The sequence below is a fragment of the Pseudomonas neuropathica genome (genome assembly GCF_015461835.1).
GTDB lineage: Bacteria > Pseudomonadota > Gammaproteobacteria > Pseudomonadales > Pseudomonadaceae > Aquipseudomonas > Aquipseudomonas neuropathica.
Map to the genome: position 1 here is coordinate 226904 of NZ_JACOPX010000004.1, position 55547 is coordinate 282450.

60 protein-coding genes and 2 tRNA genes (2 of these 62 running past the window's edge) are annotated in these 55547 nt (G+C 59.6%); 35 read left to right on the top strand and 27 right to left on the bottom strand.

All coding sequences use genetic code 11. The features are described 5' to 3' along the window. From H8F23_RS06810 to H8F23_RS06820, 3 genes are all read right to left on the bottom strand, one after another. Positions 1-148, bottom strand: the 5' portion of a protein-coding gene (locus tag H8F23_RS06810) for a DUF1145 domain-containing protein (RefSeq protein ID WP_095049124.1). Its footprint begins 134 nt before the window's first position; the window shows 148 of its 282 coding nt (coding positions 1-148); the start codon lies at positions 146-148; its stop codon lies off the left edge, out of view. Between the two features lie 163 nt (positions 149-311). Further along, on the bottom strand, positions 312-1034 hold the full coding sequence (locus tag H8F23_RS06815; protein ID WP_093438797.1) for an OmpA family protein: 723 nt from the start codon (positions 1032-1034) through the stop codon (positions 312-314). A gap of 91 nt (positions 1035-1125) precedes the next feature. Then, on the bottom strand, positions 1126-1821 hold the full coding sequence (locus tag H8F23_RS06820) for an OmpA family protein (protein WP_007918596.1): 696 nt from the start codon (positions 1819-1821) through the stop codon (positions 1126-1128). 199 nt (positions 1822-2020) lie between these two features. Between H8F23_RS06820 and H8F23_RS06825 the strand changes: the two genes are divergently transcribed. The 4 genes from H8F23_RS06825 to H8F23_RS06840 all read left to right on the top strand — a co-directional run bounded on the left by H8F23_RS06825 (position 2021) and on the right by H8F23_RS06840 (position 3816). Next, on the top strand, positions 2021-2518 hold the full coding sequence (locus H8F23_RS06825) for a DUF6231 family protein (protein ID WP_194933837.1): 498 nt from the start codon (positions 2021-2023) through the stop codon (positions 2516-2518). A 4-nt stretch (positions 2519-2522) separates the two neighbouring features. Further along, complete coding sequence (locus H8F23_RS06830) at positions 2523-2999, top strand: YchJ family protein (protein WP_093438810.1); 477 nt, start codon at positions 2523-2525, stop codon at positions 2997-2999. Between the two features lie 122 nt (positions 3000-3121). Further along, complete coding sequence (locus H8F23_RS06835; protein ID WP_194933838.1) at positions 3122-3616, top strand: LEA type 2 family protein; 495 nt, start codon at positions 3122-3124, stop codon at positions 3614-3616. Next, on the top strand, positions 3613-3816 hold the full coding sequence (locus tag H8F23_RS06840; protein ID WP_034154967.1) for an SEC-C metal-binding domain-containing protein: 204 nt from the start codon (positions 3613-3615) through the stop codon (positions 3814-3816). Before H8F23_RS06835 ends, H8F23_RS06840 begins: the two co-directional genes overlap by 4 nt. Positions 3817-3963: 147 nt before the next feature. Here H8F23_RS06840 and H8F23_RS06845 read toward each other — a convergent pair whose 3' ends face one another. Further along, a complete protein-coding gene (locus tag H8F23_RS06845) occupies positions 3964-4521 on the bottom strand; it encodes a cysteine hydrolase family protein (RefSeq protein WP_194933947.1) in 558 nt (185 codons plus the stop codon). A 146-nt stretch (positions 4522-4667) separates the two neighbouring features. Between H8F23_RS06845 and H8F23_RS06850 the strand changes: the two genes are divergently transcribed. From H8F23_RS06850 to pdeM, 11 genes are all read left to right on the top strand, one after another. Beyond that, positions 4668-5312 (top strand): glutathione binding-like protein, encoded by a 645-nt coding sequence (locus tag H8F23_RS06850; protein WP_194933839.1) that lies wholly within the window; start codon positions 4668-4670, stop codon positions 5310-5312. A 191-nt stretch (positions 5313-5503) separates the two neighbouring features. Continuing rightward, entirely contained in the window at positions 5504-7954 is a 2451-nt protein-coding gene (locus tag H8F23_RS06855) for a penicillin acylase family protein (RefSeq protein WP_194933840.1), read from the top strand. A gap of 333 nt (positions 7955-8287) precedes the next feature. Then, on the top strand, positions 8288-9322 hold the full coding sequence (locus tag H8F23_RS06860) for a ligase-associated DNA damage response exonuclease (protein WP_194933841.1): 1035 nt from the start codon (positions 8288-8290) through the stop codon (positions 9320-9322). Continuing rightward, positions 9319-11007, top strand: a complete 1689-nt coding sequence (locus H8F23_RS06865; protein WP_194933842.1) for an ATP-dependent DNA ligase — start codon at positions 9319-9321, stop codon at positions 11005-11007. The genes H8F23_RS06860 and H8F23_RS06865 overlap by 4 nt, the downstream gene beginning before the upstream one ends. Before the next feature lie 234 nt (positions 11008-11241). Beyond that, positions 11242-12024, top strand: a complete 783-nt coding sequence (locus tag H8F23_RS06870) for a transporter substrate-binding domain-containing protein (protein ID WP_008083900.1) — start codon at positions 11242-11244, stop codon at positions 12022-12024. 56 nt (positions 12025-12080) lie between these two features. Then, complete coding sequence (locus H8F23_RS06875) at positions 12081-12809, top strand: ABC transporter permease (protein ID WP_093436331.1); 729 nt, start codon at positions 12081-12083, stop codon at positions 12807-12809. Continuing rightward, the gene (locus tag H8F23_RS06880) at positions 12806-13516 is read left to right on the top strand and encodes an ABC transporter permease (RefSeq protein WP_034154960.1); all 711 of its coding nucleotides are present in this window, start codon (positions 12806-12808) and stop codon (positions 13514-13516) included. Before H8F23_RS06875 ends, H8F23_RS06880 begins: the two co-directional genes overlap by 4 nt. Positions 13517-13544: 28 nt before the next feature. After that, positions 13545-14663 carry a succinylglutamate desuccinylase/aspartoacylase family protein gene (locus H8F23_RS06885; protein WP_099758172.1) on the top strand — a complete coding sequence of 373 codons (1119 nt, stop codon included), beginning with the start codon at positions 13545-13547 and terminating at the stop codon, positions 14661-14663. A 13-nt stretch (positions 14664-14676) separates the two neighbouring features. Beyond that, on the top strand, positions 14677-15441 hold the full coding sequence (locus tag H8F23_RS06890) for an ABC transporter ATP-binding protein (RefSeq protein ID WP_034154958.1): 765 nt from the start codon (positions 14677-14679) through the stop codon (positions 15439-15441). A 184-nt stretch (positions 15442-15625) separates the two neighbouring features. Then, positions 15626-18115 carry a ligase-associated DNA damage response DEXH box helicase gene (locus H8F23_RS06895; RefSeq protein ID WP_194933843.1) on the top strand — a complete coding sequence of 830 codons (2490 nt, stop codon included), beginning with the start codon at positions 15626-15628 and terminating at the stop codon, positions 18113-18115. Beyond that, positions 18112-18768 (top strand): ligase-associated DNA damage response endonuclease PdeM, encoded by a 657-nt coding sequence (gene pdeM, locus H8F23_RS06900; RefSeq protein WP_194933844.1) that lies wholly within the window; start codon positions 18112-18114, stop codon positions 18766-18768. Before H8F23_RS06895 ends, pdeM begins: the two co-directional genes overlap by 4 nt. 46 nt (positions 18769-18814) lie before the next feature. Here pdeM and H8F23_RS06905 read toward each other — a convergent pair whose 3' ends face one another. Further along, positions 18815-19024 (bottom strand): hypothetical protein, encoded by a 210-nt coding sequence (locus H8F23_RS06905; protein WP_194933845.1) that lies wholly within the window; start codon positions 19022-19024, stop codon positions 18815-18817. Positions 19025-19131: 107 nt separating this feature from the next. Continuing rightward, entirely contained in the window at positions 19132-19698 is a 567-nt protein-coding gene (gene dcd / locus H8F23_RS06910; RefSeq protein ID WP_093436360.1) for a dCTP deaminase, read from the bottom strand. Between the two features lie 354 nt (positions 19699-20052). Between dcd and H8F23_RS06915 the strand changes: the two genes are divergently transcribed. Next, positions 20053-20262, top strand: coding sequence for a cold-shock protein (locus H8F23_RS06915; RefSeq protein ID WP_002554837.1), 210 nt, complete (start codon positions 20053-20055; stop codon positions 20260-20262). 119 nt (positions 20263-20381) lie between these two features. Here H8F23_RS06915 and H8F23_RS06920 read toward each other — a convergent pair whose 3' ends face one another. Beyond that, positions 20382-21389, bottom strand: a complete 1008-nt coding sequence (locus H8F23_RS06920; RefSeq protein ID WP_093436364.1) for a DUF481 domain-containing protein — start codon at positions 21387-21389, stop codon at positions 20382-20384. A gap of 165 nt (positions 21390-21554) precedes the next feature. Between H8F23_RS06920 and H8F23_RS06925 the strand changes: the two genes are divergently transcribed. From H8F23_RS06925 to H8F23_RS06940, 4 genes are all read left to right on the top strand, one after another. Then, the gene (locus H8F23_RS06925; protein WP_194933846.1) at positions 21555-21908 is read left to right on the top strand and encodes an MGMT family protein; all 354 of its coding nucleotides are present in this window, start codon (positions 21555-21557) and stop codon (positions 21906-21908) included. A gap of 43 nt (positions 21909-21951) precedes the next feature. After that, on the top strand, positions 21952-23511 hold the full coding sequence (locus H8F23_RS06930; protein ID WP_093436370.1) for an AmpG family muropeptide MFS transporter: 1560 nt from the start codon (positions 21952-21954) through the stop codon (positions 23509-23511). 131 nt (positions 23512-23642) lie between these two features. Further along, a complete protein-coding gene (locus tag H8F23_RS06935; RefSeq protein WP_194933847.1) occupies positions 23643-25358 on the top strand; it encodes a proline--tRNA ligase in 1716 nt (571 codons plus the stop codon). A 17-nt stretch (positions 25359-25375) separates the two neighbouring features. Then, entirely contained in the window at positions 25376-26329 is a 954-nt protein-coding gene (locus H8F23_RS06940; protein WP_194933848.1) for a hypothetical protein, read from the top strand. 102 nt (positions 26330-26431) lie between these two features. Here H8F23_RS06940 and dinB read toward each other — a convergent pair whose 3' ends face one another. Then, complete coding sequence (gene dinB / locus H8F23_RS06945) at positions 26432-27493, bottom strand: DNA polymerase IV (RefSeq protein ID WP_194933849.1); 1062 nt, start codon at positions 27491-27493, stop codon at positions 26432-26434. A gap of 280 nt (positions 27494-27773) precedes the next feature. Here dinB and H8F23_RS06950 point away from each other — a divergent pair. From H8F23_RS06950 to H8F23_RS06970, 5 genes are all read left to right on the top strand, one after another. Further along, positions 27774-27850, top strand: a tRNA-Met gene (locus tag H8F23_RS06950). A gap of 222 nt (positions 27851-28072) precedes the next feature. After that, positions 28073-28149, top strand: a tRNA-Met gene (locus tag H8F23_RS06955). A 279-nt stretch (positions 28150-28428) separates the two neighbouring features. After that, complete coding sequence (gene mprF, locus H8F23_RS06960) at positions 28429-31068, top strand: bifunctional lysylphosphatidylglycerol flippase/synthetase MprF (RefSeq protein WP_194933850.1); 2640 nt, start codon at positions 28429-28431, stop codon at positions 31066-31068. Further along, the gene (locus tag H8F23_RS06965; RefSeq protein ID WP_095126537.1) at positions 31068-32363 is read left to right on the top strand and encodes a virulence factor family protein; all 1296 of its coding nucleotides are present in this window, start codon (positions 31068-31070) and stop codon (positions 32361-32363) included. Before mprF ends, H8F23_RS06965 begins: the two co-directional genes overlap by 1 nt. 683 nt (positions 32364-33046) lie before the next feature. After that, positions 33047-33373 carry a DUF3077 domain-containing protein gene (locus H8F23_RS06970; protein WP_194933851.1) on the top strand — a complete coding sequence of 109 codons (327 nt, stop codon included), beginning with the start codon at positions 33047-33049 and terminating at the stop codon, positions 33371-33373. 161 nt (positions 33374-33534) lie between these two features. Here the strand turns inward: H8F23_RS06970 and H8F23_RS06975 are convergent, their stop codons facing one another. Beyond that, a complete protein-coding gene (locus tag H8F23_RS06975; RefSeq protein WP_407692554.1) occupies positions 33535-35376 on the bottom strand; it encodes a potassium transporter Kup in 1842 nt (613 codons plus the stop codon). Positions 35377-35725: 349 nt separating this feature from the next. Between H8F23_RS06975 and rimO the strand changes: the two genes are divergently transcribed. From rimO to tsaA, 6 genes are all read left to right on the top strand, one after another. Next, the gene (rimO, locus tag H8F23_RS06980; protein ID WP_194933853.1) at positions 35726-37063 is read left to right on the top strand and encodes a 30S ribosomal protein S12 methylthiotransferase RimO; all 1338 of its coding nucleotides are present in this window, start codon (positions 35726-35728) and stop codon (positions 37061-37063) included. Positions 37064-37384: 321 nt separating this feature from the next. Continuing rightward, the gene (locus H8F23_RS06985) at positions 37385-37858 is read left to right on the top strand and encodes a GNAT family N-acetyltransferase (protein WP_194933854.1); all 474 of its coding nucleotides are present in this window, start codon (positions 37385-37387) and stop codon (positions 37856-37858) included. Between the two features lie 156 nt (positions 37859-38014). Then, a complete protein-coding gene (locus tag H8F23_RS06990) occupies positions 38015-38725 on the top strand; it encodes an rRNA pseudouridine synthase (RefSeq protein WP_194933855.1) in 711 nt (236 codons plus the stop codon). A gap of 72 nt (positions 38726-38797) precedes the next feature. After that, complete coding sequence (locus tag H8F23_RS06995; protein WP_007908719.1) at positions 38798-39268, top strand: YehS family protein; 471 nt, start codon at positions 38798-38800, stop codon at positions 39266-39268. 129 nt (positions 39269-39397) lie between these two features. Continuing rightward, a complete protein-coding gene (locus H8F23_RS07000; protein ID WP_007908720.1) occupies positions 39398-40168 on the top strand; it encodes an SDR family oxidoreductase in 771 nt (256 codons plus the stop codon). Positions 40169-40352: 184 nt separating this feature from the next. After that, positions 40353-41051 (top strand): tRNA (N6-threonylcarbamoyladenosine(37)-N6)-methyltransferase TrmO, encoded by a 699-nt coding sequence (gene tsaA / locus H8F23_RS07005; protein ID WP_194933856.1) that lies wholly within the window; start codon positions 40353-40355, stop codon positions 41049-41051. A gap of 165 nt (positions 41052-41216) precedes the next feature. Here tsaA and fpr read toward each other — a convergent pair whose 3' ends face one another. Continuing rightward, positions 41217-41996 carry a ferredoxin-NADP reductase gene (gene fpr, locus H8F23_RS07010; protein ID WP_007908723.1) on the bottom strand — a complete coding sequence of 260 codons (780 nt, stop codon included), beginning with the start codon at positions 41994-41996 and terminating at the stop codon, positions 41217-41219. 133 nt (positions 41997-42129) lie between these two features. Between fpr and H8F23_RS07015 the strand changes: the two genes are divergently transcribed. Then, a complete protein-coding gene (locus tag H8F23_RS07015) occupies positions 42130-43056 on the top strand; it encodes a LysR family transcriptional regulator (protein ID WP_095050445.1) in 927 nt (308 codons plus the stop codon). On the opposite strand, the gene H8F23_RS07020 is transcribed toward H8F23_RS07015, so the two are convergent. Then, on the bottom strand, positions 43053-43415 hold the full coding sequence (locus tag H8F23_RS07020) for a diacylglycerol kinase (RefSeq protein ID WP_003222276.1): 363 nt from the start codon (positions 43413-43415) through the stop codon (positions 43053-43055). The genes H8F23_RS07015 and H8F23_RS07020 overlap by 4 nt on opposite strands. Positions 43416-43489: 74 nt before the next feature. Continuing rightward, on the bottom strand, positions 43490-44140 hold the full coding sequence (erdR, locus tag H8F23_RS07025) for a response regulator transcription factor ErdR (RefSeq protein WP_095119237.1): 651 nt from the start codon (positions 44138-44140) through the stop codon (positions 43490-43492). Here erdR and H8F23_RS07030 point away from each other — a divergent pair. Continuing rightward, positions 44133-44291 carry a hypothetical protein gene (locus H8F23_RS07030; protein ID WP_157786312.1) on the top strand — a complete coding sequence of 53 codons (159 nt, stop codon included), beginning with the start codon at positions 44133-44135 and terminating at the stop codon, positions 44289-44291. The genes erdR and H8F23_RS07030 overlap by 8 nt on opposite strands. 72 nt (positions 44292-44363) lie before the next feature. Here H8F23_RS07030 and H8F23_RS07035 read toward each other — a convergent pair whose 3' ends face one another. Beyond that, the gene (locus tag H8F23_RS07035) at positions 44364-45110 is read right to left on the bottom strand and encodes a tRNA-uridine aminocarboxypropyltransferase (protein WP_194933857.1); all 747 of its coding nucleotides are present in this window, start codon (positions 45108-45110) and stop codon (positions 44364-44366) included. 189 nt (positions 45111-45299) lie between these two features. Here H8F23_RS07035 and H8F23_RS07040 point away from each other — a divergent pair, with 189 nt between their 5' ends. Beyond that, a complete protein-coding gene (locus H8F23_RS07040) occupies positions 45300-45725 on the top strand; it encodes a PA3611 family quorum-sensing-regulated virulence factor (RefSeq protein WP_016985722.1) in 426 nt (141 codons plus the stop codon). Here H8F23_RS07040 and H8F23_RS07045 read toward each other — a convergent pair whose 3' ends face one another. Continuing rightward, positions 45726-45920 (bottom strand): hypothetical protein, encoded by a 195-nt coding sequence (locus tag H8F23_RS07045; protein ID WP_150706119.1) that lies wholly within the window; start codon positions 45918-45920, stop codon positions 45726-45728. Positions 45921-46270: 350 nt separating this feature from the next. On the opposite strand from H8F23_RS07045, the gene H8F23_RS07050 reads away from it, so the two are divergent. Beyond that, positions 46271-47389 carry an LOG family protein gene (locus H8F23_RS07050; RefSeq protein ID WP_194933858.1) on the top strand — a complete coding sequence of 373 codons (1119 nt, stop codon included), beginning with the start codon at positions 46271-46273 and terminating at the stop codon, positions 47387-47389. Positions 47390-47444: 55 nt separating this feature from the next. On the opposite strand, the gene recX is transcribed toward H8F23_RS07050, so the two are convergent. The 13 genes from recX to H8F23_RS07115 form a co-directional block, all read right to left on the bottom strand. Further along, positions 47445-47915 (bottom strand): recombination regulator RecX, encoded by a 471-nt coding sequence (recX, locus tag H8F23_RS07055; protein WP_007908744.1) that lies wholly within the window; start codon positions 47913-47915, stop codon positions 47445-47447. Between the two features lie 8 nt (positions 47916-47923). Continuing rightward, positions 47924-48979 carry a recombinase RecA gene (gene recA / locus H8F23_RS07060; RefSeq protein WP_007908746.1) on the bottom strand — a complete coding sequence of 352 codons (1056 nt, stop codon included), beginning with the start codon at positions 48977-48979 and terminating at the stop codon, positions 47924-47926. Between the two features lie 83 nt (positions 48980-49062). Continuing rightward, positions 49063-49563, bottom strand: coding sequence for a CinA family protein (locus H8F23_RS07065; RefSeq protein WP_194933859.1), 501 nt, complete (start codon positions 49561-49563; stop codon positions 49063-49065). Positions 49564-49630: 67 nt separating this feature from the next. Further along, positions 49631-50149 (bottom strand): lysis system i-spanin subunit Rz, encoded by a 519-nt coding sequence (locus tag H8F23_RS07070; RefSeq protein WP_194933860.1) that lies wholly within the window; start codon positions 50147-50149, stop codon positions 49631-49633. After that, complete coding sequence (locus H8F23_RS07075) at positions 50128-50694, bottom strand: glycoside hydrolase family 19 protein (RefSeq protein ID WP_194933861.1); 567 nt, start codon at positions 50692-50694, stop codon at positions 50128-50130. Before H8F23_RS07075 ends, H8F23_RS07070 begins: the two co-directional genes overlap by 22 nt. A gap of 36 nt (positions 50695-50730) precedes the next feature. Continuing rightward, positions 50731-50985, bottom strand: coding sequence for a hypothetical protein (locus H8F23_RS07080; protein WP_194933862.1), 255 nt, complete (start codon positions 50983-50985; stop codon positions 50731-50733). Continuing rightward, the gene (locus tag H8F23_RS07085) at positions 50985-52145 is read right to left on the bottom strand and encodes a glycine-rich domain-containing protein (RefSeq protein ID WP_194933863.1); all 1161 of its coding nucleotides are present in this window, start codon (positions 52143-52145) and stop codon (positions 50985-50987) included. Before H8F23_RS07085 ends, H8F23_RS07080 begins: the two co-directional genes overlap by 1 nt. Before the next feature lie 18 nt (positions 52146-52163). Next, positions 52164-52610, bottom strand: coding sequence for a tail fiber assembly protein (locus H8F23_RS07090; RefSeq protein WP_194933864.1), 447 nt, complete (start codon positions 52608-52610; stop codon positions 52164-52166). Beyond that, on the bottom strand, positions 52611-53507 hold the full coding sequence (locus H8F23_RS07095) for a gp53-like domain-containing protein (RefSeq protein WP_194933865.1): 897 nt from the start codon (positions 53505-53507) through the stop codon (positions 52611-52613). Between the two features lie 35 nt (positions 53508-53542). Next, on the bottom strand, positions 53543-54010 hold the full coding sequence (locus H8F23_RS07100; protein ID WP_194933866.1) for a phage tail assembly chaperone: 468 nt from the start codon (positions 54008-54010) through the stop codon (positions 53543-53545). After that, positions 54010-54936: a glycine-rich domain-containing protein gene (locus tag H8F23_RS07105; protein ID WP_194933867.1), complete on the bottom strand. Its 927-nt coding sequence runs from the start codon at positions 54934-54936 to the stop codon at positions 54010-54012. Before H8F23_RS07105 ends, H8F23_RS07100 begins: the two co-directional genes overlap by 1 nt. Positions 54937-54957: 21 nt before the next feature. Next, positions 54958-55524: a tail fiber assembly protein gene (locus H8F23_RS07110; RefSeq protein WP_194933868.1), complete on the bottom strand. Its 567-nt coding sequence runs from the start codon at positions 55522-55524 to the stop codon at positions 54958-54960. 8 nt (positions 55525-55532) lie between these two features. After that, positions 55533-55547, bottom strand: partial view of a phage tail protein gene (locus H8F23_RS07115; protein WP_194933869.1) — the end only. 1080 nt of this gene lie beyond the right edge of the window; 15 of the gene's 1095 nt are visible here — the last part of the coding sequence; its start codon lies off the right edge, out of view; its stop codon occupies positions 55533-55535.

Consider the following 55547-nt stretch of genomic DNA (forward strand, 5'->3'; position numbering starts at 1 on the left):
CTTCGAATAGATGAATCAGCAACAACAGACCGCCGGCCAGATTGACCAGCAGATGCAACGGATGTACGAACGGCACCAACTGGTTGGCCAGCACCACGCAGCAGAACAGCAGGGTCAACAATCGCCCCAGCCCCCAGAACACTTTCATACGCTCCCCCGTGTTGCGAATTATTCTTTGGGCGCACAGTAACGGCTTCTGCGGGGGATAAGCCAGAGGGGAAAATGAAAAAACTTCGATCGTCTGCCAAATGGCTGCCGAAACGACGCTGATCGTCGCCCGGCAGCTCTAGCCTGCGCCCTACAGACGCGTCCTAACGATTGATGTGCAGCTCCACACGCCGGTTCTGCGCACGACCTTCATCGGTGGCGTTATCGGCAACCGGTTCGCTTTCACCGCGCCCTTCACTGGTGAGTTTGTTGGGCGCCAGCCCCTGGCTCAGCAGATACGTGGCGACACTGCTTGCACGCCGTTCCGACAAGGCCTGGTTGTACGCATCCGAACCTTTGCTGTCGGTGTGACCAATGACCTTGATGCTCACCACGTCGGCATTGCGCAGTTTGTCCATCAGCGTATCGAGCTGGGCTTTCGCCGCCGGGGTCAAGTCGGATTTGTCGAAATCGAACAGCACGTTGCCGGCATCGCTGAGGGTGATGACTTCAGTTTGCGGTGCAGGCTCCGGCACTTTTTCCGTGACCGGGTATTGCGGCAACGGGCAACCACGGTGATCGACCGGGGTATTTTCCGGGGTGTCCGGGCAACGGTCGCGGCGGTCGAATACACCGTCGCCGTCTTCATCGCCGTCCTGGGCGTAACAGATCAGTCCGCCGGTAAGAATCCCCAGCGCTGCGCCGCCGCCGGCCCAGCCGCCACTTTCAATAGCGCCGAGACCGCCACCGACCAGCCCGCCGATAAGGCTGCAGATCGGCCACGTACGTTGATTGAGGGGTGCAGTGCCATCGCTGTGGGTGGCGCAACCGGTGAGCAAGCTGCCTAGCAGCAGCACCGGCAAGACGGACCTTGAGAAAACAGTCATTGTGAAAGCTCCTGTGTCACCGGCCCATACCGGTTACACAGGAGTAAAGACCCGCATCCGCGACTGCACAAGGCGCGGATGCGAGAGGGGCTTAACGCTGGATTTTGATTTCGGTACGACGGTTTTGTGCACGACCATCCGCCGTTTTGTTGTCGGCCACTGGCTGGCTTTCACCCAGACCGGACACCGAAACGAAGCTGGCGCGTGGCACACCTTGCTGGATCAGGTAGTCCACCACCGAGTGCGCACGACGATCCGACAGTTTTTTGTTGTAGGCATCGCTGCCCACACTATCGGTATGACCGGTCACGGTCAGTTGCGCCGTCGAGGATTCCTGTTTCAGGCGGGTGGCGACCTTGTCGAGCACTTGCTTGTCAGGGCCGGTCAGCGTGGCTTTGTCGAACTGGAAGTGCACATCACGGATAACAATGGTTTCTTCCTTGACCACTACAGCTTCTTCGACCACGGGTGCAGGCGCTGGTGGAGGGCAACCGTCAGCGTCGACCTGTACGCCTTTAGGCGTGCCCGGGCACTTGTCGCGACTGTCCGGCACGCCATCGCCGTCTTCATCGCCATCGCCGTGAACCCAGCAATAGGCCGCTGCCGTGCCACCGACCAGCAACGCACCGTAGCCGGCCCATGCCGAACTTTCGGTTGCGCCGAGACCGGCACCGACGACACCACCGACCGCCGCACAGGTCGGCCAGTCGGTTTTCTGCAAACCTGCGCAACCAGTCAACACACTGGTTAGCAGAATCAAAGGTAATGCTGTCCGAACTATGCTCATCTGGTTTTCTCCTGAGGGATCGGCTTAGAACCGATTCAGGGAGTAAAGACCGGAGTTTTAATCTCCGCCAGCAATAGGCCACCGCTGTTTGCGAGCCTGTTCACAGGACTTCGGCACATTTACCCGAAACGGGCGGAACAGGGCGCTTTGCCGCCACCGTCAGGCAGGCTAGTCTTGGCGGTCTGATTGAGGAGCTTCGATGAACGTCGCCATTTCTTCCCGCACGCCGCAACAGGCGTTAGCCGCCTTGCTGGATCGCTACGCCCCGACGCGGCTGTTGCTGATCGGCGCCAGCGAATTTCCAGCCCTGAGCGCCTTTAAAGAGGCACATCCAGACACCGTCGTGGCCCACGCCGCGCCCGGCGCACTGCCTGCTGAACTGGCGGCGCAGCGCTTCGATCTGGCGCTGGTGGTCGATTGCCTGGAACATTTGCCCAAACGCGATGGCCTGAACCTGTTGGGCGGGATTCGCAATCTCAACGCCAGCCGCATCGCCGTGCTGGCGGATCTGGCGGCCAGCGGCTGGCAGGAAACCGACTTCTATTCACTGGCGCTGCAAGCCAGTGAACGTTTTCAACGCGACGATCAAGTGCTGACCCTGTTCACCTATGATCTGCTTGAATACAAACAAGTCCCCGACTGGCTCAACTCACGGTTCTGGGCCAATCCGGAAAACTTCGGGAAATACTGGTGGTAATGCAATGAGTACAGCCATTTGCCCGTGCGGCAGCGGCAATCTGCTGGAGGCCTGCTGCGGCCATTATCACGACGGCCATCCGGCACCGTGCGCCGAAGCGCTGATGCGTTCGCGCTACAGCGCCTATGTGCTGGGGCTGATCGACTATCTGGTGGCGACCACCCTGCCCGCCCAGCAAGCGGGCCTCAATCGCCAATCGATCACCGACTGGAGCGCGCAGAGCACCTGGCTCGGCCTTGAAGTCGAGAGCTCGGAAGTCTTCGGTGGCCAGCCGGAACACGCTTTCGTCACCTTCACCGCGCGCTGGCATGACGGTCAGGGCGAGCATAGCCATCGCGAGCGTTCGTCGTTCGTGCAGAACGCCGGGCGCTGGTACTTCATCGACCCGACGGTGCAGTTGAAGCTGGGGCGCAATGACAGTTGCCCGTGCGCCAGTGGGCAGAAGTTCAAGAAGTGCTGTGCGGGATATTTCGGCGCTTGAGGTTGAAGATCAAAAGATCGCAGCCTGCGGCAGCTCCTACACAGGATTTGCGTTTCCCCTGTAGGAGCTGCCGCAGGCTGCGATCTTTTAGCGTCTAGACTGGCACCAAAGGGAGTTAAACCATGCTCGGTCGTCGGCGCACCTGCCAATGCTTCATTCTGATGCTGATGCTCAATCTCGGCGGTTGCGCGTCGTGGTTCAACGATGACAGCGTCGACCCCGCCGTGCATCTGGTGAAAGTCGAAGTGGTGCGCGCCAAACTGCTCGAACAGAAATTCATCCTGCACTTTCGCGTCGATAACCCCAACGATAGCGACCTGACCGTGCGCGGCCTCGAATACCGCATACATCTGGCCGACATACTGCTGGCCGAGGGTGAACATGAACAATGGTTTACGGTCGGACCAAAACGCAGTGCCTACTTCAAAGTGCCGATCCGCACCAACCTGTGGCCCCGGGTAAAAGATGTGGTGAAAATGCTGAAAAGCTCGAATCAACAGATTCCCTATCGCTTGCAGGGTGAGATGGAAACCGGTTTATTCATCGCCCACTACGTGCACCTTGAGCGCAATGGCGTGATAATCCCCGCCGATTTAATTCCGGAGCAACACCGATGACCCAGCAACCTCATGTCCATGGCCCTGACTGCAACCACGATCATGACCATCATCACGAACATGACCACGGCCACGTGCACGGCCCGAACTGCGGCCACGCCCACCAGGAACCGGTGCGCAACGCCCTGAAAGACGTCGGCCGCAACGACCCGTGCCCATGCGGCAACGGCAAGAAATTCAAGAAGTGCCACGGGGCGTGATGCCCGGGGCGAAGAACCTCTTCGCCTGACCTGCCGCCTTCGCGAGCAAGCTCGCTCCCACAGTCATTCGAGTTCCTCCAGTTGGAATGCAATCCCTGTAGGAGCGAGCCTGCTCGCGAAGGGGCCGGCACATACGGCGAAGTTTTTTCAGCCTGCCCCTAGAATCCGGGCAGAGTTGACCACCGTCGCATACTCACCCTGCAAATTCCCCAGCGACATCCCGTGCACTTCTTCAGCTGTGCGCAACGTGCCGAAATAATCGACCTTGTCGAAGGTAAAGCACGCATCCTCCACCACCCATGCATCGAACCCCAGATTGCCCGCCGTGCGCGCCGTCGACTCCACCGAGTTGTTGGACGCCACACCGACGATGATCAATTGCCCAATCCCCGCCTCACGCAGCCGCGCCTCTAACCCGGTGGCACAAAACGCATCCGGCACCTGTTTCTGAATCAGCCACTCACCGTCCTGCGGCAAAAACCGCTGCTGAAACTCCACCCCTTCCTGCTCCGGCCAAAACACCGAATCCGGTTCACGTGACAGATGTTGCACATGAATCACCGGCCTTGCGCTACGCCGCCACAGCCCCAGCAGATCAAGGATTCGCTCTTCCGCCTGAGGATTATTCCTTCGCCCCAAACGCGGCTGCAGGATGCCTTTTTGCTGGTCGATGATGATCAGTGCAGCGTTGGCCTGAAGCTCCATGGCGATTTTTCTCATGCAGAGTCATTGAATTCTGCGCAGTTCAGCATCACCTCTTCCTACTAAGCAAGCTATCGAACGCACACGGGACGACCTGACGCCGGCGTTTGCTGTCCGCACGCAAGTCCATTTCTGCTTTGGAGCTCTCCATGATCGACCTGTATTACTGGACCACCCCCAACGGCCACAAGATCTCTCTGTTCCTCGAAGAAGCCGGCCTGCCGTACAACGTGCACCCGATCAACATCGGTCAGGGTGAGCAGTTTCAGCCACACTTTCTGAAAATCGCCCCGAACAACCGCATCCCGACCATCGTCGATCATGAACCGGCCGATGGCGGCGAGCCGCTGTCGCTGTTCGAATCCGGGGCGATTCTTTTGTATCTGGCGGAGAAGACCGGGAAATTTCTGCCCCAAGACCTGCGCGGTCGGCAAACGGCGCTGCAATGGCTGTTCTGGCAAATGGGCGGACTGGGGCCGATGGCCGGGCAGAATCACCATTTCAGCCAGTTCGCCCCGGAGAAAATCCCCTACGCGATCAAGCGCTACATCGACGAGACCGCGCGGTTGTATGGCGTATTGAACAAGCAACTGGCTGATAACGAATTCGTCGCCGGCAGCGAATACAGCATTGCCGACATGGCGATCTATCCATGGATCGTCTCGCACAAGTGGCAAAGCCAGAACCTTGAAGACTTCCCACATGTGCAGCGCTGGTTCAACCACATCAAGGATCGCCCGGCGACGGTGAAGGCCTACGCGTTGGTGCAGAAAATCAAACCACCGAAGGCTTGATTGAACGGCAAAAGATCGCTGCCTTCGGCATCTCCTACAGGGGAACACATGCTTATGCAGGAGCTGCCGCAGGCTGCGATCTTTTCCATTCGACAGAAATACGCAAATAACCCCCGCCCCCGCTTGCGCGGCCACCTCCTGCTCACTAACGTAGCGCCTTTACTGACGCTACCCCCCGCAGGAGCTTTGCCATGGCCTCGCCAGCCCTCACACATTTTCTTCCCCGGTTCGGCGTTGCCGCAGCAGTGGCCGGTGTTTTGGGCCTGTCCGGTTGCCAAACCTGGAATGCTCAGGACACCCTCCCGCCGACCTCAGGCGTGCAACCGCTCAAGGGTCTGGCGCAGAACGTGTCGGTACGTCGCAATGCCATGGGCATGCCGCTGATCGAGAGCAACACCTTCCACGACGCGCTGTTCAGCCTCGGCTATGTGCACGCCAGCGACCGCATCAACCAGATGGTGACCTTGCGCCTGTTGGCGCAGGGCCGTCTGGCGGAAATGTCCGGCGCGTCAATGCTCGACGCCGACCGCTACATGCGCGCGGTCAATCTGAAGAAAAGCGCTGGCGAGCTGTACAAGGCCTCGTCGCCTCGCCTCAAGCGTTTCTTCGAAGTCTATGCACGAGGGGTCAACGCCTACCTGTTCCGCTACGCCGACAAGTTGCCGGGTGATCTCGCCTCCAGTGGTTACAAGCCGGAATACTGGAAACCGGAAGACTCGGCGCTGATTTTCGCCCTGCTGAATTTCAGCCAATCAGCCAATCTGCCGGAAGAGATTTCCTCGCTGGTGCTGGCGCAAACCGTTACTACCGACAAACTCGCCTGGCTGACGCCGTCCGCGCCTGACGAAAACCTGCCACTGGCCGAGGCCGACAAGCTGCAAGGCCTCAAGCTCAACGGGCAGATTCCCGGCCTGACCGAACTGAGCAACGCCAGCCAGCAACTGTCGGCGCTGAACCTGCTCGGCACCCCGTCTTCGAACAACTGGGCGATCGCCCCGCAACGCAGCCGCAGCGGCAAGAGCCTGCTGGCCAGCGACGCCCATGGGCCGCTGGCCGCGCCGTCGCTGTGGAGTTTCGTGCAGATCCGCGCACCGAAATATCAGGCCGCCGGCGTCACCGTTGCCGGTCTGCCGATGGTCCTCGGCGGTTTCAACGGCAAAGTCGCGTGGAGCATGACCAGCGTGCTCGGCGATAACCAGGATCTGTTTCTGGAAAAAATCCGTCGCCAGGGCAGCAGCCTGACCTACGAGGTCAACGGCAAATGGCAGCCACTGGGCGTGCGCAACGAAACCTACTTCGTCAAAGGCCAACGACCGATTCGCGAAGCGGTGTACGAAACCCGCCACGGCGCATTGCTCAACAGTGCTCAGGCGGCCGCGCAAGGCAGCGGTTTCGGTCTGGCCTTGCAGACCCCGAGCTTCACTGATGACAAGTCGCTGGATGCGTTTTTTGATCTGACCCGTGCGCAAACCGTTGAACGCGCTTCCGACGCGAGCCGCGAGATCCGCGCCATCGCCCTGAATCTGGTGTTCGCCGATGCGAGCAACATCGGTTGGCAGGTCACCGGGCGTTTCCCCAACCGCCGCGAAGGCGAAGGCTTGCTGCCGTCGCCGGGCTGGGAAGGTCGCTACGACTGGGACGGTTACGCCGACCCGATGCTGCATCCGTACGATCAGGATCCGGCGCAAGGCTGGCTCGGCACCGCCAACCAGCGTGTGATTCCTCACGGCTACGGCATGCAACTGTCCAACTCCTGGGCAGCGCCGGAGCGCGGCGAACGTCTGGCCGAACTGGCCGGCAGCGGCAAGCACGACAGCCGCAGCGTGATCGCCATGCAGTACGACCAGACCACCACCTTCGCCGCCAAGCTGAAGAAAGTCTTCGAAGCACCGGGCATGAAGCAGCCGCTGAAACAGGCGATCGATGCCCTGCCGGAAGCGGATCGCAGCAAGGCGCGCGAAGCGTTCACGCGGTTGATGGCGTTCGACGGCAAGCTCAGCCCGACCTCGGCGGATGCGGCGATCTACGAGCTGTTCCTGCAGGAAAGCATGAAGCAGATCTTCCTCGATGAGCTCGGTCCGGAATCGAGTCCTGCGTGGAAGGCGTTTATCGCCAATGGTGATTTGTCCTACGCGGCGCAGGCTGACCATCTGTTGGGGCGCGAAGACAGTCCGTTCTGGGACGACATTCGTACACCGCAGAAAGAAGACAAAGCGGTGATTCTTGCCCGTAGCTTCGCGGCGGCGATCAGCGCTGGCGAGAGTCAGTTGGGCGGCGATCACCGCGCCTGGCAGTGGGGCAAGCTGCACAGTTATGCCTGGAAGAACAGCAATGGACAGACCGTGCGCGGACCACTGGCGGCCGGTGGCGATCACACCACGTTGAACACGTCGGCGTTCGCTTGGGGTCAGGATTTCACCACGACGCGTGCGCCGTCGATGCGTTTCATTGTCGACTTCGGCCAGGCTGAACCGCTGATGGGGCAGAACGGTACGGGGCAATCGGGTAATCCGGTGAGTCCGAACTACCTCAATGGCATCGATGCGTGGTTGAAGGGGCAGTACATCGGCTTGCCGATGCAGCCGCAGAACTTTGACCGGGTGTACGGCAAGACCCGCCTGACCCTCACCCCCGGCAAATAAGCTGTACATCAAAAGCCCCTCACCCTAACCCTCTCCCGGAGGGAGAGGGGACTGATTGGGGGATGCTGCAGACTTACGCCGACCTGACAGTGCTGTGCCGAATCCGGAATCAACTCGGTTCGTGTAGTGCCGAATCCAGAGTCAGCTCGTTTCGTGCTGTCACCCAATCCATAATCGACTCGGTTTTTCAGGTCGATGTAGCTCGCCAGCCACCTCGGTCGGCCCCCTCTCCCTCTGGGAGAGGGCTGGGGTGAGGGTTGCTCTTCAAAGTCGATAGAACTTCCGGACACGCGCCAGCCTCATAGCTAACAAGCCCTCCATTCTGGTAATGACATGGACCTTGTTATCGCCCGCCCCGAAGGCCTTTATTGCCCTGCGGGAGATTTCTACATAGACCCGTGGCGCCCCGTCGAGCGCTCGGTCATTACCCATGCCCACGGCGATCACGCCCGTACCGGCAATCAGCACTACCTCGCCAGCAGCGCCAGCGAAGGGATTCTGCGTGCGCGCCTCGGTCAGGACATCAACCTGCAAACTCTCGCCTACGGTCAGCGCCTGACGCACCACGGTGTCACCTTGAGTTTTCACCCCGCCGGCCACGTGCTCGGCTCGGCTCAAGTACGCCTCGAATACGGCGGTGAAGTCTGGGTCGCATCGGGCGATTACAAGATCGAACCGGACGGCACCTGCGCCCCGTTCGAACCGGTGCGCTGCCACACCTTCATCACCGAATCGACCTTCGGCTTGCCGATTTATCGCTGGCAGCCCCAAGCGCAGGTGTTCGGCGAGATCAATCAGTGGTGGGCGACGAACATCGCGGCCGGCAAGGCCAGCGTGTTGTTCTGTTACTCGTTCGGCAAGGCTCAACGAATACTCCACGGCATCGACGAAAGCCTCGGTCCGATCCTCAGCCACGGTGCGGTCGAACCGCTGAATCGGGTCTACCGCGAGGCCGGCGTGTATTTGCCGCCGACAATCTACGCCGGAGAGGTGAAAAAAAACGACCCGATCATGCGCCAGGCCCTGGTCATCGCCCCACCCTCGGCCGGAGGCAGCAGCTGGATGCGCCGTTTTGGCGAGTACAGCGACGCATTTGCCAGTGGCTGGATGCGCTTGCGTGGTACCCGGCGGCGGCGCGGCGTCGATCGCGGTTTCGTGCTCTCCGATCACGCCGACTGGCCCGGCCTGTTGTGGGCCATCGAGCAAACCGGTGCGGAACGCGTCATGGTCACTCACGGTTCGATCGGCGTGCTGGTGCGGCATCTGCGCGAACGGGGTCTGGATGCCCAGGGTTTCAACACCGAATACGGCGATGACGAAGAAGAAAACCTCGCCACCGAACCGACCATCGCAGAGATGCCCGCATGAAAGCATTCGCCGAGCTGTACGCCGAACTCGACGCGACCACCTCGAGCAACGCCAAACTGGCGGCGATGCAAGCCTACTTCGCCCAGGCCGAACCGCACGACGCCGCGTGGGCGGTGTACTTTCTCTCCGGTGGCCGGCCCCGGCAACTGGTGCCGGTGAGAATCCTGCGCGAGCTCGCGGTCGAGGTCTCCGGCCTGGAACCGTGGCTGTTCGAGGAAAGCTATCAAGCGGTCGGCGACTTGGCGGAAACCATTTCACTGGTGCTCGCAGAAAACCCGCACAGCTCCGACGCCGGCCTCGCCGAATGGATCGAAGAAAAACTCCTGCCGCTGCGCGGTGAAACTCCAGAGTACTTGAGCCGACAACTGCCGGCCCTGTGGGCGCAACTGGATCGATCAAGCCTGATGCTGTGCATCAAATTGATCACCGGCAGTTTCCGCGTCGGTGTCTCGAAACTACTGGTTACCCGGGCCTTGGCCTCGATGGCCGGGCTGGACAGCAAACGTGTGGCGCAGCGCTTGGTCGGTTACACCGATCTGTCGAACCGGCCGAGTGCGGCCAGTTATCTGAAACTGATCGCCCCTGAGTCCAGCGATGAACATGCCCAGCGCGGTGGCCAGCCTTACCCGTTTTTCCTCGCCCACGCGTTGTCGCAACCGGTCGAAGAGTTTGAAACGCTGATCGGCCCTGCGAGCAACTGGCAGATTGAATGGAAATGGGATGGCATCCGCGCACAAGTGGTCAAGCGTGAGGGGCGGCTGTGGATTTGGTCGCGGGGCGAAGAACTGGTCACCGAGCGTTTTCCCGAACTGGATGTGCTGGTGCACGGCCTGCCTGACGGCACGGTGATCGACGGCGAGATCGTCGTGTGGAAAAGCACGCATCCGCGCACCGAAGACGCCTTTGATCCGCAATCGACCGAACCGCCGGCGGTGCAGCCGTTCGCCCTGCTGCAACAACGCATCGGCCGCAAGACCCTCGACAAGAAAATCCTCGAAGACGTGCCGGTGGTGGTGCTCGCCTACGATTTGCTGGAATGGCAAGGCGAAGACTGGCGCAACCAGCCGCAAGCGAAACGTCGGGCGCAACTGGAAGCGGTGATTGCGCGCTGCAACAGCCCGGTGCTGCTGGCCTCACCGGTGCTGACCGGCACTGATTGGTTGGACCTCGCCCGCCAACGCGAGTCCTCGCGGCGACTGGGTGTCGAGGGCATGATGCTCAAGGCGCGGGATTCGCTGTATGGCGTGGGGCGAACCAAGGACATGGGCGTGTGGTGGAAGTGGAAAGTCGACCCGTTCAGCGTCGATGCGGTGCTGATTTACGCGCAGCGCGGTCACGGTCGCCGGGCCAGTCTGTACAGCGATTACACCTTTGCCGTGTGGGACGGCCCGCCCGATTCGAGTCAGCGCGCGCTGGTGCCGTTCGCCAAGGCGTATTCGGGGCTGACCGATGAGGAAATGCGTCAGGTCGACAGCATCGTGCGCAAGACCACCGTAGAAAAGTTCGGCCCGGTCAGCAGTGTGAAGCCGAGTCTGGTTTTTGAACTGGGCTTTGAAGGTATTGCCCTGTCACGCCGACACAAGAGCGGGATCGCGGTGCGTTTTCCGCGGATGCTGCGCTGGCGGCAGGACAAGACCGTGGATGAAGCGGATAGCCTGGCCACTTTGCAGGATCTGCTGGCCTGACCCCTTTTCCCGGGACATCAATCGATCATTTGATCGATCGGCTTCAAATCAGTGCACGCTTTCTGCAATGCCCATTTCCGGGCATTCAATCGTCCTCATCCCTCCCCGCCCAACCTTTTAAAACACTTGTTCGGGACTCTGGTTCGGAAATTGCTACTTTCTATAGGTCGTACGCGTTCCAGTAACAATAATTCTGCGCCACAAGCGCTCATATTGGTTCTTAGGGATTGAATAATGAAAAAAGCATTGCTGACCCTTTCTGCACTGGCGTTGTGCATGGCCGCTGGCTCCGCGCTGGCCAAGGAATACAAAGAGCTGCGCTTTGGCGTTGACCCTTCGTACGCACCGTTCGAGTCGAAAGCGGCCGACGGCAGCCTGGTGGGCTTCGACATCGACCTGGGCAACGCGATCTGCGCCGAACTCAAGGTCAAGTGCAAGTGGGTCGAAAGTGACTTCGACGGCATGATTCCGGGCCTCAAGGCCAACAAATTCGACGGTGTGATCTCGTCGATGACCGTGACCCCGGCTCGCGAAAAAGTCATCGACTTCTCCAGCGAACTGTTCTCCGGCCCGACCGCTTACGTGTCGAAAAAAGGCTCCGGCATCACCGCCGACGTTGCTTCGCTGAAGGGTAAAACCGTCGGTTACGAGCAAGGCACCATTCAGGAAGCTTACGCCAAAGCCGTGCTGGACAAGGCCGGCGTGAAAACCCAGGCCTATCAGAACCAGGATCAGGTGTACTCCGACCTGACCTCCGGCCGTCTCGACGCCGGTATTCAGGACATGCTGCAAGCCGAACTGGGCTTCTTGAAGTCGCCACAGGGTGCCGACTATGACGTCAGCAAGCCCGTCGACAACGAATTGCTGCCAGCCAAAACCGCTGTCGGTATTAAGAAAGGTAACACTGAGCTGAAGGCGCTTTTAGATAAAGGTATCAAAGCGTTACACGATGACGGCAAATACGCCGAGATTCAAAAGAAACACTTTGGCGATCTGAATCTGTACAGCGGCAAATAATGCCCCGGCGCCCATCCTCGATGGGCGCCTTTTCCATCCGCTCAGGTTGCTGATTTATGTTCGAAAACCTCTTACAAAATCTGGGGCTCTCCGCCTTCAGCCTCAAGGGCTTCGGCCCTTTGCTGTTGGAAGGCACCTGGATGACCATCAAATTGTCGGCGTTGTCGCTACTGGTGGCCGTGTTGCTCGGTCTGCTGGGCGCCAGCGCCAAACTGTCAAAAATAAAACTGGTGCGCCTGCCCGCCCAGCTCTACACCACGCTGATTCGCGGGGTGCCGGACCTGGTGCTGATGCTGCTGATCTTCTACAGCCTGCAAACCTGGTTGACGTCCCTGACTGACTACATGGAATGGGAATACATCGAGATCAACCCGTTCAGCGCCGGGGTGCTGACGCTGGGCTTCATTTATGGCGCGTATTTCACCGAAACTTTCCGTGGCGCGATCCTCGCCGTTCCGCGCGGTCAGGTTGAAGCCGCCACCGCGTATGGCCTCAAACGCGGCCAGCGCTTTCGATTCGTGGTGTTCCCGCAAATGATGCGTTTCGCCCTGCCGGGCATCGGCAACAACTGGATGGTGATGCTCAAGGCCACCGCGCTGGTGTCGATCATCGGCCTCGCCGACCTGGTCAAAGCGGCGCAGGACGCCGGTAAAAGCACTTATCAACTGTTCTACTTCCTGGTCCTCGCCGCGTTGATCTATCTGCTGATCACCAGTGCCTCGAACTTCATCTTGCGCTGGCTCGAACGCCGCTACGCCGCCGGTGCCCGGGAGGCCGTACGATGATCGAACTTCTGCAGGAATACTGGCGCGCCTTCCTTTATACCGACGGCCAGAACATCACCGGGCTGGCGATGACGATGTGGTTGCTCAGCGCCTCGATCTTCATTGGTTTCCTGGTGTCGATCCCGTTATCGATCGCGCGCGTCTCACCGCACTTCTACATCCGCTGGCCGGTGCAGTTCTACACCTACCTGTTCCGTGGCACGCCGCTGTATATCCAGCTGCTGATCTGCTACACCGGGATCTACAGCCTGGCCGCCGTGCGTGCGCAGCCGCTGCTCGACAGTTTCTTTCGCGATGCGATGAACTGCACGATCCTCGCCTTTGCCCTGAACACTTGCGCCTACACCACGGAAATTTTCGCCGGGGCGATCCGGAGCATGAACCACGGCGAAGTCGAGGCGGCCAAGGCTTATGGGCTGACCGGCTGGAAACTGTATGCCTACGTGATCATGCCGTCGGCGCTGCGCCGTTCGTTGCCGTATTACAGCAACGAAGTGATCCTGATGCTGCACTCGACCACCGTGGCCTTCACCGCGACCATCCCCGACATCCTGAAAGTTGCGCGGGACGCCAACTCGGCGACCTTCCTGACCTTTCAGTCGTTCGGCATCGCCGCGCTGATCTACCTGACCATCACCTTTGCGCTGGTCGGCCTGTTCCGCCTTGCCGAACGCCGATGGCTGGCCTTCCTCGGGCCGACTCACTAGGCCCAGCTCAGGAATAAAGAGATAAAAAATGCGCCACCTGATTCATGACTTGCTGGCCCCGCTGCCGGGGACCGCACGACAGATCCACAGCTTCCACTTCGGCCCGGAGCAGGCCAAAGGCAAGGTCTACATTCAGTCCTCGCTGCACGCCGATGAATTGCCCGGCATGCTCGTGGCCTGGCACCTCAAGCAGCGTCTGGCGGAGCTGGAAGCCGCCGGGCGCCTGCGCAGCCAAATCGTGCTGGTGCCAGTGGCCAACCCGGTCGGCCTCGAACAAGTGCTGATGGACGTGCCGCTGGGCCGCTACGAACTGGAGAGCGGGCAGAACTTCAACCGCTGGTTCGTCGATCTCAGCGAAGAGATCGGCAACGCCATCGAAGGCAAGCTGAACGACGATCCGCAACACAACCTCGAACTGATCCGCACGCATCTGCGCGACGCGCTCGCCCGCCAGACCGCCAGCACGCAACTGCAATCCCAGCGTCTGACCCTGCAACGGTTGGCCTGCGACGCGGACATGGTGCTGGACTTGCATTGTGATTTCGAATCGGTGGTGCACCTCTACACCACGCCCGAAGCATGGCCGCAGGTCGAACCGCTGGCGCGCTATATCGAAGCTCAGGCGAGTCTGTTGGCCACCGACTCAGGCGGTCAGTCGTTCGACGAATGTTTCACCCTGCTGTGGTGGCAACTGAAGGAGCGCTTCGGCGAACACTTCGAGATTCCGCTGGGCAGTTTTTCAGTCACCGTCGAGTTGCGCGGCCAGGGCGACGTCACCCATCCGCTGGCCAGCCGCGACTGCCAGGCGCTGATCGATTATCTGATCCAGTCCGATGCGATTGTCGGCGAGACCAAATCGCAACCACCGTTGCCGTTCCCCGCTACGCCGCTGGCCGGTGTGGAACCGGTGACCACCCCGGTCGGCGGGCTGCTGGTATACACCGCCACGGCGGGTCAATACCTCGAAGCCGGGCAACAGATCGCCGAAATCATCGACCCGATCCACGACCGGGTCACCCCCGTTCATTGCACCAGCGCCGGCGTGATGTACGCCCGCTCGCTGCGACGCATGGCCACTGCCGGCATGGTTATCGCCCACGTCGCGGGCGCTGAAGCCTATCGCAGCGGCTACCTACTTTCGCCTTGAGGATGTCTGTCCCATGTACAAACTGACCGTTGAAGGCCTGCACAAAAGCTATGGCGACCATCAGGTGCTCAAAGGCGTTTCGCTCAAGGCCAAGACCGGCGACGTGATCAGCCTGATCGGCGCCAGCGGCTCGGGCAAAAGCACCTTTTTGCGCTGCATCAACTTTCTCGAACAACCCAACGACGGCGCCATGAGCCTCGATGGCCAGGCGATCCGCATGGTCACCGACCGCCACGGCATGCACGTCGCCGACGCCGATGAACTGCAACGCCTGCGCACGCGGCTGGCGATGGTGTTCCAGCACTTCAACCTGTGGAGCCACATGACCGTGCTGGAAAACATCACCATGGCCCCGCGCCGGGTGCTGGGTTGCAGCAAACAGGAGGCCGACGACCGTGCGCGGCGTTATCTGGACAAGGTTGGCCTGCCGGCACGAGTGGCCGATCAATATCCGGCGTTTCTCTCAGGCGGTCAGCAACAGCGCGTGGCGATTGCCCGGGCGCTGGCGATGGAGCCGGAGGTAATGCTGTTTGATGAACCGACCTCGGCGCTCGATCCGGAATTGGTCGGTGAAGTGTTGAAGGTGATTCAAGGGCTGGCCGAGGAAGGCCGGACCATGATCATGGTGACCCATGAGATGAGCTTCGCCCGGAAGGTTTCGAGCCAGGTGTTGTTTCTGCATCAGGGATTGGTTGAAGAAGAAGGCGCGCCCGAGGATGTGCTCGGCAATCCGAAAAGCGAGCGCCTCAAACAATTCCTCAGCGGAAACCTCAAGTAGCCCACGTTCCCCTGTAGGAGCTGCCGAAGGCTGCGATCTTCTGATCTTGTTTTGTAGAGATCAAGATCAAGATCAAGATCAAAAGATCGCAGCCTTCGGCAGCTCCTACACGGTCACCCTGATTAAACCTTTCGCCAACTGATGTGGTCACTGGAAGAACCCCTCCAGAGCGCGCGCAGCCCGCATGGCGAAATCCTCCGACCTGGCAAAAATCTGGTTCAGCGCCCGCAACTGGAAGCCGTTCGCCTTTCAGAAACAGGTCTGGGCGGCGGTCAAAAACGGCCAATCCGGTCTGCTCCACGCCAGCACCGGTGCCGGTAAAACCTATGCGGTGTGGTTTGCCGCGCTCAATCGCTTCGCCAAATCCGCCGCTGTTGTTGAAATCTCACGCAAGCGCAAACCACCGGCCGAACCACTGACCGTGCTGTGGATCACCCCCATGCGCGCCCTCGCCGCCGACACTGCGCGCGCCCTGCAAACACCGGTCGATGACCTGCAGATCCCATGGAGCATCGGCCTGCGCACCGGCGATACCAGCAGCAGCGAACGCGCCCGGCAGAGCCGGCGCCTGCCGACCACGCTGATCACCACTCCGGAAAGCCTGACCCTGCTGCTCGCCCGCGCCGATGCACAGGTGGCGCTGTCGAGCCTGCGCATGATCGTCGTCGATGAGTGGCACGAATTGCTCGGCAACAAGCGCGGCGTGCAACTGCAACTGGCCCTCGCCCGCCTGCGGCATTGGCAACCCGAGCTGATCGTCTGGGGGGTGTCCGCCACTCTCGGTAATCAATCCCACGCCGAACAAGTGCTGATCCCACAGGGCGGCGGCATCAGCATTCAGGGGCAAAACGAAAAAGCGTTGAAGGTCGACACCCTCCTTCCATCGGCGATTGAACGTTTTCCGTGGGCCGGACACATCGGCTTGAAGATGCTGCCGCAAGTGGTCGCCGAACTGGAGGCCTGCGCCAGCACTTTGGTGTTCACCAATACCCGGGCGCAATCGGAAATCTGGTATCAGGCACTGCTGGAGGCGCGACCCGATTGGGCCGGGTTGATCGCTTTGCATCACAGCTCTCTGTCCCGCGATACCCGTGACTGGGTGGAACAGGCCTTGAAGGACGGCCATTTAAAAGCCGTGGTCTGCACCTCAAGCCTGGATCTGGGCGTGGATTTCCTGCCGGTCGAGCGCGTGCTGCAAATCGGCTCGGCCAAAGGCGTCGCACGTTTGATGCAACGCGCCGGGCGCTCCGGCCATGCTCCGGGGCGCACCTCGCGAGTAACGCTGGTGCCGACTCACAGCCTTGAGCTGATCGAAGCCGCTGCCGCCCGTGATGCCGTCGAACAACGGCGTATCGAACCACGCCAGTCACCGCACAAACCGCTGGATGTGCTGGTCCAGCATTTGGTCAGCATGGCCCTCGGCGGTGGATTTTTACCCGATGAGCTGTACGAAGAAGTCCGTGGCGCCTGGGCTTATCGTGACCTGACACCCGCCGATTGGGCCTGGGCGCTGGCTTTCGTACGCCATGGCGGGATGTCTCTGACAGCCTATCCGGATTACCGCCGGGTCGAGCCAGACGAGCATGGCGTCTGGCGGGTGCCGGATGCGCGATTGGCGCGGCGCCATCGCATGAGCATCGGCACCATCGTCAGTGACGCGAGCATCCATCTGAAATTCTGGAGCAAGGGCGGCGGTGGCAAACAGTTGGGCAGTGTCGAGGAAGGTTTCATCGCACGGCTTAAACCGGGTGACGGTTTTCTCTTCGCCGGGCGTTTACTGGAGTTGGTGCGAGTGGAAAACATGACCGCTTACGTCAAACGCAGCACCGCAAAAAAAGCCGCCGTGCCGCGCTGGAATGGCGGGCGCATGCCGCTTTCCAATGAGCTCGCCGCCGCCGTCGTCAGTCGTTTCAGCGCGGCCGCGCAGGGTGAGTTTGTCGGGCCGGAAATGCACGCACTGCGGCCGTTACTGGAAACGCAGATGCGCTGGTCTGGCCTGCCCACCACCGAAAACCTGTTGGCCGAGGTGCTGAAGTCCCGCGAAGGCTGGCACCTTTTCCTCTATCCCTTTGCCGGGCGCCAGGTGCATCTGGGACTGGCGAGCCTGTTGGCATGGCGCGTCAGTCAACGGCAGCCTGTGACGTTTTCCATCGCGGTGAACGATTACGGCCTGGAATTGCTCAGCGCCACGCCGATCGACTGGGCCGAGTATTTGAATGCCGATCTCTTCAATGCCGATGATTTATTAGCGGACGTTCTGGCCAGTCTGAACGCAGGCGAACTGGCCTTGCGCCGTTTTCGCGAGATCGCGCGGATTGCCGGGCTGGTCTTCGCCGGCTACCCCGGCGCACCGAAAAGCACCCGACAGGTGCAGGCGTCCAGCGGACTGTTTTTTGAAGTGTTCAAACAATACGACGCAGATAATCTGTTGCTGGCCCAGGCCGGGGAAGAAGTCCTGCGAGAAGAACTGGATATTCAGCGTCTGGAGCAGACATTGGACCGGATCAATCAGATGAAACTGGATGTGCATCAGGTTAAACGTCCTACACCGCTGGGCTTCCCGCTGCTGGTGGAGCGCATGCGCGAAAGCATGAGTTCGGAAAAACTCGCTGATCGCATCAGACGAATGGTTGGTGATCTGGAGAACAGCGCCGACAAGGATAAATCCTCATGAGTTCAGGCTACCCGGTACGCCTGGCCGGCGAAGAACTATGGCTTTTGCCGGAAAAAGCCCTGTACTGGCCCGCACAACAGGTCCTGCTGATTGCCGATGTGCATTTCGGCAAAGCGGCGGCTTACCGCAGTCTGGGTCAACCGGTTCCGCACGGCACCACGGCGAGCAATATCGCAGTGATTGATCAACTGCTGGCGAAGCTGCCCTGCCGGTTATTGATCTTTCTCGGCGACTTCCTCCACGGGCCCGGCTCTCATGCGCCAGGCACGCTGGACGCGCTGGCACAATGGCGCGCGCGCCACGCGGATCTGCCGATGACACTGATTCGCGGCAATCATGACAAACGCGCCGGTGATCCACCTGAATCGCTGAATATCCGGGTGGTGCCGGAACCGCTGCTGCTCGGGCCATTCGCCTTGCAGCACGAGCCTGATCCGCACCCTGAAAGGCACGTGCTGGCGGGTCACGTACACCCGGTCTATCGCCTGCACGGCAAGGGTCGGCAAAGCTTGCGCCTGGCGTGTTTCAGGCTCGGCGAACGCTTCAGCCTGCTACCGGCATTCGGCGCCTTCACCGGCGGCTATGCGGTCGAGCGCGAAGTGAGTTGCAGGATTTTCGTCATCGGCGATAACGAAATATGGCCAGTCAGTTGAAGTCTTTGCAGACCTCATCTGACTGGCCATTGGTTGTCAATGCTGATCAGGCAACTGGTGCCGGTGGCGGCTCGTCCGGCAGCGTCGGTTCGCCCGGTTCGGTCGGTTGTTCGTTGGGGGTATCGGGATCGGGCTGTCCGGGAATTCCGCCAGCCATGCTCAGCGACGGATGCGCCAACAAGGACCAGGCCAATACGCCAATCTGATTGGGCTCGAGCCTTGCCAGTTCGGCAGTGATTTGCGGATCGATCTTCATAGGGCACTCCTCGGCGAAGGCCCGTTTTGCCGAAAGCAAAAACGGGCAGTACACCCCATAGAGTGTCTGCCCGCCAAAGAATTCCCGCGATCTGTCGGATGGACCGATCAGGTGCGCGGCAAGGTCACGCCACGCTGGCCCTGGTACTTGCCGCCACGGTCCTTGTAGGACACTTCACATTCCTCGTCGGATTCGAGGAACAGCATCTGTGCCACGCCTTCGTTGGCGTAGATTTTCGCCGGCAGGTTGGTGGTGTTGGAGAATTCCAGGGTCACGTGGCCTTCCCACTCAGGCTCAAGCGGCGTGACGTTAACGATGATGCCGCAACGCGCGTAGGTGCTTTTACCCAGGCAGATGGTCAGCACATTGCGCGGAATGCGGAAATATTCGACGGTGCTGGCCAGGGCGAAGGAGTTCGGCGGAATGATGCAAACATCGCTGTGGACGTCGACGAAGCTGCCCGGATCGAAGTTTTTCGGGTCGACGATGGACGAGTTGATGTTGGTGAACACCTTGAAGTGATTGGTGCAGCGCACGTCGTAGCCGTAGCTCGATACACCGTAGGAGATCACTCGGCTGTCATCGCTGCCACGCATCTGGCGCTCGACGAACGGCTCGATCATGCCCTGTTCCTGCGCCATGCGGCGAATCCACTTGTCCGATTTGATGCTCATGGCGGGGTGTCCTGAATAGCGAGGTGGAAAAATTCTGTCCGGCATCTTACCGGGCGCGCCGCCGGGTTCAAAGTGCGCGGTGCAATTCTCGCCGAACACCCATGAAATACGGGCTTTGGCGACGAACCGTCACACCGCCGATCCCGAAAACAGAGAAACCTTCGCAAGAAGCATTGGCACTTCTCGGAAACTGGGTTAAGGTGGCGTCACTGTGTTGCTTGTGTCACTGAGAATCTCTACACGATATGTTGAATTTCGATCCAACCATCTACAAGAATTTTTCCTGCTCTTTGCACTCAGTCTCGGCCAGGGTTCTTCCTGAGTCGCAGTTATCTTTGTTCAAGGAGTTACACCATGTCTAATCGCCAAACCGGTACCGTTAAGTGGTTCAACGATGAAAAAGGCTTCGGCTTCATCACTCCACAATCCGGTGACGACCTGTTCGTTCACTTCAAAGCTATCCAATCCGACGGCTTCAAAAGCCTGAAAGAAGGCCAACAGGTTTCTTTCATCGCTACCCGCGGTCAGAAAGGCATGCAAGCTGAAGAAGTACAAGTTATCTAACTTGTAGCTTCTTTAGAAAAGAGCCCCGCCCTTAAAAGCGGGGCTTTTTTGTGGGCGTCTGTTTTGTACAGGCAAAAAAAATCGCAGCCTGCCAGGGCTGCGATTTTTTTGTGGGTGCCTTACCAGGCCACGCCAAACCCGGCGGTATAACGGGTCTTGTTCAGATCGGCATCGTTGGTGCCACTGATGATGTCACGCTCAGCCTTGAGGTTGAGCGACGCCCAGTCGGTAACCTTGTAGCGCAGCCCCAATTCAGCATCAAGCGCGTAATCGGCAACACCCGACAGCGGCTTGCCCACTTCACCGTTGGTGAAAAATTCGACCTTCTTGCCAATCAGGTAACGGTTGTAATCCCACTTCATCGCGACGGAATAGAAGTTGTCCTTGCTGCCATCGCGATACTCGTAGTCGGTGCGGTTAAGCAGCGAGCCCAGCGAGAACGCGCCCAACTCGTCATCCCAGAACTGATAGCCGGGACCGGTACCGACCACACGCTGACGCGCCAGCTCTTCGATGTGATCACGCTTGTAGTTCAGACGACCCTGCCAAAACCATTTATCGGTCAGGAAGCGGTCGAGTGCGTATTCGGCGCGCCAGTTGTCGGTGGTGGTTTCGTCGTCCTGGACTTCGCGGTTGTACTCACCTTCGGCGGTATGACGCCAGCGACCATGACGCGCCGTGGTCTTAAAGCCGACATCGTAGTCATCGGTGTCTTTCTCGGCGCGTTGATAATCCAGCGCCAAATCGACATTGCCCTTCCACACCAGATCTTCGACCACCGGTTTCGGTTTGAGAATCTGCTGAATGCTCGCCAGCTCAACGGTTTTCGGCGCCTCACCGTTGGCCAGGGTGACCTTGCCATCTTCCGCGGCCGTCAGCGATTTGGACACTTCACCGCTGTAGGCATCCTGTTTGACCAGCAAGTGCTGATCACTGTCCAGCGTCTTGACCTCTTTCCAGTCAATAGTGACCGCACCGGCGTATTTGGTCTGGATCAACAGCTTGCCGCCATCGAACACGGTGATGGTGCCGCTCAACTTGTCACCGTTCTTCAACCAGACGGTGTCGGCAAGCAGGGGCGTGGACGCACTGAAAACAGCAAGGCACAGCAGGGATCTGGACAACATAAGCAAATCGAAGGCTCAAGTTTGCGAAAAAAGGTCGGCATTATCCGTAGGAATAAGACCCTGACAAGGACTGACCGGACGATTTCCGATGAGTTCATTTCTCAATTGCGCGATCACCGTTTACTCTGAAAGTCATCAGACTGTTCATGCTCAGGAACCGCGTACGTGAAAGACCCGCTCGACAGCGTTGAAAACGATGCGCAAATCCGACGCACGGCGCTCTACTCGACGCTCGCCCAAGTGCCCGAAGGCAAAGTCGTCAGCTATGGTCAGTTAGCTGAACTGGCCGGGTTGGGGCGCGCCGCCCGCTGGGTCGGCCGCACCTTGAGTCAGTTGCCCGGCGATACAAAGCTGCCTTGGCACCGTGTGCTGGGCGCCGGCGGTCGGATCAGCCTGCCGGTGGGCAGCCCGTCCGGCGATGAACAACGGGCCCGATTGCGCACGGAAGGCATCACCGTCCTGAACAATCGTGTGGATATTCAGCGCCATGGCTGGCGTCCGGTAGAGCACAGCGGTTAGAGTGCGCGCTTTGTTTCCGCAATCTTGAGGCAGACTTCAGCCCATGCCCCGTAAAACCTGGCGCGCCGCGCTAGCCGCTTATGCCAGTCCTTCGACGCTCGTGCTGTTGTTGCTCGGTTTCGCCGCCGGCCTGCCGTACATGCTGGTGTTCTCTACGCTTTCCGTCTGGCTGCGTGAAGCCGGTGTCGCCCGTGAAACCATTGGCTACGCCAGCCTGATCGGCCTGGCCTATGCGTTCAAATGGGTCTGGTCACCACTGCTCGACCAATGGCGCCTGCCGTTGCTGGGCAAACTTGGCCGTCGCCGTTCGTGGCTGGTGCTCTCACAAGCCCTGGTCATCCTCGGCTTGATCGGCATGGGTTTCTGCGACCCGCAAAAGCACCTGTCCTGGTTGATCGCCATTGCGGTTGTCGTCGCCTTCGCCTCCGCCACCCAAGACATCGCGGTCGACGCCTATCGCCTGGAAATCGCCGAAGACAACCGCCAGGCCGCCCTCGCCGCCAGCTATATGTCCGGGTATCGCGTGGCTGCACTGCTGGCCACCGCTGGCGCGCTGTTCTTCGCTGAGGGCTTCGGCTCCACTGGCTTCAACTATCAGCATTCGGCCTGGGCCGGCACCTACGCGCTGTTCGGTGCCTTGATGATTCCCGCGCTGCTCACCACGCTGTTCATGCGCGAGCCACCGGTGCCGCTACGCACTCAGTTGCAGGCCGGGCGTTACACCTTCATGCACCAACTGATGTCGGTGTTTGTGCTGATCGTGTTGCTGGTCTCGGTACCGGCGATGTTCACCCAGCTCTACAACACTGATTTCGCCAGCGTACTGTTCGGCGGCATGAGCCCGCTCGACCTGCTGCTTGAAGACCGCGCGTTTCTGCGCGCCATTCTGTATACGCTGCTGACCGGTCTGTGCCTGTCGACCATGGGCCGTCGCGGCCTCGCCCCGGTGCTGACGCCGGTCAATGACTTCATTCTGCGCTATCGCTGGCAGGCACTGCTGTTGCTCGGCCTGATCGCCACCTATCGAATGTCGGACACGGTGATGGGCGTCATGGCCAACGTGTTCTACATCGACCAGGGTTTTACCAAGGATCAGATTGCCAGTGTCAGCAAGATCTTCGGCCTGATCATGACGCTGGTAGGCGCCGGCATGGGCGGCCTGCTGATCGTGCGCTTCGGCATTCTGCCGATCCTGTTCATCGGTGGGGCGGCCTCGGCAGCCACCAACCTGCTGTTCGTCATGCTCGCCGACATGGGCCCGAACCTGCAGATGCTGGTGGTGACCATATCCCTCGACAACTTCAGTTCCGGCCTGGCGACATCGGCGTTCGTTGCCTACCTGTCGAGCCTGACCAACCTGAAGTTCTCGGCCACGCAATACGCGCTGCTCAGCTCGATCATGCTGCTGTTGCCGCGTCTGATGGGCGGCTATTCCGGGGTTCTGGTGGAGAAGTTCGGTTACCACAGTTTCTTCCTGATCACCGCCCTGCTCGGTGTGCCGACTCTGCTGTTGATCGCCCTGCACTGGTTCCAGGAGAGCCGCCGCCAAGGCCCGACGCCAACGCCGGAGCCTGTGCCGACACCGGTCGCAGAAGAATCGTAAGACGTTTCGGCAACGGCGGGAGGAATCCCGCCGTCGTGCCCCCCCCTACTGACCTCACGCCTGTACGTCGGCAAAACTCGCCGGTACACTGCGGAGTCATTTCCAGTCATAGCAACCGACAACGGCCAACCATGCGCACCAGTCAATTTTTGCTCGCCACACAGAAAGAAACGCCTTCCGACGCGGTCGTGATCAGCCACCAGCTGATGCTGCGCGCCGGCATGATCCGCAAGCTCGCCTCCGGCCTGTACACCTGGCTGCCCATGGGCCTGCGAGTCATGCGCAAGGTTGAAGCCATCGTTCGCGAAGAGATGAACGCTGCAGGTTCTCTGGAAGTGTTGATGCCGAGCACGCAACCGGCCGAGCTGTGGCAGGAATCGGGGCGCTGGGAAGAGTACGGCCCTGAGCTGCTGCGCATCAAAGACCGCCACGGTCGCGACTTCTGCGCGGGCCCGACCCATGAAGAAGTGATCACCGATCTGATGCGCAACGAGTTGAGCAGCTACAAACAGCTGCCGATCAACCTGTACCAGATCCAGACCAAATTCCGTGACGAAATCCGCCCACGCTTCGGCTTGATGCGTGGCCGTGAATTCATCATGAAAGATGCTTACTCGTTCCACGCTGATCAGGCATCGCTGCAGGTCACCTATGACCGCATGCACCAAGCGTACTGCAACGTGTTTACCCGCTTGGGCCTGAAATTCCGTCCGGTTGAAGCCGACAACGGTTCGATCGGTGGCGCGGGTTCGCACGAATTCCACGTACTGGCCGAATCCGGCGAAGACGACATCGTCTTCAGCAACGGTTCCGACTACGCGGCGAACATCGAAAAAGCCGAAGCGGTGCCACGCGAAACCTCGCGCGCCGCTCCGACCGAAGAGCTGCGCCTGGTCGATACGCCAGACACCAAAACCATCGCGGCGCTGGTGGAAAAATTCAATCTGCCGATTGAAAAGACCATCAAGACCCTGATCGTGCGCGCCGAAGAAGAAGGCAAGCTGATCGCGCTGGTCATCCGCGGCGACCACGAACTCAACGAAATCAAGGCTGCCCAGCAACCTGGCGTAGCCAGCCCGCTGGTCATGGCCACCGATGCCGAACTGCGTGACGCCATCGGCGCCGGCGCCGGTTCGCTCGGCCCGCTCAACCTGCCGCTGCCAATCATCATCGACCGTTCGGTCGAACTGATGAGCGACTTCGGTATCGGCGCGAACATCGACGACAAGCACTACTTCGGCGTGAACTGGGAGCGTGACCTGCCGGTTCCGACCATCGCTGACCTGCGTAACGTGGTCGCCGGTGATCCAAGCCCGGACGGCAAAGGCACGCTGGAAATCAAGCGCGGCATCGAAGTCGGGCACATCTTCCAGCTGGGCAACAAGTACAGCAAGGCGATGAAGTGCGAAGTGCTGGGCGAGAACGGCAAGCCAGTCACCCTGGAAATGGGTTGCTACGGCATCGGCGTATCTCGCGTGGTGGCTGCGGCCATTGAGCAGAACAACGACGCCAACGGCATCATCTGGAGCGACACCCTGGCGCCGTTCCAGATCGCTCTGGTACCGCTGCGCTATGAAACCGAGCAGGTCCGTGAAGCCACCGACAAGCTGTACGCCGAACTGACGGCCGCCGGCTTCGAAGTGCTGCTGGACGATCGCGACAAGAAAACCAGCCCGGGCATCAAATTCGCGGACATGGAACTGATCGGCATTCCACACCGGATCGTGGTCAGCGACCGCGGCCTCGCCGAAGGCAACCTGGAATACAAGAGCCGTACCGAGCCGGAAGCGCAAGCGCTGCCGGTCGCCGATGTGGTGTCCTTCCTTCAGGCCCGTATCCGCCGCTGAAACCAGATAGAGACGTCATGTTCAAGCGAAACACCTTAGGCCTCGGTGGCACCGCCCTGTGCGGTGCCCTGCTGGTCAGCGGCTGTGCCAATCACATGTCACAACGCAGCGAGCACGAAGAGCGGGTCGAGCGAAAATTGCTCGACCACAGCCTGCAGATCGATGTCGGTGAGCCTAAGGAGCTTGAGCTGCCGCAGCGACGCGTAAAGATCAACGAGCAGAAGACCTTCGAAGTCACCGAGTTCGAAGTGACGCGTCGCTACGATCGCTACACGCCTTACCAGCCTTGGCGGGAGATCTATGAGATTCCGCTAGGCGCGGTAGCCGTGGTGGGCGGCATCGGCGCCAACGTGGTCAATGTGTTCGCCCTCGGCAACTTGCCGGACAGCGTCACCAGGGACTGGCTGAGCTATGGTTTTGCCGGGCTCAACCCGTTCATGAACGCGCAGTCCAACGGTCGTGCGCAACAGAACCTGGCCGGCATCGATGAAGTCCAGCGCGACAAGCGTACGGAGTATTCGAGCCTGCCGTGGAGCGAACGTCCGGTGCAGGTCAAGGCTGGCAAACAGACCTTCGACATGACCACTGATCGTAACGGTGTGCTGCGCCTGAACCTGCTCGACAGTCCGTTTGCCGAAAATGACCTTAATCATGTCGGCAAACTGCAGATCAGCGTCGAAGACGCCAAGGATGACGTGCACTCTGACTCATCGCTGATGATCAGCAGTCATCTGCGCGGCAAGTTGCTGGAAGCGCACGGGCTGATTTATGACGACCTGGAAGACGACGAAGTGAGCCAGTGGGTGCACCGGGTCAAACGTCTGTCGGAACTGGGTCTTGAAGAAGAAGCCAGCGAGCTGGAACAAAGCCTGATCGAACTGACGCGCAATGATCCCGAGTTGCAGACCGAGTTTCTCAAGTCGCTGACCAAGGATGCCGGGCGCCTGGTGGCTGATCCGGGACCGAATTAAGGCCTATTAAAAGATCGCAGCCTGCGGCAGCTCCTACATTGGAACGCATTTCAATGTGGGAGCGAGCTTGCTCGCGAAGAGGCCCTGACAGACACCGCAAAACTACCGCTCAAACAACTCCATCTGCTCAAACCCTCCGCGTAAATCCTCCAGCCTTACCCCAACCCCCAACAACCGCACCGGTTTGCCGCCGCGATTGAACGCCTGCGTCAGCATCAACTGATAACTGCCCAGATCCCGCCCCGCCCCGGCCTGCTCCAGCGTCGTCTGGGTAAAGTCATGAAACTTCACTTTCACGAACGGCTTGCCCGGCCGATAACTGCTGTCGATCCGCGCCATACGGGTTTTCAGGGTTTCCAGGAGTTCGGGCAATTTTTCCAGGCAACTGCGCAGATCCGGCAGATCAACGTCGTAGGTATTTTCCACACTGATGGACTGACGCCGGCTGTCGTTATGCACCAACCGATCATCGATCCCACGGGCCAGACTCCAAAGTCGCTCGCCAAAACTGCCGAACTCGCGCACCAGCGCCAGCTTGTCCCACTCGCGCAAGTGCTGGCAGTCGACGATCCCCAGCTTGCCGAGCTTGTCGGCGGTGACCTTGCCGACGCCGTGCAACTTGCTCACCGGCAAACCGCTGACAAACTCCTCCACCTGATCCGGCGTAATAACGAACAAGCCGTTGGGCTTTTTCCAGTCACTGGCGATTTTTGCCAGAAACTTGTTCGGCGCCACGCCCGCAGACACGGTGATGTGCAATTGATTGGAGACCCGCCGGCGAATGTCTTGGGCAATGCGTGTGGCACTGCCGCCGAAATGCGCGCTATCGGAAACATCCAGATAAGCCTCATCCAGCGACAGCGGTTCAATCAGGTCGGTGTAGTCGCTGAAGATCGTGTGTATTTCTTTCGACGCTTCGCGATACGCGTCCATGCGCGGCTTGACGATGGTCAGGTCCGGGCACAGCTTCAAAGCATGTCCCGAAGCCATCGCCGAACGCACACCATAGGCCCGCGCTTCGTAATTGCAGGTGGCGATCACCCCGCGCCGGTCCGCCGAACCACCCACCGCCAACGGCTTGCCGGCCAGACGCGGGTCATCGCGCATCTCGATAGCGGCGTAGAAGCAATCACAGTCGATGTGGATGATTTTTCGCTGAGTCATGTCAGAAAAGGAAACGTGGCGAGCCGGATCGGCAGTATCTCACTGACACCTGTATATAGCACCAGTGGTATGAAGGTTCTTTCCGGACGGTAGGAAATGTCCTTTGAATTTATTTTATCAATCGAAGAGAGGCATCCAATAGAGCTGAAAGCCTTGCGCCACCTGCCCTGCAGCGCGAAAAACACCCGACAAAAAGCGCTAACCGATTGAACCTCAACAGATTTTATTCAGATTGCAGGTTGACACCCCGGCGTTCCTCTGTAGAATGCCGACACACAGACGCGGGATGGAGCAGTCTGGTAGCTCGTCGGGCTCATAACCCGAAGGTCGTCGGTTCAAATCCGGCTCCCGCAACCAAACATCAAAAAAGGCTACTCGAAAGAGTGGCCTTTTTTGTGCGCGTCTGTTTTATCGATTTCCTCTTCTTATAGAGAAGCGATCGCCAAACAGGAATTCTTTGCATTTCCGAAACTTAACGCGCCACCTGCGACCGTTTGACGCGATTGCACACTTATTTGACCCTTTACGGGATTAGCGGTTGACACCTCGCCGTTCGCCTGTAGAATGCCGCCACACAGACGCGGGATGGAGCAGTCTGGTAGCTCGTCGGGCTCATAACCCGAAGGTCGTCGGTTCAAATCCGGCTCCCGCAACCAAACATCAAAAAAGGCTACTCGAAAGAGTGGCCTTTTTTGTATCTGTTGAAAAAGTCCTTTCGCAACAATGATCTGTCACTGTGCAGTGAACCGCTTGGGATCTTCAGAAGTACTCACTTGCGACTATGCTTGAGTCGCAGGCATGGCCTCTGCAATCCAGGAACTGCCCTCGCCGATACCCGGTGAGAGGCGTAGTATTTTGTGATTATTTTTTTCTACAGGGATTGGTAACTTGGCTGGATACCTCCATCCTGTCGCGCACAATCCAAGAGGTGATTGATGCGCGCCAACTCGTCTGATCCACAAGACACCGTCACAGCGGAACACCCGATCAAACCCGAGCGCCTGCGCTTGCTGGATCGGTTGAGCAAATACCGTCAGCCCATCGGGCTGGGGGTCACCTTGCTGTTGTTCGCCATTGCGCTGATTGCCTGTCGTCATCTGCTCGCCGAACTCGATCTCGATGCGCTGCACGACTCGATTCTCGACGTGCCGAAACCCGCCCTGCTCGGCGCCTTCGGTGCGACCGTGGTCGGCTTCATTATTCTGCTTGGCTATGAATGGTCGGCCAGTCGTTATGCCGGCGTGACCTTACCGCCGCGCACATTGGCGCTGGGCGGCTTCACCGCGTTTGCGATTGGCAATGCGATCGGTCTGTCGCTGCTGTCCGGCGGTTCGGTGCGCTACCGTTTATATGCACGATTGGGTCTGGGGGCGTCGGAAGTCGCGCACATGACCTTGTTCGCCAGTCTGTCGCTGGGTTGCGCCTTGCCGCCGCTGGCAGCGCTCGCGACGCTGAGCGACCTGCCTGCTGCCTCTCAAGCCCTGGGTTTGTCCGAAGGTCTGCTCGGCACAGTCGCCGCTGTCGTGCTGGCGCTTGGCGCAGTACTGGCTGTCGGCATCTACCGTCGGCGCCTGCCGGAACAACCGTTGCGCGACAATCTGCTGGTCAGGGTCGGCCGGCGCACGCTGCGCCTGCCGGGCCGCCGCCTGACGTTCCTGCAACTGATCATCACCGCGCTCGACGTTGCCGCTGCCGCTACTGTCCTCTATCTATTGCTGCCGGAGGCGCCGCCGTTTGGTGCATTCCTGCTGGTGTACCTGTTGGCGCTGGCTGCCGGCGTACTCAGCCATGTGCCCGGCGGTGTCGGTGTGTTCGAAGCGATTCTGCTGGCCGCTTTCGCCGACAAGCTCGGTGCCGCGCCTCTGGCCGCTGCCCTGCTGCTGTATCGACTGATCTATGTGGTGCTGCCGCTGCTGGTCGCCTGCGTACTGCTGCTGATCAACGAAGGCCAGCGCCTGTTTCAAACCCAGACCATGCGCGCCGCGTCCGGCCTGGCGGCACCGATTCTGGCAGTGTTGGTGTTCCTGTCCGGCGTGGTGTTGCTGTTTTCCGGCGCGACGCCCGAGATCGATACACGTCTGGAGCACATCGGCTTTCTGATCCCGCATCGTCTGGTCGACGCCTCGCACTTCGGCGCCAGCCTGATCGGCGTGCTCTGTCTGATGCTCGCTCAGGGTCTGCGTCGTCGCCTGTCGGCGGCGTGGATGCTCACCACCATTCTGCTGCTGGTCGGCGCCCTGCTCTCGCTGCTTAAAGGTTTCGACTGGGAAGAAGCGACGCTGATGACCCTCACCGCAGCCTTGCTCGGTGTGTTCCGTCGCTCGTTTTATCGCCCGAGCCGCCTGACCGAACTGCCCTTCTCCCCCCTGTATCTGGTGGCCAGCCTCTGTGTGCTGGGCGCTTCGACGTGGCTGCTGCTGTTCGCCTATCAGGACGTGCCGTACAGCCATCAACTGTGGTGGCAGTTCACCCTCGACGCTGACGCCCCGCGTGGCCTGCGCTCGCTACTCGGCGCTGCCGTGCTGTTGCTGGTCATCGCGCTGACCTGGCTGTTGCGCACCGCGCGCCCGGTCATTCACCTGCCGACACCTGACGAGCTCGATCGCGCGGCGAAGATTCTGATGGCGTCGTCGCAACCTGATGGCGGCCTCGCGCTGACCGGTGACAAGGCACTGCTGTTTCACCAGAACGACGAAGCCTTCCTGATGTACGCACGCCGTGGCCGCAGCCTGGTGGCGCTGTACGACCCGATCGGCCCCGGCCAGCAGCGCGCCGAGATGATCTGGCAGTTCCGCGACCTTTGCGACATTCACCACGCCCGCCCGGTGTTCTACCAGGTGCGCGCGGAGAACCTGCCGTACTACATGGACATCGGCCTGACCGCGATCAAACTCGGCGAAGAAGCCCGGGTCGATCTGCTGCGCTTTGACCTGGAAGCCAAGGGCAAAGAGATGAAGGACCTGCGTTACACCTGGAACCGTGGCACCCGCGACGGCTTGTCGCTGGAAATCCACGAGCCGGGTCAGGCGCCGATGGACGAATTGAAAGTGATTTCCGATGCGTGGCTGACCGGCAAGAACGTGCGTGAGAAAGGCTTCTCCCTCGGCCGCTTCAGCGACGATTACCTGAAGCATTTCCGCATCGCGGTGATTCGCTTCGAAGGTCGCCCGGTGGCGTTCGCCAACCTGCTCGAAACTTATAGCCATGACCTGGCCAGTCTCGACCTGATGCGCGCACACCCGGACGCCCCCAAGCTGACCATGGAATTCATGATGGTCGGCCTGATTCAACACTATAAGAGTCACGGATACGCGCGCTTCAGCCTGGGCATGGTGCCGTTGTCGGGGTTGCAACCCCGGCGTGGTGCACCGCTGACCCAGCGTCTGGGCTCGATGGTTTTCCGCCGTGGTGAGCAGCTGTACAACTTCCAAGGCTTGCGCCGCTTCAAAGACAAGTTCCAGCCTGACTGGGAACCCCGTTATATGGCCGTGCCCGCCGGACTCGATCCGTTGGTGGCCCTGGCCGACACTGCTGCCCTGATCGCGGGCGGCTTGACTGGATTGGTGAAACGCTGATGATTCAACGCTCCCTGAAGTACATCCTGGCCGCACTGATCGTGCTGGCCGTGATTGCCGGCGGCGGTTTCTGGTACCTCAAACGCCCGGCACCGGAACCGACGCTCGAACCTGTTACGGCGGCAGACGGCACCGTTTTGACCCGCGTCATCCCCGGCACCAAACCCAAGGCGCAGGTGCTGGTCGCGGTCAACGACGACCAGAAACTCTCTGAAAAACAACTGACCACCCTGAGCCGCAGCGCCTCGGCGCAAATCGTTCAGGTGATTCTGCCCAAGGACTGCCTGCTGCAAAGCCGCGCCCTGCAAACCGGTCTGCGCGAACTGAACGGCCCGGCTACGCTGGTAAGCGGTATCGGCCCCGGCGCGGTATTGGCCTGGCGTTGGTTGTCCGAGCAAAAGGACGACAAGGCCCAAGCGATTTCCGTGGACCTGGCGCTGGAAAAACCCGGCTGCACTCACCTGTTGCCGAAATCCGCCGCCCACGGCCACTGGCTGGTGGCGTGGAACGACAACCCGGACGACGCCAGCGCAGGTTTCGTGCGCGATCAACCGAACGCCGAAACCAGCATCAGCGACTACGACATCAACCTGCCGCAAGTGCTGAACAACGAACTGCGCAAGATCCTCGTCGGCGGCGACAAGGCCAACGGCGGTCTGGCGATCCCGGTGGTGGAAGTGCCGGCCGGTCAAGCCAAGGACACCGTGACCCTGTTCCTTTCCGGTGACGGCGGCTGGCGCGACCTCGACCGCGACGTGGCCGGTGAAATGGCCAAGATCGGCTACCCGGTCGTCGGCATCGACACCCTGCGCTACTACTGGCAGCACAAGAGCCCGGAACAAAGCGCACTGGACCTGACCGAACTGATGCAGCACTACCGGCAGAAATGGGGCACCAAGCGCTTCATCCTCACCGGTTACTCGTTTGGTGCCGACGTCCTGCCGGCGATCTACAACCGCTTGCCAGAAACCGAGCAGCAGCGCGTCGACGCAATCATCCTGCTGGCCTTCGCCCGCACCGGCAGCTTCGAAATCGAAGTCGAAGGCTGGCTGGGCAACGCCGGCAAAGAAGCCGCCACCGGCCCGGAAATGGCCAAGCTGCCAGCGGCCAAGGTTGTGTGCATCTATGGTGAAGAAGAGACGGATGAGAGTGGCTGCACCGACAAAACTGCGGTGGGCGAGGCAGTCAAATTGCCCGGCGGCCACCACTTCGACGAGAACTACCCGGCGCTGGCCAAGCGTTTGGTGGACTTGATCGAGAAGCGTCAGAGCAAGGACTCGGTCGCCGAAGAGTAATCTGAGCCACGCCCATAAAAAGCCCCCGCAACTTCGCAGTTGCGGGGGCTTTTTACATCTCGGACGAAGAACCCGCTCCCCTGTAGGACTGAGCCTGCTCGCGATAGCGGAGTGTCAGCCACCTATTTGCCAACTGACACACCGCTATCGCGAGCAGGCTCACTCCTACAAGGGATGGCGCTGGATTCGAGATTTTGTGCAGTGACCGTAAATTTCTTGACTCTTCAGGAAGCCAAAAACGCCAAGTGTCCACATTCCATAAAACGTGGACACCTGCTTGATTGGCATTATCGAATCGTCAACTCCACACTCATTCATCTGCTGAACAAATCCCCGCAAAACCGCCAGCAACGTTTAGTTTCGTTTACTTCCAGTCTCGCAATATCAGATGACGCCCACGGACCTTGTAGGCAAACTCCGAAACTCTTGTTGGGGCGCTGTGCCGCTCTATTGCGCTGTTTTTCGACGGGATACTCTCCGGACGTCGCTGACCCATTCAGAGATCGGGTGTGGTAACCCGGAGAAACCATCGCAACAGCGCGCTCCTCAAGTTATGGCGGCTGTGCGTGGGACGCTTTCGGGCGTGCCGGTTTCTTTGGTTCCCGGTTTACCACCCTGCGTACAGCTGCCTCCCTTTCGTGTGGTAACGAAAGTCGCGGCGCTACGAACCAAGGAGTAACAAGATGCCCGAAACTGATCTGCACGGACTCGCAAACGTTAAAACCATCGGCTTCACCCCCTTCCTCTACCACTCGGATCAAGCGTTCTTCAACGTCCGCGCCGGCATCCCTATCATCGATGCCTTGTCCCAATCCTCCGACCTGCTATCCCTCGCCAAATCCTTCGCCGAGGATGCTGCCTTCATCAGAGACACCGACCGCCATGCCTGGGCTGCGCATTACCTGACGGTGATGGGCAAAGCCTTGATTGATGATGTGATCCAAGCGCTGATCCCACGACCTGCGCGGACGAAGACCGAGTCTGAAGCAGAGATACCTGAAGGCTTGTAAAGGTTTGAAAATCAAAAGATCGCAGCCTTCGGCAGCTCCTACATGGAATGCGAAACCTGTAGGAGCTGCCGAAGGCTGCGATCTTTTGATCTGAAGTTGCCGCCGACAAAAAAGCCCCCGCCAACCACAAGGCTGACGGGGGCTCTTTCTATAACGCGAAGTTACATCTCGACCTGCGTCCCCAACTCAATCACCCGGTTCAGCGGCAGATTAAAGAACCGCAAGTTCCCATTGGCATTCTTCAACATGAACGCGAACAGCGCTTCACGCCAACGCGCCATGCCCTCAAGTTTCGAGGCAATCACCGTTTCGCGGCTGAGGAAGTACGTGGTGCGCATCGGGCTGAAGTCCAGATCATCCAGATGACACAGCTTCAGCGCCTGCGGCACGTCCGGCTCGTCGGTGAAGCCGAAGTGCAGGATCACCCGGAAGAAGCCTTCGCCGTGGGCCTCGACCTCGAAGCGCCGCGATGGCGGTACGCGCGGGATGTCTTCGTAGACCACCGTCAGCAACACCACTTGCTCATGCAGTACCTGGTTGTGCAGCAAGTTGTGCAACAACGCATGCGGCACGGCGTCGGAGCGCGCGGTGAGGAACACAGCAGTGCCCTGCACCCGATGCGGCGGTTGCACGCGGATGCTGCTGATAAAGATCGGCAGCGGCAGTGCGCCTTCGTCGAGACGATCGACCAGCAGTTGTTTACCGCGCTTCCAGGTGGTCATCAGCACGAACAGCGCGATACCGGCGATCACCGGGAATGCGCCGCCCTGAACGATCTTCGGCACGTTGGCGGCGAAGTACAGGCCGTCCACCAGCAGGAAGCCGATCAGCACCGGCACCGCAAGGATCGGTGGCCATTTCCACAGCAGCAGCATCACTGCCGACACCAGAATGGTGGTCATCAGCATGGTGCCCGTCACCGCCACGCCATAGGCCGAGGCCAGTGCGCCGGAGGATTCGAAGCCAAGCACCAGCAGCACAACGCCAACCATCAGCGCCCAGTTCACCGCGCCGATGTAAATCTGGCCCTGCTCATCGCTGGAGGTGTGCTGGATGTACATGCGCGGGATGTAACCGAGCTGAATCGCCTGACGCGTCAGGGAGAACGCGCCGGAAATCACCGCTTGCGAGGCAATCACCGTGGCCAGCGTCGACAGACCGACCAGTGGAATCAGCGCCCAGCTCGGTGCCAGCAGATAGAACGGGTTACGCGCTGCTTCGGGGTTTTCCAGCAGCAAGGCGCCCTGACCGAAGTAGTTGAGCACCAGCGCCGGCAACACCAGGATGAACCACGCCCGGGCAATCGGCTTGCGACCAAAGTGGCCCATGTCGGCGTACAGCGCTTCGGCACCGGTCAGCGCCAGCACCACAGCGCCGAGGATTGCTACGCCCATGCCCGGATGAACGACGAAGAAATTCACCGCCCAAATCGGATTCATCGCATGCAGCACTTCTGGCGTGTGGCTGATGCCATACACACCGAGGGCGCCGAGGACGAGGAACCAGGTGACCATGATCGGCCCGAACAGAATGCCAATCCGCGCCGTACCGTGTTTCTGGATCAGAAACAGCGCCACCAGCACCACCAGCGACAGCGGCACCACCCAATGGTCGATGCCATCGAATGCCAGCCCCAGACCTTCAATCGCCGACAGTACGGAAATCGCCGGGGTGATCATGCTGTCGCCATAAAACAGCGCCGCGCCGATCAGTCCGCAAACCACCAGCAACGACCGCAACTTCTTGCGATGCCCCGCCGCGCGCCGCGCCAGTGCGGTGAGCGCCATGATGCCGCCCTCGCCCTGGTTGTCGGCGCGCAGCACGAACATCATGTATTTGATCGACACGACCCAGATCAGCGACCAGAAGATCAACGACAGAATACCCAGCACGCCATCGTGATTGACCGATACGCCGTAAGCGCCGGAAAACACTTCTTTGAGGGTGTACAGCGGGCTCGTGCCGATGTCGCCGTAAACCACCCCGACCGCCGCGACCAGCATGCTCAGCGGCTTGGAGGCCGAACCCTCGGCGCCTGCCGCATGACTACTTGCCTGACCCATCCAACACTCCTACTTCTCAGAACCGGCTTCTTGAATGAAGCACTATGCTTTGTGGTGCAGCATGCGCTGTTTTACCTGTTGTTACAGACGTTTTGTTGACTGTAAAAAATTGGTAAAGCTCAACGGCGCGAAGCATAGCGCAGCACTCGTCGTATTTCCCTGCATAAAGCTGGTCAAGTGCGTTGCCCGCCGCTAGAATTGCGCACTTTTTGATCAGAGGCGCGCCCTAAGCGCCCGTCCGTCGGCTTTCGCACCAAGAAAGCGATGTCACAAAATACCGAGGTTAGACATGTCCACCACTCCTGCGCCGGCCAATCCAAAGGTTGGCTTTGTATCTCTGGGTTGCCCGAAAGCACTGGTCGACTCCGAGCGCATCCTGACCCAGCTGCGTATGGAAGGCTATGACGTGGTGTCCACCTATCAGGACGCCGACGTTGTAGTCGTCAACACCTGCGGTTTCATCGATTCGGCCAAGGCTGAGTCGCTGGAAGTGATCGGCGAAGCGATCAAGGAAAACGGCAAGGTGATCGTCACCGGCTGCATGGGCGTGGAAGAAGGCAACATCCGCAACGTGCACCCGAGCGTGCTGGCCGTGACCGGTCCGCAGCAGTACGAGCAAGTGGTCAACGCCGTGCACGAAGTGGTGCCGCCGCGTCAGGATCACAACCCGCTGATCGACCTGGTGCCGCCGCAAGGCATCAAACTGACCCCGCGTCACTACGCCTACCTGAAGATTTCCGAAGGCTGCAACCACAGCTGCAGCTTCTGCATCATCCCGTCGATGCGCGGCAAACTGGTCAGCCGTCCGGTCGGTGATGTGCTCGACGAAGCTCAGCGCCTGGTCAAATCCGGCGTTAAAGAGCTGCTGGTGATTTCGCAAGACACCAGCGCCTACGGCGTTGACGTGAAATACCGCACCGGCTTCTGGAACGGCGCGCCGGTGAAAACCCGCATGACCGAACTGTGTGAAGCATTGAGCACCCTCGGCGTCTGGGTCCGCCTGCACTACGTTTACCCGTACCCGCACGTTGACGAGCTGATCCCGCTGATGGCTGCCGGCAAGATCCTGCCGTACCTGGACATCCCGTTCCAGCACGCCAGCCCGAAAGTCTTGAAGTCGATGAAACGCCCGGCGTTCGAAGACAAGACCCTGGCGCGGATCAAGAACTGGCGCGAAATCTGCCCGGACCTGATCATCCGTTCGACCTTCATCGTCGGCTTCCCGGGCGAAACCGAAGAAGATTTCCAGTACCTGTTGAACTGGCTGACCGAAGCACAACTCGACCGCGTGGGCTGCTTCCAGTACTCGCCGGTCGATGGCGCGCCTGCCAACGATCTGGATCTGGAAGTGGTGCCGGACGAGGTCAAGCAAGATCGCTGGGATCGCTTTATGGCGCACCAGCAGGCGATCAGCTCGGCCCGCCTGCAAATGCGCATCGGCCGTGAGATTGAAGTGCTGGTTGACGAAGTTGACGAGCAAGGCGCGGTTGGCCGCTGCTTCTTCGACGCCCCGGAAATCGATGGCAACGTGTTTATCGACAACGGCAGCAACCTGAAGCCTGGCGACAAGGTCTGGTGCAAGGTGACTGACGCTGACGAATATGACCTGTGGGCTGAGCAGATCTGATCTAAAGATCAAAAGCCCCTCACCCCAGCCCTCTCCCGGAGGGAGAGGGCGCTGATCGTGTTGTTCTTTCGAGGTACATCGACCTGAGCTATCCGGTCGAACGCAGGTTTGAAAAGCACGAAGATCAGCTTCCTTCCCCCTCGCCCCCTTGGGGGAGAGGGTTGGGGTGAGGGGGAGAGATCTTGCTGGCGACAGAAACAGCCAGCCAGACACCGCAAAAAATACAAAAAGCCCCGCTCTTTTTACGAGATGCGGGGCTTTTTTACGGCTATCGTTTAGCGGGGGACGGACTCCCTTGAAACGGACAAGAGGCAGACGGGCATGCGTCACCATTCGGTCATCCACACGCCGAAACTCAGCGATTATCAGGAACTGACCCGGGTCTGGGAGGCCTCGGTCCGCGCGACCCATGATTTTCTGCCGGACAGCTATATCGAGCTGCTGCGCAATCTGGTGCTCACCCGCTATCTCGATGCAGTGATGCTGATCTGCACCAAGAACACCGACCAGCGCATCACCGGGTTTGCCGGTGTCGCGGCGGGCAAGATCGAAATGCTGTTCATCGATCCTGAGCATCGCGGACAGGGACTGGGCAAGAAACTGTTGAATTACGCTCTGCAACATTTGAATGCCGATGAACTCGACGTCAACGAACAAAACCCGCAGGCGCTGGGGTTCTACTTCAAGCAGGGTTTCGAGGTGATCGGCCGTTCGGAGGTGGATGGCATGGGCCAGCCGTATCCGTTGTTGCACATGCGTTTGCGCCAGAACCAGCAGCGCTCCAGCCACGCCTGACACACCACCGTACCCTTGTAGGAGCTGCCGAAGGCTGCGATCTTTGCTTTTTAAAGATCAAAAGATCGCAGCCTTCGGCAGCTCCTACAAATGGAACCGGGCTTAACCGGCGCCACACAGGTACAATGCCCACCCCTTTTTTGTTACGGCCCTGTCATGACTGACCCGATTCGCCTCTCCAAACGCCTCATCGAACTGGTCGGTTGCTCCCGCCGGGAGGCCGAGCTGTTCATTGAGGGCGGCTGGGTCACCGTGAACGGCGAAGTGATTGACGAGCCGCAATTCAAGGTCGGCGACCAGAAGGTCGAGCTCGACAAGGACGCCAAGGCCACTGCGCCGGAGCCGGTGACCATCCTGCTCAACGCGCCGGCTGGCATGGATGTCGAGACCGCCATGCAATCGCTGAGCGCCGAAACCCTCAGCGAAGAACACCGCTTCAGCAAACGCCCGTTGCGCGGGCACTTCCTGCGCCTGACCGCCAGCGCCGACCTGCAAGCCAAGGCTAGCGGCCTGCTGGTGTTCACCCAGGACTGGAAAATCCTCCGCAAACTCACCGCCGACGCCGCGAAGATCGAGCAGGAATACGTGGTTGAAGTCGAAGGAGACATGGTCGCCCACGGCCTCAACCGTTTGCAGCATGGCCTGACCCACAAGGGCAAGGAGCTGCCGCCAGTCAAGGCCAGCTGGCAGAACGAAAACCGGCTGCGCTTCGCCATGAAAAACCCGCAGCCCGGCATCATCGCCCAGTTTTGCGAAGCGGTGGGCCTCAAGGTCATCGGCATCCGTCGCATCCGCATCGGCGGCGTCTCGATCGGCAAGGTTCCGGTCGGCCAATGGCGCTACCTGTCCGGCAAAGAGAAGTTCTAAGACTTCCACTGCCGCCACACATTCCGGCAGCGCGCCTGCGTGCGGCCCACAACGCTTATCAGGATTACTCACATGATTCATAACGACGTATTGCGCAGCGTGCGCTACATGCTCGACATCAGCGACAAGAAGGTTGTCGAGATCATCAAACTCGGCGGCATGGAAGTAGCGCTCGCCGACGTAGTGACCTGGCTCGACAAGAAAGAAGAAGACGAAGAAGGTTTTGTGCGCTGCCCGGACGAAGTCATCGCGCATTTCCTCGACGGTCTGGTGATCTTCAAGCGTGGCAAGGACGAAAGCCGTCCGCCGCAGCCGATCGAAGTGCCGGTGACCAACAACATCATCCTTAAAAAGCTGCGCGTGGCCTTCGAACTGAAAGAAGACGACATGCACGCGATCCTCAAGGCCGCCGAGTTCCCAGTGTCCAAGCCTGAGCTGAGTGCGCTGTTCCGCAAGGTCGGCCACACCAACTACCGCCCGTGCGGCGACCAGTTGCTGCGCAACTTCCTCAAGGGTCTGACCCTGCGCGTTCGCCCGGCCTGATCCCCTTCTGCGGTGGCGACCGATGGTCGCCGCCGCAACGCATGACCGCTCATTCCCTCTGAAAATAGTGGCTCCGCTTTTCGCGGCTGACGACTAGGGTGTATTGACCCCTAATCCTCAGGACTCGCCATGCACCCGTATTTCTCCCTGCAAGGCCGCACCGCTCTGGTGACCGGCGGCACCCGTGGTATCGGCAAAATGATCGCCAAAGCCTTTGTCGAGGCTGGCGCGCGTGTCTACGTCTGCTCGCGCGACGCCGAAGCCTGCCATCAAACGGCTGAAGAACTCAGCGCTTTGGGCAAATGTCATGGCATTGCCGCAAACTTGGCGACGGAAGAAGGCGTGCAGGAACTGGCCGCGCGCCTGGGCGAGCAGATCACGCATCTGGATATTCTGGTGAACAACGCCGGCACTACCTGGGGCGCGCCGCTGGAGAGCTACCCGGTCAAGGGTTGGGAAAAAGTCATGCAGCTCAACGTGACGTCGGTGTTCAGTTGCATCCAGCAGTTTCTGCCGTTGTTGCGCAAAGCGGGTTCGGCGGCGAACCCGGCGCGGATCATCAACATTGGCTCGGTGGCGGGGATTTCTTCGTTTGGCGAGCAGGCGTATGCCTACGGGCCAAGTAAGGCCGCCCTACATCAATTGTCGCGGATTCTCGCGCGGGAACTGGTGAGCCAGCACATCAACGTCAACGTGATTGCGCCGGGGCGCTTTCCGAGCAAGATGACCCAGCATATTGGTAATGATGAGAAGGCGCTGGCTGAGGATACGGCGTTGATTCCGATGAAGCGTTGGGGACGGGAGGAGGAGATGGCGGCGCTGGCGATCAGTCTGGCGAGTACGGCTGGGGCTTATATGACGGGGAATATTATTCCGCTGGATGGTGGGTTCAGCCTCTAGGTCGGCGGTGAAGCTATCGCGAGCAGGCTCACTCCTACAGGGGTTTTCAGCGAACAGAGATTTTGTGTACATCCACAACCCTGTAGGAGTGAGCCTGCTCGCGATGGCGTCCGCCCTGCCATCACCAGACTTGAGACGGGACGGGTTATCATGCCCCCCCCCTGCCCCGCTTCGAATGCAAACCATGACTTACAGCGTCTCCCCCATCGGCTTCGTGCGCTCCTGCTTCAAGGAGAAATTCGCCATCCCCCGTCAACCGCAACTGGCCCCCGCCGCACGTGGCGTGCTGGAACTGGTGGCGCCGTTCGATCAGGGTGACGCCGTGCAGGGCCTGGAACAGGTCAGCCATGTCTGGCTGCTGTTTCTGTTCCATCAGGCGCTGGAAGACAAACCACGACTGAAAGTGCGCCCGCCACGCTTGGGCGGCAACAAGTCCATGGGCGTGTTCGCCACCCGTGCCACCCACCGGCCAAACGGCATCGGCCAATCGGTGGTGAAACTGGACAAGGTTGAAGCCAATCGGTTGTTCATCTCCGGGATCGATTTGCTCGACGGCACGCCGATTCTCGACATCAAACCCTACGTGCCTTACGCCGATATCATCCCCGACGCCGCCAATAGCATCGCCAGCGCCGCGCCGCAATTGATTGACGTGCAGTGGACGGACTCAGCGCTGAAACAAGCGCACACACACGCTCAGCGCCTTGACGAACCCTTGGTTGAGCTGATTGAACAGTGCCTGGCCCAGGATCCGCGTCCGGCCTATCAAACCCCGGCGCCTGAACGCGAGTACGGTGCGCAATTCTGGGATCTGGATGTGCGCTGGCATTACCCGACGCCTGAGCAGATTCGTGTGCTGGAAGTCATTCCCGCCATGGTCTGAAGCCGCGCCCAATGTAGGAGCTGCCGCAGGCTGCGATCTTTTGATTTTGCTCTTCAAAAGCAAGATCAAAAGATCGCAGCCTTCGGCAGCTCCTACAGGTGAATGTTTCGGGCATAAAAAAGCCCCCATTGCCTGCATAGGCAATGGGGGCTTTTTCAGTGGGGCTTACTTCTCGACGAACGCACGCTCGATCAGGTAGTCACCCGGCTCGCGCATCCGCGCCGAGATCTTCAGGCCGAAGCTGTCGAGCACTTCGCTGGTCTCGTCGAGCATGCTCGGGCTGCCGCAGATCATCGCGCGGTCGTCCTGCGGGTTGATCGGTGGCAGACCGATGTCGCTGAACAGCTTGCCGCTGCGCATCAGGTCGGTCAGGCGGCCCTGATTCTCGAAAGGCTCACGGGTCACGGTCGGGTAGTAGATCAGCTTGTCACGCAGCGCTTCGCCGAAGAACTCGTTCTGCGGCAAGTGCTCGGTGATGAATTCGCGGTAGGCGACTTCGTTGACGTAGCGTACGCCGTGAACCAGGATCACTTTTTCAAAGCGCTCGTAGGTTTCCGGGTCCTGAATCACGCTCATGAACGGCGCCAGACCGGTGCCGGTGCTCAGCAGGTACAAGTGCTTGCCCGGGTTCAGGTCGTCAAGAACCAGGGTGCCGGTAGGCTTCTTCGAGATGATGATCTCGTCGCCTTCCTTCAAGTGCTGCAGTTGCGAGGTCAGCGGGCCGTCCTGCACCTTGATGCTGAAGAATTCCAGATGCTCTTCCCAGTTCGGGCTGGCGATCGAGTAAGCGCGCATGAGCGGCCGGCCGTTGGGCTGTTGCAGGCCGATCATCACGAACTGACCGTTCTCGAAGCGCAGGCCCGGATCGCGGGTGCACTTGAAGCTGAACAGAGTGTCGTTCCAGTGATGAACACTGAGGACACGCTCGTGGTTCATGTTGCTCATGTACGTTTGACTCCTGGAGATTGGGTCTGCGCTGGCTTTTGAAGGCTACGGTGCGCAATTGCATCGCATTCTAATAGCGACGACAATATCTGTTAACTGGATTATTAAGATAAGGGTTATCGGTTATATCGATATGCGATTTACTCTCCGTCAACTGCAAGTCTTCGTCGCCGTCGCCCAGCAGGAAAGCGTATCCCGTGCTGCGGGTCTGCTCAACCTCTCGCAGTCGGCCGCCAGCACGTCGATCACCGAACTCGAGCGCCAATCCAGCTGCCAGCTGTTCGACCGCGCTGGCAAACGGCTGAGCCTCAACGCCCTCGGCAAACAGCTATTGCCGCAGGCGGTGGCCCTGCTCGATCAGGCCAAGGAAATCGAAGACCTGCTCAACGGCAAATCCGGTTTCGGCTCGCTGTCGGTGGGCGCGACGCTGACTATCGGCAATTATCTGGCGACCCTGCTGATCGGCAGTTTCATGCAGCGCCACCCGGAAAGCCAAGTGAAGCTACACGTACAGAACACCGCCAATATCGTGCAACAAGTCGCCCACTACGAAATTGATCTGGGTCTAATCGAAGGCGATTGCAGCCACCCGGACATCGAAGTGCAGAGCTGGGTCGAAGATGAGCTGGTGGTGTTCTGCGCGCCGCAGCATCCGCTGGCCAAACGCGGCAGCGCAACCATGGAAGAACTGACTCGCGAGGCATGGATTCTGCGTGAACAGGGTTCCGGCACGCGGCTGACCTTCGATCAGGCCATGCGTCACCATCGTAGCGCACTGAATATCCGTCTGGAGCTGGAACACACCGAAGCGATCAAACGCGCGGTGGAATCAGGACTAGGGATTGGCTGCATCTCGCGGCTGGCGCTGCGTGATGCGTTCCGCCGCGGCAGTCTGGTGCCGGTGGAAACGCCGGATCTGGATCTGGCGCGACAGTTCTACTTCATCTGGCACAAACAGAAATATCAGACTTCTGCCATGCGCGAATTTCTCGATCTGTGCCGCGCTTTCACCGCCGGGGTGCAGCGCAGCGACGAGATCGTTTTGCCGACAATCGCTTAAAGCAGAATTACTGCCCACACCAGCGCGATCATGCTCAGTGCCACGAATTGTGCGGCGCTGCCCATGTCCTTGGCATTCTTCGACAGTGGATGCAGTTCCAGCGAGATGCGGTCAATGGCCGCTTCCACCGCCGAATTCAGCAACTCGACGATCAGCGCCAACAGGCACACAGCGATCAATAGCGCTTGTTCGACACGGCTGACATTGAGGAAGAACGTCAGCGGAATCAGCACCACATTGAGCAGTACCAGTTGGCGGAACGCCGCTTCACCAGTGAAAGCCGCGCGCAGGCCATCCAGCGAGTAACCGGAGGCATTGAGGATACGTTTCAGGCCGGTCTGGCCCTTGAAAGGTGACATAAAGTAGAAACCAACCAAAAAGGAGTGGGAAAGCTAGAGCAACAAAAGTCAAAAAAGCGTGAAGACGCCAGCCATTATTGGCTCGGAATTGACTCAAGTTGTTGCAGCAGTAAAGCCGCTTGCGTGCGAGTGCGCACATTCAGCTTGCGAAAGATCGCCGTGACGTGGGCCTTGATGGTCGCTTCCGACACGCTCAACTCATAGGCAATCTGCTTGTTCAACAGGCCTTCGCAGACCATGGTCAACACGCGAAACTGCTGCGGCGTCAGGCTGGCGAGGCCATCGCTGGCGGCTTTGGCTTCGTCGGAAACACTGACCGCCTCGAACGCTTGTGGCGGCCAGAACACATCGCCATCGAGCACTTTGCGCACCGCTTCCTGAATCACGCTGAGGTCGCTGGACTTGGGAATAAAGCCACTGGCGCCAAACTCACGGGATTTGACCATCACCGAAGCTTCTTCCTGCGCCGAAACCATCACCACCGGTATCTGCGGGTACTGCCCGCGCAGCATGACCAACCCGGAAAACCCGAAAGCGCCGGGCATGTTCAGGTCCAACAGGACCAGATCCCAATCAGCCTTTTCGGTCAGACGCGCTTCCAGCTCGGCGATGCTCGCCACTTCCACCAGCCGTACATCCGGGCCAAGGCCCAGCGTCACCGCTTGATGCAGGGCGCTACGAAACAGGGGGTGATCATCGGCAATCAGGATGTCGTATGTGGCCATTTTTCAAATGATCCTGTTTTTGATGGCAGACCCGGAGCATTCCGGTCTGGCCAAAGCAACTCAAGATGCCGCTTTCAAGCGATATCCACAGGGGCACGTTCAACGCCAATCAACAGCAAACACGGCGTTTCAAACCTTGGCCGCACCCTAATCGGCGCCAAGCATGCCCAGCGAAGACGGGGTGGTCAAGCAGCACGGCCGCTGGCTTGTACAGTATGGGCCACTATTGGGCCAACTCCGGCTGCGGCTTTGGTATATAAGGCAACAACTCGACGTGGGCCGGCGTCGCTTCATTCATGTCCAGTTGCTGTTTGGCGCCGAGGTAATGCTGGCTGAACACGTCGAAATAGGCGTCCAACGCCGAGGCGGCGTCGCTGTCACCGGCCAGCTCCAGGCACAACGCCGCGACTTCGGCGGTGCACAGGTGCTCACTGCGGGTCGAACGGCGCAAGCGGTAGCGCGAGAGTTTATCGGGCAGCAGGCTGAGGATTGGCAAACGGTCGAAATACGGGCTCTTGCGGAAAATCTTCCGCGCTTCGGTCCAGGTGGCGTCGAGCAGAATGAACAGCGGGCGCTTGCTGCTATCGGGAGCGACCGTATTGGTCACCCGTGACGGCTCGACGTATTCGCCGGGAAACACCAGGTACGGTTGCCATTGCGGGTCATTGAGCAGCGCCAGCATCTGCGGATCGGGCTCGGTGCGCGACCAGATGAACGCATGGTTATCGCGCACCACGTCGGCAATCAGCCAACCGGTGTTGCTCGGTTTGAACACTTCCTTGCCGGTCATGATCAGGCACACGCCCGACCGCGTCTCGACACTAGGTCGCCAGGCGCACAGGCAATGGCTGATGATCACCCGGCAATCACGGCAACGCTCGGAGCGAAAGCCACGGGCCTGAATCGGCTTGATACCTTCGTCTTCGCGCTGGTCGCGCAGACGAGCGACGGCGTTGGGGGCATGATTCATCGCGGATAACGCCGAAAAGCAGGAAAACTCGACACGAACAACACTCGGCAGGGCAATAAAGGCCGGCAGTTTACCAGAGCGACGGGCACAAGCCTGTACCCTCCCGACCGGCTCCCCTATAATTCGCCGCCACTGAACGCACAGTCACGTGGCTGGTCGAACCACCAGTCACTGAACCAGGAGAGTTTCATGCTGCGCCTTATCGTTCCCACCGCTGCCATTCTGCTGGCGTCGTCCTTCACCGCTCAGGCTGCCTCCCTGAGTGAGCAGAATCTGAACCGCGAGCTGCGCAACGTCGCCGCCCAGAGCAGCGTCGGCACTCCACGCGCCATCAGTGAAGACATTCTTGATCAGGGCTTCACCGTGGAAGGCACGCAGTTGATCAACCACCTGAGCGTGCAGAAGAGCCACGCCGACAAAATGCGCGCTGACCCTAAAGCCGTGTATTTCCAGTTGGGCGCCTCGGTGTGCAACAACCCGTCGTTCCGCAAGCTGATGGCCAAGGGTGCGATCATGCGTTACGACTTCACTGAAGTGAAAACCAACAAAGCGATCGGCTCCGCCAGCTACCAGGAATCGGATTGCCCGAAAGCCGCCCCGGCGAAGAAGAAGTAATCATCGCGAATTGGCGCGCCGCTGTTCATCCTCGGCGCGCAGTTCGGCCAGCAAGGCCTGTAGATAGTGCGAACGGCGCTCGCCGCCCGCCAACCGCCGGCAGCACTCCTCTTCGAGACTGAGATGATTGGTCTCGGCTGCCGCTTTCAACATCCGATACAGCTGCGTATCGATCTCCAGAATCACTCTGGCCATATGTCCCGCCTCCTTGCCACCCACGAATCCTTGAATTGCATGCGCCTGGCCTACGGTCGTTGACGCAAAGCTGTCGTACGGCGCCTGTACGTTAGTTAATCAGAGGGATTACCGCTTGGCGCACGTTCGGACGAGCGGTGAAGCAACGCGCGGAAAATCAATAAACGATTGCCAGCCAAAACTTTACGGCGCAATGATCAAGTCAGCGCAAATCCGTGCGAGGGTCTAGATTCAGTGTATTCCCGATCTTTTTTCAACGGCAGGCAAGGAACTGCCGATCGTGTGTTTTTTGCAGCGCGGCACTGACGCCGCTCGTCAGGGCCGACGCCCTGTGCAGAAGGAGACGTTGAATGCCTTACCAACCGAATGACTTGCTCAGTCGTCATTTTCAGGAAAGCGGCCCCGACCTCATCAGCAAGGTCGAAGAACAACTCAACCGTGTTTCCCCCAACAGCCCGAATATCCCTATCTACCGCGACATGATCCTGACCGTGCTGCGCATGGCCCAGGAAGACCACAATCGCTGGAACGCCAAAATCACCTTGCAAGCCCTGCGCGAACTGGAGCAGGCGTTTCGGGTACTGGAGCAATTCAAGGGCCGACGCAAAGTGACCGTATTCGGTTCGGCGCGCACACCGGTCGAACATCCGTTGTATGCGATGGCTCGCGAACTCGGTGCAGCCTTGACCCGCTCGGGAATGATGGTCATCACCGGTGCTGGCGGCGGCATCATGGCCGCCGCGCACGAAGGTGCCGGCCGCGATCACAGCCTCGGGTTCAATATCACCCTGCCCTTCGAACAGCATGCCAACCCCACGGTCGATGGCACCGGCAATCTGCTGCCGTTCCACTTCTTCTTCACCCGCAAGTTGTTTTTCGTCAAAGAGGCTGACGCACTGGTTTTATGCCCCGGCGGGTTCGGCACGCTGGATGAAGCGCTGGAAGTGCTAACGCTGATCCAGACCGGTAAAAGTCCATTGGTGCCGGTGGTGCTTCTGGATGCGCCGGGCGGCACATTCTGGCAAGGCGCGATGGACTTTATCCGCCAGCAACTGGAGAGCAACCGCTACATCCTGCCGACCGACATGAAACTGATGCGACTGGTCTACAGCGTCGACGAGGCGGTGGAGCAGATCAACCAGTTCTACAGCAACTTCCACTCCAGTCGCTGGCTCAAGCGGCAATTCGTGATCCGCATGAATCACAAACTCAGCGATCAAGCGCTGGAGCACATGCAGGAGGCCTTTGCCGATTTGTGCCTGAGCGATCAGTTTCATCAACACGCCTACGCCGGCGAGGAACACGATGAAGCGCAGTTCAGCCATCTGGCGCGACTGGCCTTCGCTTTCAACGCGCGCACTCACGGGCGTCTGAGGGAGTTGATCGATTACATCAACCTGCCGGAAAACTGGGCAGATTCCCAACCGCAAACAGCGCAACGCAGCCGCGAACCGTCAAAGGCAATTTGAGGGTAAAAAAAAACGGCCCGCTATTTTCATAGCGGGCCGTTTTTATTGAATCGGTTTAATCGTCCATTCCTCGACCGCTGAACAAGCGGTTGATCATCTCCATCGAAAACCCCCGATAGGCCAGGAACCGGCCCTGTTTGGCCCGTTCTTTCGCATCAATCGGTAAATGCCCGGAGAACTTGCGTTGCCACGTCTCCTGCAATTGCTCCTGCCAACTGATACCGCTTTCGCGCAGGGCGAGTTCGATATCGGCGCGCTGCAAACCGCGCTGGCTCAGCTCTTCGCGAATCCGTAGAGGGCCGTAGCCGGAACGGGCACGGTAGGAAACAAAGCTTTCAAGGTAACGGGCTTCGGAAAGCAGCCCCTCTTCCGTCAAACGGTCGAGGGCTGTTTCGATCATCTCCGCCTCGGCGCCGCGCTGACGCAATTTGCGCGTCAGCTCGACTCGACCATGCTCGCGACGTGCGAGCAGGTCCATGGCAGTTCGTCGCACCGCGACGAGGGTATCGAGTACTGCAGTGGTCATCGCTGCAATCAGATGTCAGCGTCGGCCAGGTCGTCTTCAGTCTCTTTGACTGCTGAGGCCTTGGAGTCGATCACGGCTGGAGTAAGCAGCTTGTCACGCAGTTGCTTCTCGAGCTTCGCGGCGATTTCCGGGTTATCCGCCAGGAACTTGGCCGAGTTGGCCTTGCCCTGACCGATCTTGGTGCCTTCGTAGGCATACCAGGCGCCGGACTTCTCGACGAAACCGTGCAGCACACCCAGGTCGATCATCTCGCCATTGAGGTAGATGCCTTTGCCGTAAAGAATCTGGAACTCGGCCTGACGGAATGGCGAAGCGACCTTGTTCTTCACAACCTTGACGCGGGTTTCGCTACCAACCACTTCGTCGCCTTCCTTCACCGCGCCGGTACGGCGGATGTCGAGACGAACCGAAGCGTAGAACTTCAGCGCGTTACCACCGGTGGTGGTTTCCGGGCTGCCGAACATCACGCCGATCTTCATGCGGATCTGGTTGATGAAGATCACCAGGCAGTTGGCGTTCTTGATGTTACCGGTGATTTTACGCAGCGCCTGGGACATCAGACGGGCTTGCAGGCCCACGTGCATGTCACCCATTTCGCCTTCGATTTCAGCCTTCGGTACCAGTGCTGCCACGGAGTCGACGATGATCACGTCAACAGCGTTGGAGCGCACCAGCATGTCGGTGATTTCCAGCGCCTGTTCACCGGTGTCCGGCTGGGACACCAGCAGGTCGTCGACGTTGACGCCCAGCTTGCCGGCGTATTCAGGGTCGAGGGCGTGTTCGGCGTCGACGAATGCGCAAGTCGCACCGGCTTTTTGCGCCTGAGCGATCACGGACAAGGTCAGTGTGGTTTTACCGGAAGATTCAGGACCGTAGATTTCAACGATACGGCCTTTTGGCAGGCCGCCGATGCCGAGTGCGATGTCCAGACCCAGAGAGCCAGTCGAGATAGCCGGGATCGCCTGACGGTCCTGATCGCCCATACGCATCACGGCACCCTTGCCGAATTGACGTTCGATCTGACCCAGGGCCGCAGCCAAGGCTTTCTTCTTGTTGTCGTCCATTAAAGTCCTCACGTAATCAATAAGGCCTGACGGCCAACACCTGTATAAGTAGCCAGTATTATTCCACAGCGTTCGCGGATCGCCTACCCCTGATTTTCGATTTCTCGTGCCGCTAGTCGCAGGAGCCCCTCTAGCGCGGCCTTCACCGTTTGTCGGCGGACTTCATCGCGGTTGCCGGGGAAGTGCTGAACCTCAGTGATGACCGTCTCGCCAACGCCCCAGGCCAGCCACACCGTGCCGACCGGTTTGTTCGGCGAGCCACCGTCCGGCCCGGCCACACCGCTGACCGCTACGGCAAATCGCGCCAGGCTTTTGTCCTGGGCACCACGCACCATCGCCTCGACCACCTCGCGGCTGACCGCCCCGACTGTTTCGAACAGCTCAACCGGCACATTCAGTTGCTGGGTTTTCTGCCGGTTGGAATACGTGACGTAGCCAGCCTCAAACCATGCCGAACTGCCCGGGATCCGCGTGATGGCTTCGGCAATCCCGCCACCGGTACAGGATTCAGCGGTGGTGACGTGGGCATTGAGCAGTTGCAGACGTCGGCCAAGGTCGGCGGCCAATTGAGTGATCTCTTTCACGGCGTGCTCCGGATCGTGTGGAATGCCTCCACCGTACACGACCCGGTTGCGCTTTCAATACACAGACTCATTCAAAATGTTCGGGCGCGAGCGCTCTGACATACGCCTGACACGCCTGCAGGGCAATCAGTCCGCGGTCGCCGGTGTCGGTGATGGCGATAATTCGTTGAGCATGCGCCGGGTCAAGTCGGGCGCGTACGGTTGCATGATCCACGCCGCTGGCGCTGGCGGTGGCTGGCACGTTGCAGCCTGGGACAACGTCGCCGGCGTCGAGAAGGACTGACAGGCGCACATCAGCAGTGGCAAGGCGATCGCGCAGGCGATCCTGATCACGTTGGGCATCGCTCAGCGCTCGATAGTGGGTTTGTTCACTGGTCGCGAGCCGCTGCTCCAGCGCTAGGCGTTTATCCTGCTCGGCCTGTTGCGCGCTGGCGGCGGTCTGCGTCAGTTGATTGAGGATTTCGGCGTTTAACCGGGCCTGCTCGGCCAGCTGTCGGCCGTAGCGCCACTCCTGAAACTGCCAGGCCGCTGCAAACGCAGCAGCGGCCAGCAACAGGATGCCGATCATTCGCCAGGGGAGTGGCATAGCACCGCCCTCGCCCGCGCCCAGATTTCCAGGCGATCCTGCAAGCCGTTCAACCCACCATTGATGCGACGTGTAATGGTGTTGAACTGATCGCGATCGGCCAGTTCGTTCAAGCCGTTCTGCTCCCAGAACCAAGCGGCAGACTCAGCGGCCCATTGAGGTTGTTCGAGCAGCTCGGGCAACGACAGCAGACGCTCATCGCCAAAAAGGCCAACGCTGCACTGACGGTAATTCGAACGGCCGGTAATCTGAATCAACCCGCGCCCCCGATACTTTTGTCCGTCGCCATCGGCCTCCGGTGTGTTGCCCAAACGCAAAGCCAACGTGCCGGTGTCATATTTGCTCAGGTATTGGTTGTTGCCCAGTTCACGCACATAGCGCAATTGACCCGACTCGTGGCCAACTTGCGCGAGGAACGCTGCGACGCGCTTGGGCGAGTCGATATGGCGGCGAGCCATGGCACTGTTGAGTGCAGAAACAAAAACGCCCGCTTGGGAGCGGGCGTTGGGCATGATGTCGATAAGGTTGTTTTCAGTTATTTGCATAATGCTTGATCCTCCCTGGATATTGCCCCGATTGAATCACGGTTGACGGCCAATGCCTGTCAGCCATTTTTTTGCCAGAGTTTTCAGGGTGCTGTCCGGCGCAGGTTCTTCGGGTGATGCGAAGAACCAACCGAGGGTGCCGAAGTTGGCGGTCCAGTCGATTTGCGGTGCTGGAGTGATTTCAGTGATGTCGACCCAGAGCAGATCCGGGTGAAACATCTCTACCATGTTGCCGCCGGTGGAGAACAATTCGACTACGGTGTTGTTGACGATGCGTGCGTAGGTTTTCATCAGGCGTACTCGTAGATGATCACGGCGCCTGAAGCACCTGCGCCACCTGGTCTGCCAGGTTGATTGGGGGCGTTGGCGATTCCTCCCGCACCGGAACCGAAACCGGAACCTGGTGCGGCCAGAGAGCCTGCTGCGCTGTTGCCAAAACCTCCTCCGCCCAACGGCGAGCTGCCACCGTGCCCAGCAAGGGTTGAGCCGTTGACAGATATCCCGGGGGTGCCTGCATTTCCCGCACTATTGACGATGTTGCCGCCACTGGCCGTCTGACCGGGATAGCCACCGGTATAAAGCCCCATACCCTGATTCGCGACAAATCCAATCCACGGCGACCCTCCACCACCGGCAGCAGAAACCAGCGAGCCAAAAGAACTGGTACCACCACCTCCGGCATTCGCCGCTGCGAGTCCCGCGCTTCCGCCAGCCCCCACCGTAACAACCTGACGAGAACCAATCGTGTCGGAAGACAGCCATGCTTCAGCATAACTTCCGGATGCGCCGCCACCCACGGTTGCATACTGGGAGGTTGTGGTCGCACCGACTCCCGCACTTCCGCCACCGCCAGCCAACACCTTGACCAGAACATGCTTCATTCCGGTTGTCGGCTCATAGGTGCCGGATGCGGTAAATGTCTTCACCCCCAACAACCGGCCGCTTACAGCATTACCGCCGCTGGCATACACCAGCACCCAACTGTCCAGTGCAGCGCTGTACACCACCGAACACAGGCTGCTGGCGACAATCTCCTCTGGCCGCAATGCACTCAGCCCAAGGTTCAATAACGGCTTGGGCAGCAAGCCATTCGGCGCGAACGTGCTCGCTCCAGTGTTGGCATTACCAGCAGTAAAGCGCAGCGCCAAACCGTCCTTCAACGTACTGATGGCCGGCACGTAGTTGGCCATGTACAGATTGGCGGCGCCGATATCGATCGCATGCTTGTCTTCACCGGCCTGACTGATTTTTTTCAGCGCCTGCAACAGCTGCGTCGCATCGGTTTCATTGGGTTCAAGACCCGCAGACCTGACGACGTTCAACAGTTCATCGGTAACGCTGTTGCCCCAGGTCGCCGGGATCAACGATCCGGGCAATCCCGCGACGACGTCTTCATTGACAAATTTGCCATTCACCAGCCCGACACTGGGAACGCTTTTTGGATAGTCCATTTCAATTTCCCTGATGACTTACAGCGCAGCAGCCAACCACTTCGGCGCAATCGGCCGATGCTCGCTGAACGGAAAAAAAGAACCCTGCGGCCAGTCGCGCAATTCGCGGCGATACGTCTGCAATTGGGCATATTGCTCTGTGGTCAGCGTCGTGCCGCCGCCGTCTTCCAACTCATCGCGATCGCGCGCCACCAACCCGTCGGTGGCGGCCAGTTGCGCGGTGCGCCAACGGCGCTCGGCGTCGGCCGCTTCATCGGCCGAAGGAGGCGCAGGATCGACCAGAATCGGATAGCCGTTATCCGCACGCACGCCGATCACCTTTGCCGCAACGGCCAATTGCTGCAGCAGCGAGATCCAATAAGTCTGAGGAATCTCGATCACATCGTCGGGAATGTCAGTTGAGTTGATACCCGGTACATAAACGCCCCGGGTGCCGGCGCTGAACAAAACGTTGAACGGATTCATTCAATAGCCCTTTGCGAAATAATTGATGCCCCAACCCGCAGCGACGCTGCCACTGTAATCACGAACCTTGAGCTTGCAGCCTTGTTGCTTTCCAGAACCCGCAATCAGGATGACCATTGCGCCGTCACCGCCGGCGTGAGTGGCCACCAGAGAAGAAAAGGCTGTAGGAAAAGAGATTGGGAAAATGACGTCGACTTCGCCCTTGGCATCTGTTGTGCCGACACCCCATTGCTCAATGTTGCCGCTGGCAAACCGTTGGTAACCGACGTTGCCATAGACACCGGAATGGGCCGTGGCGTAACGATCGCTGATCGTCCCTCCGTACAGCCGCCATTGGCTCGCCAGTTTGATCAGGCATGCAGAGTCGCCGAGTCCGAGTTTCAGCGACCCGAACGTGCCGTTGCAGGTTTCAATTTGCTCGTTTGCGGCAGGGTTGATGGTCAGAACGCCGTTGCCCGCATTGATCACGTGTAGCGTGCTGGCATGAGCAATGCCATTGATGGAGGGCAACGTTGCCGTGATCGGCGTCGCGCTGGCGAAACTCGCCACGCCCCCCACGTGGGCCACGGTCAGGACAGTGCTGGTCGGATAAGAAACGAAGCCGGAAAACTGCAGACCCGCACGGGCGACGAACTCGGTAGTGGCGACCGCTTTGCCTTGATTGAATTGCGGTGCCGTGACGAACAGGTTGTTGCTGCGCAGCGCACTGAGCAGTTGATTATTGGCGGCCTCCGTCGGTGTCAGCCCTGCGCTCTGGATGACCGTCAACAACTCTTGCGTAACACCATTACCCCAACTGGCCGGAATCAACGACCCTGGCTTGCCCGTCAGTAAATCTTCATCGACAAACTTGCCATCTACCAACCCGGCACTAGGAACACTCTTTGGATAATCCATGATTCAACTCCTTATTTAAAAATGCCTGAGACCAGTCAATCCGCATTGGCGACCCACCATTGCGGTGCTGTCGGGCGAGAAACCGCCGTCGGGAAACCTTTAGCCTCAGGCCAGTCGCGCAGCGCCTGGCGGTATTCCAGCAACTCCAGATACTGCGCGGCCTTGAGCGTCGTCCCACGGCCCAGCGCCTGCTCGTCGCGATGCCGCGTCACCCGCCACTCGGTTGCCGACAGGCTTGACTGACGCCACGTTCGCGCTGCCGTCAAAGGCTCTTGCTCCTCGACGACAGTTTCAGGAATGACGACAGGATTGCCCATGACCGGTAACGGCGCGACCTCATGGCGCAGTTCAGTGAGGGGCGCGCCGATCTCAACGTGCATGCCTTCCGGCACCTGCACCATCGCCTCGACAAAAGCCGGTGCATACAGTTGAGTGATTGCGTACTCACCGGTATCGATCAGTTCGATCGCGATACCGTTTTCCAGTCGTGCATAACGGGCCATTACTCGTACTCCCAGATTTCACAGAAGGCGTTGCCGCCAGCGCCACTGACGAATGAACTCGAAGGATTGGACGAACAAGAGCCACTGCCTCCCGAGCCTCGGACGCCAGCGAAACCAGGATTGTGTACGCCCCTGTACGGGCCGCCACCGTCGAATGGGCTCGCCGCTCCGCCTCCGGAGAGCATTCCCCAATTGCCGTTGAACATCGCGTAGCCACCGGTGTGACCCCGTGCATTGGCAAGGTTGCCGCCCACTGCGTCTTGACCTCCAGTGCCACCTTGAACGTACCCCGAGGAAGAGGTTGTCGTATCGATGTTCAGGATCTGTGCACCGCCGCCTCCTGTAACGCTCATATAGGAGCCGAAGGAAGCCCCACCGCCTGCCAAGCCCATCGAAGTGGTGGCAGCTCCACCGGCACCTAATGAAACAGGCACCCCGGCGAGCATTTGTGATGTCACGTCATACAGGCTTTCCGCATAGGCACCCGATCCACCACCGCCGCCGAGACGCAGATTACCGGTGGCGACAGATGCACAACCGCCGCCGGATCCACCCGCCCCCACCAGTCGAACGCGAATGCGCTTGGCTCTTGGATTGGGCTTGTAAACAGTGATCCCGACCGTCTCGATCTGCCGGACTGCCAGCAACCGCCCCACCGCATCGGTAATGCCATAGCCATTCAATGTGGTGGGGGTGTTTTTCAGTTTGTTGAAGTCGACCAGTGCCCCGATTGCGCTGGCCAACTGATCGGTTTTGGCTTCATCCGGCGTCAATCCGGCAGCTTTGATCGCGTTTAGAATTTCCTGCGTGACACTGTTGCCCCACGCAGCCGGAATCAACGATCCCGGTGTACCGGCGAGCGGGTTTTCATCGACAAAGCCGCCGTTGACCAGCCCCACGCCGGGAATGTTTTTTGGATAGTCCATTGCACTGTTCCCTGTGCCGAATCAGTTGGCTACGGCCGTGCCGGGTGCAACCGGCCAGGTGATTTCATCGGGGAAACCGGCCTGTTTTTCGATACGGTTCAGCTCGACGCTGTAGAGCTTCCATTCGATCAGCAGCAGTTGTTCGTCATGGCTGGCATCGCCGATGTCTTCGGCGTATTGCAGGGGCGCGATGCGTAGCACGGCATCGCGTAGCAGTGCGTCGCGCTGATCGAGGCATTGCTGTCCTACGCTCATCAAACGAGCCTGCTCATCCAATACCCAGGTGTTGTCGCGCCAGATATGGAACTCCCCTGGCCATGGATGTGCGGTCAGGGTGTCTGGCAACTCTCCCAGCTCGGTCCAGATCTGATGGGTACCGCCGTCCTTGCGATAAACCATGCCCCGACGATCGATCACTTCACGGGGGACACCGTTGATCAGCGCCCAACTGCGACCGGCTTCCGGCTCAGGTAACTCGTAAGCCAGCTCAACAGCATTACCGGGCAACTGAACGCCGATGCCTGGCGTGGCAATGAACTCGACAGGCCCGGACAGAGCGCCCGAACCATCAAATAGATAATTGAACATAAAGCGCCTCAGATGAGTTTGAT

Bases quoted from the DNA above. Each gene is read 5' to 3' on its own strand.
- H8F23_RS06815 (WP_093438797.1), bottom strand. From the start codon at position 1,034: ATGACTGTTTTCTCAAGGTCCGTCTTGCCGGTGCTGCTGCTAGGCAGC.
- H8F23_RS06820 (WP_007918596.1), bottom strand. From the start codon at position 1,821: ATGAGCATAGTTCGGACAGCATTACCTTTGATTCTGCTAACCAGTGTG.
- H8F23_RS06825 (WP_194933837.1), top strand. From the start codon at position 2,021: ATGAACGTCGCCATTTCTTCCCGCACGCCGCAACAGGCGTTAGCCGCC.
- H8F23_RS06830 (WP_093438810.1), top strand. From the start codon at position 2,523: ATGAGTACAGCCATTTGCCCGTGCGGCAGCGGCAATCTGCTGGAGGCC.
- H8F23_RS06835 (WP_194933838.1), top strand. From the start codon at position 3,122: ATGCTCGGTCGTCGGCGCACCTGCCAATGCTTCATTCTGATGCTGATG.
- H8F23_RS06840 (WP_034154967.1), top strand. From the start codon at position 3,613: ATGACCCAGCAACCTCATGTCCATGGCCCTGACTGCAACCACGATCAT.
- H8F23_RS06845 (WP_194933947.1), bottom strand. From the start codon at position 4,521: ATGGAGCTTCAGGCCAACGCTGCACTGATCATCATCGACCAGCAAAAA.
- H8F23_RS06850 (WP_194933839.1), top strand. From the start codon at position 4,668: ATGATCGACCTGTATTACTGGACCACCCCCAACGGCCACAAGATCTCT.
- H8F23_RS06855 (WP_194933840.1), top strand. From the start codon at position 5,504: ATGGCCTCGCCAGCCCTCACACATTTTCTTCCCCGGTTCGGCGTTGCC.
- H8F23_RS06860 (WP_194933841.1), top strand. From the start codon at position 8,288: ATGGACCTTGTTATCGCCCGCCCCGAAGGCCTTTATTGCCCTGCGGGA.
- H8F23_RS06865 (WP_194933842.1), top strand. From the start codon at position 9,319: ATGAAAGCATTCGCCGAGCTGTACGCCGAACTCGACGCGACCACCTCG.
- H8F23_RS06870 (WP_008083900.1), top strand. From the start codon at position 11,242: ATGAAAAAAGCATTGCTGACCCTTTCTGCACTGGCGTTGTGCATGGCC.
- H8F23_RS06875 (WP_093436331.1), top strand. From the start codon at position 12,081: ATGTTCGAAAACCTCTTACAAAATCTGGGGCTCTCCGCCTTCAGCCTC.
- H8F23_RS06880 (WP_034154960.1), top strand. From the start codon at position 12,806: ATGATCGAACTTCTGCAGGAATACTGGCGCGCCTTCCTTTATACCGAC.
- H8F23_RS06885 (WP_099758172.1), top strand. From the start codon at position 13,545: ATGCGCCACCTGATTCATGACTTGCTGGCCCCGCTGCCGGGGACCGCA.
- H8F23_RS06890 (WP_034154958.1), top strand. From the start codon at position 14,677: ATGTACAAACTGACCGTTGAAGGCCTGCACAAAAGCTATGGCGACCAT.
- H8F23_RS06895 (WP_194933843.1), top strand. From the start codon at position 15,626: ATGGCGAAATCCTCCGACCTGGCAAAAATCTGGTTCAGCGCCCGCAAC.
- pdeM (WP_194933844.1), top strand. From the start codon at position 18,112: ATGAGTTCAGGCTACCCGGTACGCCTGGCCGGCGAAGAACTATGGCTT.
- H8F23_RS06905 (WP_194933845.1), bottom strand. From the start codon at position 19,024: ATGAAGATCGATCCGCAAATCACTGCCGAACTGGCAAGGCTCGAGCCC.
- dcd (WP_093436360.1), bottom strand. From the start codon at position 19,698: ATGAGCATCAAATCGGACAAGTGGATTCGCCGCATGGCGCAGGAACAG.
- H8F23_RS06915 (WP_002554837.1), top strand. From the start codon at position 20,053: ATGTCTAATCGCCAAACCGGTACCGTTAAGTGGTTCAACGATGAAAAA.
- H8F23_RS06920 (WP_093436364.1), bottom strand. From the start codon at position 21,389: ATGTTGTCCAGATCCCTGCTGTGCCTTGCTGTTTTCAGTGCGTCCACG.
- H8F23_RS06930 (WP_093436370.1), top strand. From the start codon at position 21,952: ATGCCCCGTAAAACCTGGCGCGCCGCGCTAGCCGCTTATGCCAGTCCT.
- H8F23_RS06935 (WP_194933847.1), top strand. From the start codon at position 23,643: ATGCGCACCAGTCAATTTTTGCTCGCCACACAGAAAGAAACGCCTTCC.
- H8F23_RS06940 (WP_194933848.1), top strand. From the start codon at position 25,376: ATGTTCAAGCGAAACACCTTAGGCCTCGGTGGCACCGCCCTGTGCGGT.
- dinB (WP_194933849.1), bottom strand. From the start codon at position 27,493: ATGACTCAGCGAAAAATCATCCACATCGACTGTGATTGCTTCTACGCC.
- mprF (WP_194933850.1), top strand. From the start codon at position 28,429: ATGCGCGCCAACTCGTCTGATCCACAAGACACCGTCACAGCGGAACAC.
- H8F23_RS06965 (WP_095126537.1), top strand. From the start codon at position 31,068: ATGATTCAACGCTCCCTGAAGTACATCCTGGCCGCACTGATCGTGCTG.
- H8F23_RS06970 (WP_194933851.1), top strand. From the start codon at position 33,047: ATGCCCGAAACTGATCTGCACGGACTCGCAAACGTTAAAACCATCGGC.
- H8F23_RS06975 (WP_407692554.1), bottom strand. From the start codon at position 35,376: ATGCTGGTCGCGGCGGTCGGGGTGGTTTACGGCGACATCGGCACGAGC.
- rimO (WP_194933853.1), top strand. From the start codon at position 35,726: ATGTCCACCACTCCTGCGCCGGCCAATCCAAAGGTTGGCTTTGTATCT.
- H8F23_RS06985 (WP_194933854.1), top strand. From the start codon at position 37,385: ATGCGTCACCATTCGGTCATCCACACGCCGAAACTCAGCGATTATCAG.
- H8F23_RS06990 (WP_194933855.1), top strand. From the start codon at position 38,015: ATGACTGACCCGATTCGCCTCTCCAAACGCCTCATCGAACTGGTCGGT.
- H8F23_RS06995 (WP_007908719.1), top strand. From the start codon at position 38,798: ATGATTCATAACGACGTATTGCGCAGCGTGCGCTACATGCTCGACATC.
- H8F23_RS07000 (WP_007908720.1), top strand. From the start codon at position 39,398: ATGCACCCGTATTTCTCCCTGCAAGGCCGCACCGCTCTGGTGACCGGC.
- tsaA (WP_194933856.1), top strand. From the start codon at position 40,353: ATGACTTACAGCGTCTCCCCCATCGGCTTCGTGCGCTCCTGCTTCAAG.
- fpr (WP_007908723.1), bottom strand. From the start codon at position 41,996: ATGAGCAACATGAACCACGAGCGTGTCCTCAGTGTTCATCACTGGAAC.
- H8F23_RS07015 (WP_095050445.1), top strand. From the start codon at position 42,130: ATGCGATTTACTCTCCGTCAACTGCAAGTCTTCGTCGCCGTCGCCCAG.
- H8F23_RS07020 (WP_003222276.1), bottom strand. From the start codon at position 43,415: ATGTCACCTTTCAAGGGCCAGACCGGCCTGAAACGTATCCTCAATGCC.
- erdR (WP_095119237.1), bottom strand. From the start codon at position 44,140: ATGGCCACATACGACATCCTGATTGCCGATGATCACCCCCTGTTTCGT.
- H8F23_RS07035 (WP_194933857.1), bottom strand. From the start codon at position 45,110: ATGAATCATGCCCCCAACGCCGTCGCTCGTCTGCGCGACCAGCGCGAA.
- H8F23_RS07040 (WP_016985722.1), top strand. From the start codon at position 45,300: ATGCTGCGCCTTATCGTTCCCACCGCTGCCATTCTGCTGGCGTCGTCC.
- H8F23_RS07045 (WP_150706119.1), bottom strand. From the start codon at position 45,920: ATGGCCAGAGTGATTCTGGAGATCGATACGCAGCTGTATCGGATGTTG.
- H8F23_RS07050 (WP_194933858.1), top strand. From the start codon at position 46,271: ATGCCTTACCAACCGAATGACTTGCTCAGTCGTCATTTTCAGGAAAGC.
- recX (WP_007908744.1), bottom strand. From the start codon at position 47,915: ATGACCACTGCAGTACTCGATACCCTCGTCGCGGTGCGACGAACTGCC.
- recA (WP_007908746.1), bottom strand. From the start codon at position 48,979: ATGGACGACAACAAGAAGAAAGCCTTGGCTGCGGCCCTGGGTCAGATC.
- H8F23_RS07070 (WP_194933860.1), bottom strand. From the start codon at position 50,149: ATGCCACTCCCCTGGCGAATGATCGGCATCCTGTTGCTGGCCGCTGCT.
- H8F23_RS07075 (WP_194933861.1), bottom strand. From the start codon at position 50,694: ATGCAAATAACTGAAAACAACCTTATCGACATCATGCCCAACGCCCGC.
- H8F23_RS07080 (WP_194933862.1), bottom strand. From the start codon at position 50,985: ATGAAAACCTACGCACGCATCGTCAACAACACCGTAGTCGAATTGTTC.
- H8F23_RS07085 (WP_194933863.1), bottom strand. From the start codon at position 52,145: ATGGACTATCCAAAAAGCGTTCCCAGTGTCGGGCTGGTGAATGGCAAA.
- H8F23_RS07090 (WP_194933864.1), bottom strand. From the start codon at position 52,610: ATGAATCCGTTCAACGTTTTGTTCAGCGCCGGCACCCGGGGCGTTTAT.
- H8F23_RS07095 (WP_194933865.1), bottom strand. From the start codon at position 53,507: ATGGATTATCCAAAGAGTGTTCCTAGTGCCGGGTTGGTAGATGGCAAG.
- H8F23_RS07100 (WP_194933866.1), bottom strand. From the start codon at position 54,010: ATGGCCCGTTATGCACGACTGGAAAACGGTATCGCGATCGAACTGATC.
- H8F23_RS07105 (WP_194933867.1), bottom strand. From the start codon at position 54,936: ATGGACTATCCAAAAAACATTCCCGGCGTGGGGCTGGTCAACGGCGGC.
- H8F23_RS07110 (WP_194933868.1), bottom strand. From the start codon at position 55,524: ATGTTCAATTATCTATTTGATGGTTCGGGCGCTCTGTCCGGGCCTGTC.